Origin of the sequence: Shimia sp. FJ5 (assembly GCF_032918335.1) — a bacterium.
Taxonomy (GTDB): Bacteria; Pseudomonadota; Alphaproteobacteria; order Rhodobacterales; family Rhodobacteraceae; genus Shimia; species Shimia aestuarii_A.
Genome location: NZ_JAWJUV010000001.1, coordinates 164,997 through 220,123, shown reverse-complemented (window position 1 = coordinate 220,123; position 55,127 = coordinate 164,997). Strand labels below are relative to the sequence as shown.

The following is a 55,127-nucleotide window of genomic DNA, read 5'->3' as shown; positions in this document are numbered from 1 at the left end:
AACTCGCTGCGCTCTGATGTGATCCCGGTGATCGAGGCTGGCGGCTGGGGTGTGCATGTCCCGCATGATCTCACATGGAGTCTCGAACACGCCGAACCACCCCGCACCGCGCCGCGGTTTGCCGAAATTTCGAGCTTGGAAGATCTTCACGATTTCGTGCTTAGCGTGCGCTGACGGAACGTCACCTTCCTAAAAAGTCGCCTCTCTTGGGGGGATGATTTCGCGACCCCCAACATCTAGGTGACCCACACCCCACACCTACCTTTGGATAGTAAACCAATACTTTATCAGGGTGCGGAGCTGTGTTAGCGTCATGTTAACAAAAAGCCGAACCGGAAAACCGGCGGCACGAGGCAGTAAGGGCAGTTAAGGTGAAGGTTCGGCAGATTCCGCCGGCTCGATTCGGGCTATTGGCATTCGCATCATGTCTCTGGATGTTGACTCTGACTCTCGCAGTCAGCGCAGCCCCTTATGCTGCGATGGTGATGGATGCCCGCAGTGGCGAAGTCCTGCATTCTCGCAACGCAGACACCCGCCTGCACCCGGCTTCCCTGACCAAGATGATGACGCTCTATATCGTCTTTGAGGCGGTCAAGAACGGCGAGATCACCCTTGATACCCAAGTGCGTATTTCCCGCAATGCCGCCAGCGAGCCGCCGTCCAAGCTCGGCCTGCGCTCGGGTCAGAAGATCAAGCTACGCTATCTGATTCGCGCTGCGGCGGTGAAATCCGCCAACGACGCTGCGACCGCGCTTGGTGAGGCCATTGAAGGCTCCGAAGCCAAGTTCGCCCGCCGCATGAACCGCACTGCCCGCGCCCTTGGCATGACCAACACGACATTCAAGAACGCGCACGGCCTGACCGAGAACGGACACATGTCCACGGCGCGGGATATGACAATCCTCGGGCGGCACCTGCTCTACGACTACCCTCAGTATTACAACCTGTTCTCGCGCCGCTCGACCCATGCCGGGATCAAGACCGTGTCCAACACCAACCGCCGCCTTCTTGCCGCCTATCGCGGCGCCGACGGGATCAAGACGGGCTATACCCGCGCTGCCGGGTTCAACCTCGTGGCGTCTGCCGAGCGCGGCAACGAACGCGTGATCGCAACAGTCTTTGGCGGCCGCTCCTCAACCTCGCGCAATGCCAAGGTCGCGGAACTGCTTGACCTCGGCTTCCGCCGCGCCCCGAGCCGTGTCGCCCTGCGCAAGCCAAGCCCGCCGCAATACAACGGCCTGCGCAAAGCCGGCAAGACGATCCGCGTCACCACAGCCGTCAAGCGCAGCTTGCGCCCGGTCCTGCGCCCTGTGCGCAGCGAACAAGAGACCGCCCCTGTCCTTGTGGCAGAGGCCGCGACACCAGAGGCAACCACGCCCGCCGCCACAGAGGCCACAGTCGTCGCCACCGCACGCACTATAGAATATGACATCCAATCCGCCTTGATCGAAGCGCGCGGCGCGGCCCCCGTGCCCGAAACCGTCGCGACAGAAGCGCTCGACACGCCACAGGTCGTTACGCGCCTTTCAACCTCTGGCGGGCGGCATTGGGGTATCAACGTGGGCCGCTACCCATCCCGCTACGCTGCCGAAAAAGTGCTGTTGAAAACCGCCCTGACCGAGATGAGCACATTGGACGGCACCCTACGCAAGGTCGTGCAGGGCAATCGGGGCTACGAGGCAAACTTCGTCGGCATGACCCGCGAAACCGCCGACCTCGCCTGCCGCCGCCTGCAAGCGCGCCAGATCGCCTGCTTCACCATCGGCCCATCCTGAACGCAAAGAAGGCCCTCGCAAGGGCCTTCGGCATTCTGCAATTCCGCGAGAGTATCAAGGCTTGGGATGATCGTCCCATTCGCCGCTCAGGATGCGGCGTGCATCGCCTTCGGGGTCGTCATACTGGTTCGACTTGACCGTGTAGACAAAGGCCAGAAGCCCCACGCCGCCAAGCAGGATCGAGATCGGGATCAGATAGGACAGGACTTGCATTCGCGGATTACCTCAGGCGCAGCGCATTGAGCGAAACTGTAATCGAAGACGACGACATGGCCAAGGCCGCGATCAATGGCGTCGCCAGCCCCGCCACCGCAAGCGGCACGGCAATGATATTGTAGACCGTCGCGATGCGGAAATTCTCGCGGATACGTTTCGTCGCCGACCGCGCCGTCGCGACCGCATCGGCAATCGGGCTCAGGTCGCCGCCAAGCAGCACGATATCCGACGCCACCCGCGCCGCATCAAGCGCCGAAGCCGGAGAGATCGACACATGCGCCGCGGCAAGCGCCGCCGTATCGTTGAGCCCGTCGCCCACCATCAATACGCGCTTGCCTTCGTCGGTCATGGCCTGCACGCGTGCCGCCTTGTCCTCGGGAAGCGCCTCAGCGATCCATTTCGTGATGCCAAGACGCACGGCAAGTGCCTCGACCGCGCCGGTGCTGTCGCCCGAGACAAGAAGCACATCCTTGCCCGAGTCCAACAATCCGCGCACCGCCTCTTCCGCACCATCGCGCAGACTATCGCTAAAGGTAAACGCACGCGCCGCGCCGTCCCCGACCGAGAGAAACGCCGATGTCTGCGCCAAGGGCTGCGTCCCGATCCAGGCCGCCCGGCCAAGCCGCACGCGCGTATCGCCAACCTTGCCTTGGGTGCCATAGCCCGGCACTTCCTCAATCTCGCTGACCTTGGCCGGTTTGATCCCCGCCTCACGCGCTGCATCGGCAAGCGCCATACTCAACGGATGCGACGATCCCATCGCCAACGCCAGCGCGATCTCGAGGTCTCGGCGCGGGAAATCGCCAAGGTTTTCAACCTGCGGCGTCCCCGCTGTGAGCGTCCCGGTCTTGTCAAAAACAACCGTGTCCACCTCGGCCAGCCGTTCAAGTGCGGTCGAATGTTTGATGAGCATCCCCTTGCGGAAAAGCCGCCCCGAGGCTGCCGTCGTCACCGCCGGCACGGCAAGGCCGAGCGCACAGGGGCAGGTGATGATAAGCACCGCCGCCGCGATATTGAGCGCCGTGCGCATATCAAACGTGTAGAGATACCAACCCACAAAGGCGAGCGCAGACAGGATATGCACCCCCGGCGCGTAGAGTTTCGCCGCCTTGTCCGCAAGCGAGGTATAACGACTACGTCCGCTCTCCGCGATGGCCACAAGGTCCGCCATCCGGTGCAGGCTCGTCTCCTCACCCACCGCCGTGGCGCGCACGACGAGCGGCCCGGTGAGGTTGACCTCGCCCGCGCTGACGCCAAAGCCCGGCTCGGCAAAGACCGGCACGGTCTCGCCGGTAAGAAGCGACCGGTCAAGCTCAGATTGCCCCTCGACGATCTCGCCATCGACGGGCATCCGCCCGCCGGGACGCACGAGGATCATATCCCCGACCGCCAGTTCGCTGACCTGAACGGTTTCTTCCTCCCCATCGCGCACCCGGATCGCCCGTGGCACCTCGAGCGCGGCAAGCTCCTCCGCCGCCGACCGCGCCACGGCGCGGGTTCGATGGTCAAGGTAGCGCCCCGCCAAAAGGAAAAACGTCAGGGTCAGGGCCGCATCGAAATAGGCATGTTCCCCCGAAAGGGTCGTCTCCCAAAGAGATGTCGCCACCGCGAGCACGATGGCAAGCACGATCGGCACATCCATGTTGAGCCGCTTATGCTTGAGCGCCGACCAAGCGTTGACGTAAAACGGCTTGCCCGAGAACACGATGGTCGGCAGGGCAATCGCCGCCGAAATCCAATGGAACATGTCCCGCGTCGCCGCTTCCGCCCCAGACCAGACCGACACCGACAAAAGCATCACGTTCATCGACGCAAACCCCGCCACGGCAAGCCGCATCAGGAGGTCGCGCCCCGCCTTGTCCGATGCCGTCGACGACAGCGTGCCGACATCAAGCTCATGCGCCTCATACCCGATCCGCTCGAGCACCCCGATCAGGTCTGCCGCGCTGACCTCCGCATCGGCTTCGACCGAGGCCCGCTTAAGCGTCAGGTTGACCCGCGCGGAATGCACGCCCGGCGTCTTGTTGAGTTCCCGCTCGACCGCGGAAATACAGGCCGCGCAATGCACCGTCGGCAGCGAAAGCGCGAGACGCGCCTCCTTGTCCTCTGCCATCTCGGCCAGCGCCTCTGCCGCCGGGGCGGCGGAACAGGCGGGACAGGCCGAAGCCTGGGGGCGCATTGCGGCGGTCATGCTTAGCTTTCCTTCTTCACGCGAAAGACGACGCGCTGGATGAACTCAGTGCCATCCGCCGACGTGGCCTTCATGCGAATGTTCCAGTTGCCCCGCCCAAGCGGCACCGCCGCGACATAGGCCGCGCCGTCAAACTGGAAATCGGGGGTCACATCGTCTTTGACATGGGTCGGACGGCCCACAACAGCCTCAAGGGTGTTCGGCTTGATCGCCCCGCCTTCCTCGTCCGTGATCGCAAGGATCAGGCGCCCGTCCACATAGTCGGCATTGACCTGCCAGCCAAGCTCGAGCTGGTCATGCAGGCGGGTGTTGAACTCCTGACTTGCGACATAGGAGTTCTTGACCTCAAGCCCGGGGAATGTCCGCACCGCCGAAACGGCAAGCGCGACATTCACCGCGATGATGATCCCGAAAGCACCGACGAAGATCATCGCCACGTGCTTTCCGGTAAGTTTCTTCTCTGCCATCAGTTGGCCTTTCCGTTGAACACGGTGTCTTTATACACGCGATCGGCGTTGGTTGTATCCTCGACCCACATGCGGAAATCCGTGCGTTCAGAATGTGCCGCGTCCGACTCTGGCGGCGCGAGGACATAGACCCGCTGAAGTTTCATCTCATCCGCTGGCACATCCACGACCGAACCTTCGACGCCTTCAAGACGCACCACGAGCGTATCATCGCCTGTCACGCTGATCTTGAAGGGACGTTCCTCGCCATGCTTGTTGCGCAGGCGCACCTCATAGGTGTTGCGGATCGTGCCATCGGATAGGGTCACGAAAGTCGGGTTGCGCACCGGCGCGACTGTCAGGTCGATATCCGAGCGCATGAAGAGCGCCACAACAAGCCCCACCCCGACAAGCGACCACAGGGTCGTGTAGAGGATCGTGCGCGGCCGGAAGATATGCTTCCAGATGTTCTTGGGCGCGCCACCGGCCCGCTCGGATGCCTCATCCGAGAGCGCCATATAGTCGATGAGACCACGCGGCTTACCAACCTTTTCCATCATCTCGTCACAGGCATCGATGCAGAGCGCGCAGGTAATGCATTCGAGCTGTTGCCCGTCGCGAATGTCGATCCCCACCGGGCAGACGTTGACGCAGGCCATGCAATCGATGCAATCGCCAAGCGCGCTATCTTCCGTGCGTTTGCCTTTCCCGCGCGGCTCCCCGCGCCATTCGCGATAGGCGACGGTGATGGTGTCCTCGTCCATCATCGCGGCCTGAATACGCGGCCAGGGGCAGGCATAGATACAGATTTGTTCGCGCGCGATGGCGCCAAAAAAGATCGTGGTGCCGGTCATCACGGCGATGGTCGTATAGGCAATCGGGTGCGCCGTGCCCATCACAAGATCAACAAGAAGTGTCGGCGCATCGGTGAAATAGAATACCCACGCCCCGCCGGTCGCGGCACCGATCAACACCCACGAGAGGTATTTCGTAATCCGAAGCCGGACCTTGCGCAGATCCCATTTCTTCTGACGATGCAGGCGCAGCCGCGCGTTGCGGTCGCCTTCGATCCATCGTTCCACAAGGATGAACAGGTCGGTCCAGACGGTCTGCGGGCAGGCATAGCCGCACCAGACCCGCCCAAAGGCCGACGTAAAGAGGAAAAGACCGAGGCCGGCCATGATCAATAGGCCCGCGACAAAGTAGAATTCGTGCGGCCAGATCTCGATCATGAAGAAAAAGAAGCGACGATTCGCAAGGTCGATCAGGACCGCCTGATCCGGCAGGCTCGGCCCGCGATCCCAACGGATCCACGGGGTCAGGTAGTAAATGCCAAGGGTAATAGCCATCAGGTACCATTTCAGGTTCCGGAATTTACCACTGACTCGCTTGGGAAAAACTGGCTCCCGGGCGGCATAAAGGCCCGGTTCTTGGTCGGTCGTGCTCACAGGACTCACTCGCGCTTTGGAATTGGCTACCTGCCGTTCTGAACCCTAAGCCGCCCACTGGCTTTGATATGGGTCAAACATTTCCGCGAATCTGATATTTCAAATGCAGGTTTGCTAGGCTATCCTGAGCGCAGCAACCGTGTTGCCTGCGTCTCTCCACGTCATTGCAGTTCTGCGAGTGGGTGGTAGCATGGTTCGGTAGGTGTCGGCTTTCCAGGAAACGCGCGAACAGGACGGAAAGCCGACACTCCTTGCCTCTCCGAAAAATCGGCGGCAACCCGAAAGGCCCTTCGTCTCGCAAGCGATGATTCCGAACCCGGTATGGCCTGACATTCACAGATACGCCGCCGCGCTCCCTTGACCCAGATCAAACGGCGCGACATTTCTGTCTTTTGCCGGCGCATTTCCGTCAGAAAGGCAGACACCCCCCGAAACTTTAGAAAGGCCCCGGCAAGAGCCAGCGCCAAAGCCTCTTTCGCAGAGGTGGCTCTCAAAATGTGGGGGGAAAGAAAAAAGCGCCGGTTTTCCAGGAAACGCGCGAACAGAACGGAAAACCGGCGCTGAACCGAGGGCGTTGCCGCCCCCGGAATTCTTCAAGCTGCGATCACTCGCCGCCACCAAGCTGATGGACATAGACCGCAACGGCACGGATCTGTGCCTCGGTCAGACGGCCCGCTTCGGACGCTTCTTCCGACCAGGGCGGCATCACGCCGTAACGGCTGTAGGTGACGGTCTCCTTGATGGTGTCGTAGTCGCCACCATAGAGCCAGATCGCGTCGGTCAGGTTCGGAGCACCCTGTGCCCGGTCGCCGGTGCCGTCTTCTGCGTGGCAGGCGGTGCACTCATTGAGGAACACTTCCTGCCCTGCATCGACGAGCGAGGCGTCCATCGGAGCCTGCCCCGACAGGGTCATCACGTAGTTGACAACCGCGTCGATCTCTTCGGCCTCGAGGTAATCATCACCAAATGCCGGCATCTCCGAATAACGGGCGTCGCCGTCATCCTCGTTGCGGATACCATGCGAAATGGTGGTGTGGATCGCCTCGATGTCACCACCCCAGAGCCAGTCGTTGTCGAGCAGGTTCGGGTAGCCCACGGCACCTGCCGCACCAGACCCGTGGCACTGTGCGCACCAGGTCTTGAAAACGGCGGCCCCTGCCGACACCGCATAGCCCTGAAGTTCCGGGTCCGACGTGATTTCCGTCAGTTCCGCAGCTTCGAGCTTGGCGTTGATCGGGCCGAGCTTTTCTTGTTGCTCGGCGATATCGGCCGCGACATTGCCGCGAGTCGAGAAGCCGATCAGACCGGCAGTCGAGTCTTTCAGGCCGGGCCACGCAGGGTATGCGATCGAATAACCGATGCCCCACACGATACAGGCGTAGAAGATATAGACCCACCACTTGGGAAGCGGATTGTTATATTCTTCAATGCCGTCCCAGGAATGGCCGGTCGTCTCGACCTGGTTTCCTTTTTGAACAGGTTTCTTACTCATGTCCTCGCCTCCTTATCCGTGGCGGGTTTGTCGTCGTGCCGGAACGGGATGCTTGCCGTGTCCTTGTATTCCTTCGACGCACCCGGGCGGAAAACCCAGACGATGACGCCAATGAAGAAAGCAAACAGGAACAGAAGCATCCAGCTGTCGGCAAATTCACGCAGAAGGGAATATGTTTCCATGACCCTTCCCCTTAACGGTGCGCGTCTGGCGTGAAGGTCGAGAAGTCAACCAGAGTGCCCAGCATTTGCAGGTAGGCAATCAGGGCATCTGCTTCCGAAACACCATCTTGGCCGTCGAAGTTGCGCACGATGACGCTCTCTTCGCCATACCGCTCCAGCAGACCGTCATAGTCGCTGTCGGGGTCGGCCTGTGCCGCAAAGTCAGCCTGAGCGTTCTCGAGCATCTCGTCGGTGTAAGGCACACCAACCAGACGGTTCGTCGCGAGAACATCCTGGATGTACTTACCGTCGATCATGCGGTTCTCGAGGAAGCCGTATTTCGGCATCACCGATTCAGGCACAACCGACTGCGGGTCACGCAGGTGGTCCACATGCCACTCATCCGAGTAACGGCCACCAACCCGCGCGAGGTCAGGCCCCGTGCGCTTGGAGCCCCACTGGAAGGGGTGGTCATACATGGACTCTGCAGCCAGCGAGTAGTGACCATAGCGCTCCACCTCATCGCGCATCGGGCGGATCATCTGCGAGTGGCAGACGTAGCACCCTTCACGGATGTAGATGTTGCGGCCAGCCATTTCGAGGGGCGTGTAGGGACGCATGCCCTCCACTTCCTCGATGGTGTTTTCGAGCCAGAACAGCGGTGCGATTTGCACGATGCCGCCCACGGTCACGACCAGGAAGCTGAAGATCAGCAGGAGGGTCGCGTTGGTCTCGAGGATTTTATGTTTATCGAGAATAGCCATGCTCCGGCCCTCCTTATTCAGCCGGGACTGCAGTAGCGAGCGACTCTTTGGCCGGCGCTTTACGTACAGTCATCCAGAGGTTGTAAGCCATGATGATGGCGCCGAGCAGGAACAGGCCACCGCCAGTTGCACGCACGACATACATCGGGAATTTGGCTGCCACAGTGTCGGCGAATGCGTTCACGAGGAAACCATTGGCATCGACTTCGCGCCACATCAGGCCTTCCATGATACCCGTCACCCACATCGACGCTGCGTAGAGCACGATGCCGATCGTGGCGAGCCAGAAGTGCCAGGACACGAGGCTGAGCGAGTAGAGACGCTCACGCTTCCACAGCACCGGAACCAGATAGTAGAGAGCACCGAAGGTGATCATACCGTTCCAGCCAAGAGCACCAGAGTGCACGTGACCAATGGTCCAGTCAGTGTAGTGCGACAGCGAGTTCACCGCGCGGATCGACATCATCGGACCTTCGAAGGTCGACATGCCGTAGAAACCGACCGAGATGACCATCATGCGGATGATCGGGTCGGTGCGCAGCTTGTCCCATGCGCCCGAGAGCGTCATCAGGCCGTTGATCATACCGCCCCAGGACGGCATCCAGAGCACGACCGAGAACACCATGCCGAGGGTCGACGCCCAGTCCGGCAGCGCGGTGTAGTGCAGGTGGTGCGGACCGGCCCAGATATAGATGAAGATCAGCGCCCAGAAGTGGATGATCGACAGCTTATAGGAGAAGACCGGACGTTCAGCCTGTTTCGGGATGAAGTAGTACATCATGCCGAGGAAGCCTGCGGTGAGGAAGAAGCCCACGGCGTTGTGGCCGTACCACCACTGCGTCATGGCGTCCTGAACACCAGAGAACACCTGCACCGACTTGGAGCCGAAGATCGACACCGGGATGGCGAGGTTGTTCACAACGTGCAGCATCGCCACGGTGACGATGAAGGACAGGTAGAACCAGTTGGCCACGTAGATGTGCGGCTCTTTGCGCTTCATGATCGTGCCGAGGAAGACCGCCAGATAGGCCACCCAGACGATGGTGAGCCACCAGTCAACGTACCATTCCGGCTCTGCGTATTCCTTGCCGTGCGTCGCGCCGAGCACATAGCCGGTCGCAGCAAGCAGGATCACGATCTGGTAGCCCCAGAACACAAAGCTCGGAAGACCGCCGCCCCAAAGACGCGCGGCGCTGGTGCGCTGAACGACATAGAAGGAGGTGGTGATGAGGGCCGTGCCGCCAAAGGCGAAAATCACCGCGCTGGTGTGCAGCGGGCGAAGACGACCGAAGTTCAGGTAGCCCTGCGCCCACTCGAAGTTGAGCGCCGGAAAGGCCAGCTGCGAGGCGATGACAACACCGACCAGGAAGCCGACAACACCCCAGAAAGCCGTGAGGGCAACACCGATCCGGATTAGCCCGTCATTATACTCATTCTGAGGTGCGACAGTTTTGTCACCTACCTTGCGCAGGTGATAAATAAAGAGGCCACCTGCGATCACAGCCACCAAGATGGCGTGAACGAGATAGGCCAGATCGCGCGCATAGTTTGCTGCGACCAACGCCAGAAGCGTGACCAGAGCAAGCGCGATCAGCTTGATATAATTCAACATTTTGCGTCCCTTCGTCTTGCCGCGCGCGATTCGAAAGCGTTACGGCGGATTTAGACTAGGTTCCTTTTCGGTCGCCCCCCCTTTCAATGCCTTGATCTGTGTCAAAGCAGAATGGTTCCAAGTTGGACCAATCATGGAGACAGGACACGGCAGACACCTGCCCACCCCGGAAACGCCATCCCACGGAGATCGAAATGGCCTTCAAATCAATGCTGTCGGTGCTGACCAATCTAGAGCTCGCGGACACCGTCCTTGCTCAGGGCGTTGCGCTCGCCCGTGGCGCCGATGCTCACTATGACGCCTTCTGCCTTGGCGTCGATCGTAGCCAGACCGGGTACTACTATGCCGGGGCCAACGCGATGATCCTTCAGGAGACCCTCAACCGCGCCAAGACGGAAAGCGAAGAACTCGAGGAAAAGGCCATCGAAGTCCTGCGCGCCTCTGGCGTGCGCTGGGGGGCCGAAACCGGCGTCGCCCAGATTGCCGACCTTGGCCGCCATGTCGCCGCCCATGCCCGGTTCGCGGATCTGGTGATCCTGCCGAAACCCTATGGCAAAGACATCGGTGCCGAGGTTGAGCCGACCATCGAGGCCGCTCTCTTCGAGGGCCAGGCACCGGTGCTTGTCGTGCCGGAAAACACCACACCGATCACCGCGCCCAAGCGGATCACCATCGGTTGGAACGAAAGCAGCGAGGCCTTGGTCGCCGTGCGCGCCGCGATGCCATTCCTGCAAGCCGCAGACTCGGTGCGCGTTGTGGTCATCGACCCGCCGACACACGGGCCGCACCGTTCGGATCCGGGCGGTCTCCTGTCGCAGTTCCTGTCGCGTCATGGCGTGCGTGTCGAGATTGATGTGCTCTCCAAGACCCTGCCACGCGTGTCCGACGTTCTTATGCGCCACGCCAAGGATACCGAGGCCGACATGGTCGTGATGGGCGCCTATGGGCATTCCCGCTTCCGCGAAGCGATCCTCGGCGGCGCCACACGCAACATGCTCGAGCAGGCGGATATCCCTGTCTTCATGGCGCATTAACCCGTTTCAGCGGGCACGCCCCGCAGGAGGCTTCCCATGGGACTGCATGTCCTTGTTCAACTTGGTCTTTTCTTTCTCCTGACATTCGCAGGGATCGGCGTCTTGCTGGTCGGTCTCGGCGTCATGAAATGGGGCAATGGGCAAGAGCTGCGCCATTCCGGTGGCGCGGCGAAAGACGGCAAACCCGCCGACAAGACCTGAGACAGCTCCCCAAGAACACGAAAGCCGCCCCTCGGGCGGCTTTTCCTCTTGCGCAGCACGCAGGCGACTAGACCATCATGCCGCCATCGGTGTCGTCTCCGGCCTCTTCAAGAAGGCGGCCGAGATCGGGAATGGTCACGTGGCGTTTGCCTTCGAGGTGGATCACCCCATCGCGCTTGAGCGCCGACATCTGCCGACTCACCGTCTCAAGCGTCAGGCCAAGATAGTCCGCCATCGCCTCGCGCGTCAGCGGCAGATCAAAGACCAACGGCCCTTTGCCCCCGGCAAGCTTCAGCGACGCATCGCGCCGCGCAATGATCGAAAGAAGCGACGCAATCTTCTCGCGCGCCGTCTTGCGGCCAAGGACGAGCATCCATTCGCGCGCCGCATCCAACTCGTCGAGCGTCATCTCAAGCAGGCGCTGCGCAATATGCGGCGTTTCCACCATCATCCGCTCGAACGGTTTCTTACGGAAACAGCACATGACGAGTTCCGTCGTCGCCACCACGTCATAGGCCGCGGAATCCCGTCCCGGACGGCCGACGAAATCGCTCGGCAGCAGAAGGCCGACCATCTGCGTGCGCCCGTCTTCCATGGTTTGCGTCAACGAGGCGATTCCCGACACCACGGAGCCGACGAAATCCATCTGGTCTCCCGACCAGACAACCGTCTGACCCGCCTCAAAGGTGCGGTAATACTTCACCTCTTCGAGCGCCTCGAGCTCGGCACTGTCACAGCGCGCGCAAACCGCGCGATGGCGGATTGGGCAATCCTCGCAGTGCTGCGTATGGTGGCTTAACTGATCGTTTGGCATTTTCATGTTCGCGCTTGATCTGGGTCAAGGCTTTCCCTGACCCGATGCACATAAGCGTAATCTTATGGAAACGAAAACTCAATTGGCAAAGCTGGGCCTTTTTGACGCGAAAGTACCGCGTTACACAAGTTACCCCACGGCACCGCACTTCAAGAACAACGTGACGCCGGATCTTTTCGGCGATTGGATCTCTGCGATCAAAGATGATTCGCAGATATCGCTTTACGTGCACGTGCCCTTCTGCCGACGCCTCTGCTGGTTCTGCGCTTGCCGAACCCAAGGCACCGCGAGCGCCTCGCCCGTTGCGGCCTATGTCGAGACGCTGAAACAGGAACTCGAGATTCTCAAGGCAAGCCTGCCCTCCGGCGTGACGCTTTCGCGCCTGCATTGGGGCGGTGGTACGCCAACGCTCCTTGAGCCGGGCATGATGGAAGACCTCGCCGGGGCGATCTTCGATGTCGCGCCAATGGCGCCGGATGGCGAATTCTCGGTCGAAATCGACCCGAACGAGATCGACGACGCGCGCCTCTCCGTCCTGTCCAAATCCGGCATGAACCGCGCCTCCATCGGGGTGCAGGATTTCGACGACGAGATTCAAAAGGTTATCGGCCGCATCCAAGGCTATGACGTGACCCGCGACGCGGTCGAGATGATCCGCGCCCACGGCGTTCATAGCCTCAACGCCGATATCCTCTACGGCCTCCCCCACCAGAGTCAGGCCCGCATCACAGAAAGCGTGCAGAAACTCCTCTCGCTCTCGCCTGATCGCGTCGCGCTCTATGGCTATGCCCATGTGCCGTGGATGGCCAAGCGCCAACAGCTCATCCCCTCGGATGCCCTGCCAACGCCCGAAGAACGGCTCGACCTGTTCGAGACCGCGCGCAAGCTCTTCATGTGGGACAATTACAACGAGATCGGCATCGACCATTTCGCCACCAAGGAAGACGGCCTCTCGGTTGCCCTCGAAAACGGCACCCTGCGCCGAAATTTCCAAGGCTACACCGACGACACATCTGAAGTTCTGATCGGCGTCGGCGCCTCCTCGATCTCGCGCTTCCCGCAAGGCTACGCCCAAAACGCCCCCGCAACCTCGGCCCATACCGCCGCGATCCGCGAGGGCCGCTTCTCAACAGCCCGCGGCCACGCCTTCATGGGGGAAGACAAACTGCGCAGTCGGATGATCGAGATGCTCATGTGCGACTTCCGCACCCAGAACGACGAGCTGATCGAGACCTTCGGCCTGACCCCGGGGAAGCTGCAAAAGCTCTACCAGCCGCTGATTCAGGGCTTCCCGGACATGCTCAAGGTTACGCCGAACGGTGTCGAGATCCCCGAACATGCCCGCCCGCTGACGCGGATGATGGCGCGCGCGCTCGACGCCTACGACATGGATCAGGCAGGGCATAGCTCGGCGATCTAAAAGCCGCTACCCTGCTACGGCTATGCGACTGGTCTCTTTCAACGTGCAGAACATGCGACTGCGCGGGTCCCGCCTCGACGGGGCCCGCGATCGCGACCTGCCCGAAGATCTCGGCCCCGCAGCCCCGCTTCTCGACGACTACGACCGCCGCCTGACCGCACAGGTCCTCGCCGAGGCGAATGCCGATATCATCGCGCTTCAGGAAGTGTTCGACCAAAAAACCCTCGACCATTTCCACGACGCCTTCCTCCTGCCGACCGGCAGCGCTGCCTACCCGTTTCGCACCTGCCTGCCCGGCAATGACGGGCGCGGGCTGGATGTGGCGCTCCTGTCTCGCATCGCGGCGCGCTCGGTCACGAGCCACGCCGCCCTGACGCCCGCCGATCTCGCCCTGCGCACCCCCACCGGGGTCAATCCCCGCGCAACGCTGTTTCGCCGTGACTGCCTCGAGATCGCCCTCGACGGGCTCACGCTCTTTATCTGCCATTTCAAGGCACCCTACCCCGATGTCGCCGCGACATGGCCCATTCGCAACCTCGAAGCCCGCGCCGTGCGCTGCCTGATTGAGGCTCGCTTTGAAACGCCCGCATCCGCAAACTGGCTCGTCCTGGGCGATCTGAACCGCCCCCGCGCCGAAGACCCAGACGCGCTCCAGCCTCTGACCGAAGGCTTTGGCATCGACCTCCTCAATCGCCTGCCGCGCGGCAGCCGCTGGAGCTATCACAATGCCCATGAAGGCTATACCGCGCGCCCTGACGCGCTCATCGCCTCGCCAGCATTGGCCGCGTCCAATCCCGATACCGTGCCGCGCCTGATCCGTTCCGGCCTCGGGCACGAGGCGACGGCCTACAAAGGCGACCGCCTGCCCACCGTGGGCACCCACCGTCCCCACGCCTCGGACCATGCGGCCCTCGTCCTCGATCTCGACATATCCTGACGCGCAAGGGTTCTCGAAATCGCTTCGCCGCCCTACAAATCCGGTGCCGCCGCCAGCAATTTTCGCGTGTAGTCGGTCTTTGGCGCGGCAAACACCTCCTGCGCCTCGCCAGCCTCGACCACATCACCCGCCTTCATCACGATGATCTTGTGGCTCATCGCCCGCACCACGTGCAAATCATGGCTGATGAAAAGGTACGCCAGCCCGTATTTGCGCTGCAAATCCCGTAGCAGGTCCACGATCTGAACCTGCACCGTCATATCGAGCGCCGAAGTCGGCTCGTCCAAGACCACGAGCTTCGGGCGCAGGATCATCGCCCGCGCAATCGCGATCCGTTGCCGCTGACCGCCGGAAAACTCGTGCGGATAGCGGTCCATCGCCGCCGGGTCGAGCCCGACCTCCTCCATCACCTCGGCCACAAGCTCCCGCTCGCTGCGCCCCGCATCATGGCCATGCACGCCCAATCCCTCGGCGATGATCTGTTCGCAGGTCATCCGCGGGCTCAGGCTCCCGAACGGGTCTTGAAACACAATCTGCATATCCTTGCGCAGATTGCGCAGTTCCTTGGTGTTCCACTGGCGGATATCCTGCCCGTCGAACCGCATGCCCCCTTCCGACCCGATAAGCCGCATGAGCGCGAGCGCGAGCGTCGTCTTGCCCGACCCGGATTCCCCCACGATGCCAAGCGTCTCGCCCGCCCGCACGGAAATCGTCGCATCGTTGACGGCCTTCACATGGCCTACCGTGCGCCGGAAGAACCCCTTTAGGATCGGGAACCAGACCCGCAGGTTCTCCGTCTCCGCCATCATCGGGGCCTCTTCGGCGACAGGGTCCGGCGCGCCCACGGCCCGCGCCGAAAGAAGCTTTTTCGTATAGGCATGCTGCGGGTTGGCGAAGATCTCTTTCACCGGCCCCGCCTCGACGATCTCACCGTCCTTCATCACGCAAACCTTGTCGGCGATCCGCTGCACAATCCCAAGGTCATGGGTGATGAACAAAAGCCCCATTTCCTCGGTCTCTTTCAACTCCGCCAGAAGTTCGAGAATCTGCGCCTGAATGGTCACGTCGAGCGCGGTTGTCGGCTCGTCCGCGATGAGGATGTCGGGCTTGTTGGCAAGCGCCATCGCGATCATGACCCGCTGCCGCTGTCCGCCCGAGAGCTGGTGCGGATAAGCCCCAAGGCGGCTTTCGGCATCGCGAATCCCGACCCGCTCGAGCAACTCAAGGATACGTCCCCGCGCCTTGTCGCCCGATAGCCCCTGATGCAATGCAAGGCTCTCGGCGAGCTGCTTTTCCAACGTGTGCAACGGGTTGAGAGAGGTCATCGGCTCCTGAAAAATGAACGAGATATCATTCCCGCGCACCTTGCGCAGCCGTCTCTCCGGCGCGCCGATCATTTCCTGACCGTCATATGTGATGGAGCCCTGCACCTCCGCACTCGGCCCGAGGAGTGACACGGTCGACAGCGCCGTGACCGACTTGCCCGACCCGCTCTCGCCCACAAGCGCCACCGTCTCGCCGCGATCGACGCTGAAGGACACGCCCTTGACCGCCTCAACGCTTTGCCCGTCCTGTCGGAACGCCACGCGCAGGTTCTTGACCTCAAGGATACTCATAGACCGATGACTCCGTTTAGCACGAAGATGCCCCAAACCGTGCCCCCCGCAACGATCGCCAGACCGAGCCAGCCAAACACCTGCCGCCGCATCCGCGCGGCGACCGCATAAACCGCCGAAACCAGCGTCGGCGCAAGAAGCGCCGCCTCCGACCCCGTCATCCCAGACCGCACCGCCTCAATCCCGGCCCACGCAAGGATCATCAGCGACATCACCATCGCCGTCCCCGCAAGGCCATTGATCTGGCACTGGGCTTTGCTCTCACAGACAGGCGCGCTCATGAAAAGGTCTTCCTCGGATCGAACGCATCCCGCACGCCTTCAAAGATAAAGACCAGAAGCGAGAGCATGATGGCAAAGGTGAAAAACGCAGTGAAGGCAAGCCACGGCGCCTGAAGGTTCTGCTTCGCCTGAAGCGTCAATTCCCCAAGGCTCGGCGCTGTCGACGGCAGGCCAAAGCCAAGGAAATCCAAGCCCGCCAAAGTCGAAATCGTCCCCGTGACGATAAACGGCAACATCGTCACCGTCGCCACCATCGCATTGGGGAGCATATGGCGGAACATGATGACCCGGTTGGAAACACCCAACGCCTTCGCCGCGCGCACATACTCAAGGTTCCTTGCCCGCAGGAACTCGGCCCGGACAACCCCGACAAGCGCGGTCCATCCGAACAACACCGTGAGCAAGACAAGGAGCCAGAAACTCCGCCCCAGAATGGCGAACAGGATGATGATGACATAAAGGCTCGGCGTCGAAGACCATATCTCGATCACGCGCTGGAAAATAAGGTCGATCCAGCCGCCGAAATAGCCCTGTATCGCGCCTGCAATAATCCCAATCACGCTCGCCAGCGTGGTCACAACAAGCGTGAACAGGATCGAAAGACGGAAGCCATAAATCACCCGCGCCACCACGTCGCGCTTGCGGTCATCCGTCCCAAGCCAGTTATGGCTGCTCGGCGGCAAGGGTGCCGCGCCGGGCTGATTGACGGGCGTATCATAGGAATAGGGGATCGGCGGCCAGAGCGCCCAGCCCTTCTCGAACCCGTCTTCGGCATAGGTGCCCGCCGCGACCTCTTCGACAATCGCCTCCGGCTCGTCGAAACAGAATTCGACACCCCCCGTCGCGATCAGACACTGCACAACCGGGTCTTTGTAATCCGCTTCCGTTTTGAAATCGCCGCCAAACGCCGTCTCCGGATAGAACTTTGCCACCGGCGCATAAATCTCGCCCCGGTAGGAGACGAGGATCGGTTTGTCATTGGCCAGAAGCTCGGCAAAAAGCGAGACGAAAAACGCGATTGAGAAAATGATAAGCGACCAATACGCTCGCCGGTTGCGCTTGAAATTCCGCCAGCGCCGCTGGTTCAGAGGAGACAATGCCATCAGCCTTCTCTCTTCTCGAAATCAATCCGCGGATCGACAAGCACATACATCATGTCCGACAGAATCCCGACCACGAGGCCGATCAGGCCAAAGATGAACAATGTGCCGAAAATGACCGGGTAATCCCGCGCCACCGCCGCCTCAAAGCCAAGCCGCCCCAACCCATCGAGCGAAAAGATCGTCTCGATGATGAGCGAGCCGCCAAAGAACACCCCGATGAACACCGCCGGAAACCCCGCGATCACGATGAGCATCGCATTGCGGAACACGTGCCCATATAGGACACGCCCCTCGCTCAACCCCTTGGCCCGCGCGGTCATCACGTAATGCTTCTTGATCTCGTCGAGGAACGAATTCTTGGTCAAAAGCGTCAGCGTCGCAAAGGCCGAGATCGTCGAGGCCGCCACCGGAAGCGCGATATGCCAGGCATAGTCCGCGATCTTGCCAAAGAAACTGAGCGTCTCGAAATCGTCCGAGGTCAGCCCCCGCAGCGGGAATATCTTCCAGTATGACCCGCCCGCGAACAGCACCAACAACAGGATCGCGAACAGGAATCCCGGGATCGCATAGGCCACGATGATCGCCCCCGAGGTCCATGTATCAAAGGGCGACCCATCCTTGACCGCCTTGCGAATACCGAGCGGGATCGACACCAGATAGGCAATGAGCGTCGACCAGAGGCCAAGGGTGATCGACACCGGCATCTTCTCGAGAACAAGGTCAATCACGCTGATCTTGCGGAAATAGCTCTCCCCGAAATCAAGCCGCATGTAATTGCCAAGCATGGTGAAAAACCGCTCAAGCGGTGGCTTGTCGAACCCAAACTCCTTCTCCAGCTCGGCGATGAATTCCGGCGGCAAGCCCTGCGCACCCGCATATTTGCTGCCGCCTCCGCCGCCGCCGGTAAATTCTTCGGTCTCAAGGGTAGTCGCATCCTGCCCGCCGCCCGCAAAGCCTTCGAACACGTCGCCCTGCCCTTGGATTTGGGCGATGACCTGTTCGACCGGCCCGCCCGGAACGAATTGCACAAGGGTGAAGTTGATGATCATGATCCCAAGAAGCGTCGGGATGATGAGCAGCAACCGTCGGAGAATATAGGCGCCCATGCGGCCGTTACCTCAATGCGCCGGCGGCTTTGAGCTCTGCCGCCTTATCCGCGTTGAACCACCAGAAATCCAGAACCCCAAGCGCATAGCGCGGCAGCGGTTCGGGATACTCATACTGATCGAAATACGCGACCCAACTGCTGTCATTATACCAGACCGGGATCATGAACCGCTCCCAGCGCAGCACCCGGTCCAGTGCCATAAGCGCCACATCGCGGTCCTCGCTGGTTTCCGTCTCGAGCGAGATATTGATGATCTTGTCGACAAGCGGGCTGGCAAGCCCCGCCGGGTTGAAAAGGCTGAACGCCGCCTCGTCCGATCCATAGCGCTGCATGAGGCCCGTGCCGGTATCAAGGAACGCCACATAGCTATCGTAGATGAGGTCATAATCCCGGTCCCGCTCGCGTAGCGTATATTGCGCCGGATCGACCTTCTCCATCTCCGCCGCGATCCCCATCTTTTGCAGGTTCGAGACAAAAACCTCCACAAACGCGCCAAGCGTCGCCGAGGACGAAGACGGGATCGGGAAGTTGATCGTCAGCAAATCGCCCTCCGCATTGCGCCGCATCCCGTCATCGCCGACGGCCCAACCCGCCCCATCCAAGAGCTTCATCGCGGTGCGCAGGTTGCGCCGGTCAATCTCGCGCGCGGGGCTCGAGCTATGCGCCATCACCGCCGGTTCGTTGAGGATTTCCTCCGGAACAAGGTCGCCAAGGCTCTCGAGCAACGCCCGCTCCTTGCCTTCCGGCACGCCCTTGGCCTCGGTCGGCGCGCCCTGCACGAAGGAATGGCGCTGTTTGAAAAGGCCATATTGCAGCGATTCATTGGTCCATTCGAAATTATAGGCAAGCGAGATCGCCTCGCGCACGTCCCGATCCTGAAGCGTCTCGCGCCCGAGGTTGAAGATGATGCCGGTCGGGGTCGGCGGGGTGCCATCCGGCAACTCCTCCTTCACGACCCAGCCCTTCGCGATCCCCGGAAATTCGTACCCGGTCGCCCATTGCTTGGAATTGCCTTCGCTGCGGAACGTGTATTCGCCTGCCTTGAACGCCTCGAACGCCGCCGAGTCATCGGCGAAATACTCGATGCGGATACGGTCGAAATTGTGCCGCCCCTGATTGATCGGCAGGTCCGCGCCCCAATAGTCCGGGTTGCGCTTATAGACGATGCGGCGATTGATGTCGTAGCTCTCGATCATATAGGGGCCGGAGCCGGGCGAGACTTCCATCCGCGGCTCGTCCAGCCGCGCGCCGCTCTCCTCGTACCACGCCTTGGACCAGACCGGCACACCGCCCACTTGATCGATAAGGCTGCGCCGCGAAATCCCCTCCGCAAAGGTGAACTTCACCGTGTGATCGTCCAAGGCCTCGGCGCTCAACACCCGCTTCTTCACCGCCTGCGCATAGGACGGCAAGCCCTGTTCCAAAAGAAGATTATGGCTAAACACCACATCATGCGCCGTCACCGGCGTGCCGTCCGCAAACCGCGCCTCGGGGCGCATATGGAAAATGACCCAGGTCTTGCCCTCGTCATACTCAAGGCTTTCGGCCAATAGCCCGTAGGATTCGCCATAAGCATCCGCCGGCGCGCCGCCACCCGAGGCCGGCATCTCTCCCAGAAGGCTTTCATACATCATCCAGCTATAACGCCCCGCGCGGCCCTTGCGGCTATAGGGGTTGAGCGAATCAAACGTCCCCGGCGCCCAGAGCGAAATTTCTCCGCCCTTGGGCGCGTCCGGATTCACATAGTCGAAATGCGGGTAGTCCGCCGGATAGGTCAGGTCGCCGAAATAGGAATAGCCATGGCTGCGGATGATCCCATCCTCCTCCTGGCTTCTGACCTGCCCCGCCGCGATCATCACGCCAAGTGCCGCCGCCCCGGCAACAAGCCATCGCCCAAGAAGGGCGGGCATCGGTCTCTGGGCTACTGCGGCACGCGATCGGGACATGGCTCTTCCTCTGACTGTCGGATGATCTGGATCATTCTCGTTGCCGGTCAAGCTAATGGTCAGGCGCCCCCCTGTTCAAGGCAGGAATGGCTCAACACCCCGTGAAATAGCGCGAAACGCTGTCCCGTCTTCCTCTTGCCCGAAAAATCCCGGGGTGAATTGGGCCAAAGGCCCAAGAGGGGCTGGCCCCTCCCTCCGACCGCCACAAAGAAAAAGGGCCGCTGCATCGCTGCAACGGCCCCCAAATTCTGGCTCTCGCGCCCGATCAGTCGTCGAGGCTGTCGAGATAGGCGATGAGGTTCGCGCGATCCTTGGCTTTGCCAAGACCGTTGAAGGACATCGCAGTGCCCGGCGCAAAGGATTTCGGCTTCTCGAGGAAGTGGTCGAGGTTCTCCGGCGTCCACACATCGGCCACGGCCACGAGGCTGCCCGAATAGCCAAAGCCATCAACCGACCCCACGGCGCGATTCACAACACCAAAGAGGTGCGGACCAGTGCCGTTTTCGCCGTCTTCAACCTTGTGGCAGGCGCGGCATTTGCCGAACACCTTGGCGCCCTTGCCCACATCAGCAGAGGCCAGCAGTTCTTCGAGCGTCGGCTCGGCTTCTGCCGCTTCGTTGCCGCCTTCATCTGCGCCTTCGACCTCGATCACATAGGCTTGCTCGGCGTGATCGCCGTGGCCACCGGCACCTGTGTGATACAGAACCTCTGCACCCCATTTGCCGAGAAGGAAGATAAGCAGAGCGCCGCAAAATGCGCCCAGCGTCTTGGTCATTGTCATCGTGTCAAACATGCTACGGTTCCGTTTCGTGGCGTTTGCCGGGTATCTATCCGCTTCCCTGCCTCGAACGCAAGGTGTAGTTAGCGCGACCAATGGGTCAAATTGCCCAAGAAGCAGGAAAATTTACCAATGACGAACCGCATCGCTTTCCAGGGGGAACCCGGCGCCTATTCGCATCAGGCCTGTCACGAGGCCCGCCCCGACATGGAGGCCCTGCCCTGCGACACCTTCGAAGAAGTGATCGACGCGGTGCGCTCGGGCGCAGCCGATCTTGCCATGCTGCCCATTGAAAACACGACCTATGGCCGTGTCGCCGACATCCATCGCCTGCTCCCCGAAAGCGGGCTGCATATCGTGGACGAGGCCTTTGTACGCGTGCGCATCGCGCTGATGGGCCTGCCCGGCGTGCCGCTTGACGAGATCGAAACCGTGCGCGCCCACCTTGTCCTCCTGCCGCAATCCGCAGGCTTCCTGCAACGCCACGCCATCAAGGGCACCGCCGCCGCCGATAGCGCGGGCGCGGCGCGTGAGCTCGTCGCCTCAGGCATCCGCTCGCAAGGCGTGCTTGCCTCAGAACTCGCCGCCGACATCTACGGTCTCGACGTGCTCGCCTCCGATATCGAGGACCACGGCCACAACACGACCCGCTTTGTCATCATGTCGCGCGAACCCGACCATAGCCGCCGCGGCGAAATCGCGATGATGACCACCTTCGTCTTCGAGGTCCGCAACATCCCCGCCGCCCTCTACAAGGCGATGGGCGGTTTCGCGACCAACGGTGTCAACATGACCAAGCTCGAAAGCTATATGGTCGACGGCAACTTTACCGCGACCCGCTTCTATGCCGATATCGAGGGCCATCCCGACGATCCGCCCGTGCGCCGCGCGCTCGAGGAGTTGGACTATTTCACCAACTCCCTCAACATCCTCGGCGTCTACCCGGCGGCCGCGCCCCGGCACCTCGACTAGGCGCGCAACGCGCCCTGCGCGCACTCTGTGAAATAGGTCTCGCCGTGACGTTGCACGGCGAGCGCCGTCGCCGCCAAGGCGCCAACGCCAAAGAACTCTCCCGCCTCTTCGAGAATCATGATGACGCCCCGAAGAAACTCGGCCTCTTCGGGCAAGGCGATACAGAGCATATCAAGCCCGATCCCACCCCCGACCAAGAGAGCAAAGGCCCAGAACACCGCAAGGAGAATCCCGCCATCCCCTGCCCGTCTGCGCCCAAGGCTCCAGACCAGAAGCAGCACGAAAATGGCCCCGGCAAGCGCCCAGGCTAGGATTTCTCCACTGTCCTGCGCCCGCACGAACGGCAAGGCTCCAAGGTCGAAGGACCGCACGAGAAACGCGCCAAACCTCTCATGATATTGCAGGGAATCATCGGCAAGAATGAAGACCATCACCACGCCAAGCACGAAGAGAAGCCGCCCGCGATGCCGCGCATAGGCCGCGAGAAACATCGCCGCACCAAAGAACTCCACCGTGAAGCAGACCGTTTCCCCGAAACTGCCGTCCCGGTCCAATCCGATGACATCGCGAAACCCGCGCACAGCAACAAGATCGTCAGGCGTCTGCGAGAATAGAAAGACCACAAGGTCCGCCCCGGCAAACGCGAGGATCACAAACCCAAGAGCCGCAAAAATGGCCCCTGCAAGGCCCCGCGTGACCGGATCGCCCGCCGCAAGAGCAACGAGCCGCGCCATATCGGCCCGCATCCTCAAATGGCGTTGCCATTGAATTGGCAAAGGCGTCGCAGCACCCCGCTACGCCATCTTCGCGGCGCGATCTTCCATGTCGCGTGCCACGGTCGCGAGGCGCTGCTCGAACCGTTTCATAATGCTGCCCCGAGCAAGCTTGAAAGACTGCAACAAGAGCCGCGCCGAAAGCGTCTGTGGCTTGAGATCCGCCATCAGGCTAAGCCGGGTACGGGTCTTGGAGAGCGCCACAAGCATGAACTCGACCTGAGCATCCATGCCCTGCATCTTGACCGCGAGGGTGATCTGGTTGGGGCGCTCAAACTCGGTGATCTCAATACGCGCCTTGCGCGGTTTGCCACGATACTTGAACGATGCCGTCCAGGTCGCGCCAACGCCCTGCTTTTTGCTGGCATCATCGCGTGAAATTTCGATTCCACGGCGCAAGGCCGACCGTTCATGGCGCTCGAAATCGACAAGCATGTCGAAGACTTTTTCGATCGGTGCCTCGAGATCTTCCTTGGCTTTGAACTTCATCACTCGCCCCTCATGGTCTTCTCAACAGCGCGCGTTTCTTTTCCATGTCCAATAGTCGCTAACCAAGCCTGTCCGCAAGCCAGTTGCGCAGGATAAAATGGGCAATTGCGCCCTTTCGCGCGGGTTTAAGCACCGGATGCTGCCCGGCAAAGGCGGCCATCATCTCTTCGCGACTGACCCAGATCGCGTCCTCGATCTCCGCCGGGTCAATGGTGATCTCCCGGCCCAGCGCCTCACCGCGACATCCAAACATAAGCGACGCCGGAAAGGCCCAAGGCTGGCTCGCAAGGTAGTCGACCGCCCCGACCCGCACGCCCGCTTCTTCAAAGACCTCGCGCCGCACCGCCGCCTCGAGCGTCTCGCCAGGCTCCACGAACCCCGCGAGAAGCGAATACATCCCCTCCGGCCAGCCGGGACTGCGCCCCATCAGAACGCTGTTGCCATGGGTGATGAGCATGATGACAACCGGGTCCGTGCGCGGGAAATGCGAGGCGCTGCAAGACGGGCAATCCCGCTGCCAGCCCGCCATCGACATCGCGCTCTCGGCGCCGCAACGGGCACAGAACCGATGCGAGCGATGCCAGAGGAACAAGGCCCGCGCCGTCGCCGCAAGCTCCGCATCCCGCGCGTCGAGCCGTGTCATCACGCCCCGCAATTCGGCAAAGACCTGCCCCGCCTGCAAATCGGGATGCTGCTGCTCGCTCGGATCGAAGAACCCTTCAAGCGCCGCCTTGTCAAACGCCTCCGGCTCCCAAGCCGAAATATCCGTCGCGAAACAGCCGCCCGTATCCTCGAGGCCAAGGAAAATCGGCTCCGCCCGCGCCGAGCCCAATGCCGGATGATCAAGCGGCAGACGCACGAGCCTGTCGCGTCCCTCCCCCTCGACAAGCGGTTTGCCACGCCAAAGCACGATGGTCCGGCTTGCCTTGTCCTGCCGAAGCGGCCCCAGATCGCCGCGCAAATGCGCCGCCCGGTCAAGCCCCGATCCCCCGAATGTCACCGTTTCGGCATGTCTCATGCGCGTGCTCCCTGCCTGCTGCCAAAGACATGACATGCCTGCCCGCTTTCCTCAACAACCCCCTGAATCTGAACTTCTTTGCAATTGCCCCCTTTCCGCGTCGCAAGTTTCTGCTAGATACAGTGATAGAGTGTTTACGCGCCCCAATTCACACGTATAAGGCGATTTCGTGAGACCGACTTCCCCGCCCGCGCCCGACGCGCCGCACATCCCTCTGACGCTCTTCGCGACGAGCGATGTGCATGGTCATCTCCTGTCCTACGATTACGCGGCCGATCAACCCGCCGAAGCCCCCTCGCTCGCCCGGATTGCCACGCTTCTGACCCTCGAACGCGCGACGACACGCAATTCGCTTTTGTTCGACAATGGCGATTTCCTGCAAGGCACGGCACTTGCCGATCTCTTCGCCGACCACCCCGTCTCCGACGAGCGCCGACACCCCGCCATCGACGCCATGAACGCGCTTGGGGTGGATGCTGCCGCGCTTGGCAACCACGAGTTCAACCTCGATCTCGAAACGCTCGCCTCGGTGCTAGCCACCGCGCAGTTTCCCCTGCTCTCTGCCAATCTGCACCCAACCGAAAGCGCCCCCGACACGCTGCGCGGCCTGTGGCAGCCAAGCATCCTCCTCCCCCGCGACCTGACCGATACGGATGGCGTGACACACCGCCTGACCATCGGTGTTTTCGGCGTCCTGCCGCCGCAGGTCGTGCTCTGGGATCATTCGCGGATTGGCGACGCCCTGACCTCCGAGGACATTATCGACGCCGCCACCCGCGCCATCGCCGACCTGCGCGCCCAAGGTGCAGACCTCGTGATCGGCCTTTGCCATACCGGCATCGACACTGCGCCCGCCCGCCCCGGCATGGAAAACGCAGGCCTTCATATCGCCGCCCTGCCCGGCCTCGACGCGATGATCCTTGGCCATACCCACCTGCGCTTTCCCGCGCCCGACGCGCCGAACCACCCGGCCATCGACGCCACACGCGGCACCCTGCACGGGGTGCCCGCCGTCCTGCCTAACGCCGCAGGCGGCGCGCTTGGTCGTATCGACCTGCGCCTCGCCCAAAGCGACACCGGCTGGCAGGTGGTGGACGCCCAGTCGCGCGCACTCCCAACGCGTGACACGCCCGAAGACCCCGCCCTCCTTGCGCGCCTCGCGCCCGCCCACGAAGACACCCTGACCGCGATCCGTCGCCCCATCGGCACACTCGCGCAGCCGCTGCATAGCTTTTTCGCCCCCCTGCCCGGCTGCGACGCACTGCGCCTCGTGGCCGAGGCTCAGGCCGCCTACCTCGCAACGGTCTTCCAAGACAGCCCCCTCGCCGACCTCCCTCTGATCTCCGCCGTCGCGCCGCAAAAGGCCGGAGGGCGTGGCGGGCCAGGGCATTTCACCAATGTCGCCGCCGGTCCCGTCGCCATGAGCCACGTGACCGACCTACAGTATTTCCCCAACGATCTCGCCGTCCTGCGCCTGACCGGCGCCGAGATCGCGGACTGGCTCGAGATGGCCGCAGGGTTCTTCCACCAGATCACCCCCGGCGATGGCGACCAGCCGCTGACCGACCCGGCTATCCCGGCCTACAACTTCGATACGCTCTACGGCCTCACCTACGAGATCGACCTGACCGCCCCGGCGCGCTTTGCCGCCGATGGATCGCTCGCCGCGCCCGAAAGCCGCCGCATCCGCGCGCTCTGCCTGAATGAGGCGCCGCTCGCGCCCGACGCCGACCTCCTTCTCGCGGTCAACACCTACCGCGCGGGCGGTGGCGGCTATTTTCCCAACGCCACCCCGGCCAAAACGGTCTACGAAGACACCACCAAAATCCGTGATATCGTCGCCCGCCACATTTCCGAAACCGGCGGCGCGCCCGGTCTGTGGCCCGACCCGTGGCGCTTTACCCCGATTTCCGGCGCGGCAGGCGTGCTTGACACCGCGCCCACGGCAGCGACCTATTTCGACGCGATCCCCGGCCTGACCGCCCTCGGCCCGACCGAGACAGGTTTCCTGCGCCTGCGCTATGATTTTCCCGCCTGACGCCCGTCTTGCACTCGCCGCCGACTCCCCCTATATCGGCGCTTGAGGGGTTGGCGCGGGCAAGCGCCTCGCCAACCTGGTCAGGACCGGAAGGTAGCAGCCACAACGAGCCCCGCTTGGGTCGATGTCCAACCTCTCACCTAAGCGTAGTCCCGAAGGGAATGCGCGAAAGCCGATAGGCGGGTTTGCCCCGCAAACCCTGCCGAAAGGCCACGTCGGGTTCTGGCGCAGGCAGGTTCCGACGGCCCGATAGGCGGGTTTGCTTGCAAACCCTGCCGAAAGGGCGCCCATCTAAACACCCGGAGGATACATGACGATTGTAGCACCCTTCCGGGCCGTCGCTGTCTAAGTAGGATAGCCACCGCCCGACCGTTTTGAACCGCATTGCCGCGCCCCGCGCCGCCATGCCGTGACTCATTTCGTATCGGGACCAATCCATTGACTGAATATTCCCTGACCGACCTCGGATGGTCGGCCCCCTTCCGCGCGCAAACCACCGCCGAAGACCTCTCCAACGTGGCCCGGATCACCTCCGTCGCCCGCGACCGCCTCTTTGCCCTCTCGCAAACCGGCCCCCAGACCCTCCTGCCCGCCCCGGACAGGACCACCGCCGCCTATGCGGTGGGCGACTGGGTCGTGACAACACCGGACGGCACGCGCATTGCGCGGACGCTCTCCCGGCAAACCGCGCTCACCCGCCGCGCCGCCGGCACCGGTGCCGAAGCACAGCTCATCGCCGCCAATGTCGATACGCTCGGCATCGTCACCTCCTGCAATGCCGATTTCAACGAGGCGCGTCTCGAACGCTTTCTTGCATTGGCGGCAAGCGCCGGAAGTCTGCCGCTGGTCATCCTGACCAAGGCCGATCTCTGCGACGATCCCCGCGCGTTTGCGCGCCGGGCCGAACGCCTTTCGCCGCTGGTCACGGCCCTCGCCCTCAACGCCACCGATCCGCTCGAGACCGAGATGCTTGCGCCGTGGTGCCGCACCGGGCAAACCCTCGCGCTTGTCGGCTCGTCGGGCGTCGGCAAGTCGACCCTGACCAACGCCCTGACGACCGAGGCCCTTGCCACCCAAGGCATTCGCGAAGACGACGCCAAAGGCCGCCACACGACAACATCGCGCGGCCTCTACCAAACCCGTTTTGGTGGTTGGCTCATCGACACGCCCGGCATGCGCGCCCTGCGCCTGACGGACGCCGCCGAAGGGATCGACGCCGTGTTCGACGATATCGACACGCTGGCCCGATCCTGTCGTTTCTCCGATTGTCGCCACGAGACCGAACCGGGCTGCGCCGTGCAGGACGCCATCGCCTCGGGCGCGCTCTCGGCGGATCGCCTGCACCGCTGGCGGAAACTGCGCCGCGAGGACGCCCACAATAGTGCGACCCTCCACGAGGCCCGCGCCCGCGACAAGGCGTTCGGCAAGATGGTCCGCCGGGTCATGGCCGAGAAACACAATCGCAAAGGCTGAGGCACCCACGTCTCAGCCCGCGCCAAGGGTTTTCCAGAACCCTTGGCCAAGCGATTTCCAAATCATTTCCCCCGCAAGAACACGCTGGGCAACTGCCTTGGCCTGAACTACCCTCTGCGCTGCGCCGCATATCGTGGCGCACGCAAGCCCTCTATGTCCCCGACCGGCGATGACATGACACCGTTCAAAGCCTATGCCCGCCGCCTCTTTCCTACCGCGCTCCAGACCGCCGCTTGCGCCGCAGTCCTGCATACGGCCCTCGTCGCCATCTTCGCCCGCCACATCGGCCTCGAATCCCTCCATATCGCGGCCATAAGTTTCCTGTTCGTGCTGGCCCTCGCCCTGCCCGGCGGCGCTGTTTTGCTTCTGACGGTCTGGGCGCTTCGGCTCGGCCGCACCGCCGCCTTGATCCTCTTCCTGGTGACGATTGAGTCTCTTGCCATCGCGCTCGAGATGTATGGCTTTGACATCGGCCTCGAGGATGTGTCGTGGCAATATGGCTTGATCACCCTGCCCTCTGCTGTCGTCGCATGGCATGGCTCGGTCTATCAGGTCGCGAAACACTCTGGCGCGAAAGGTTAACGAAAACCGCGCTGCCTCATTTCACACGGACGCAATACCGACGTAATACCGACGCGATACAGATACGAATTTTTCACGTTAACCCAATGTGTTAGAGGACCAATCCGCCTGCGCCTCCGTCTCCACCGCGCAAGGCCGCACGGCCCGTAAACGCGCCAGCGCCGCCTCCGGCTCCTCTCCCATCTCAACGAGGAGCCGCATCACCGCCATCCCCGACCGCCCGCACCCGCCAAAGCAATGCACAAGGACGCCGCCGCCCTGCGCCAGAACCGCCCTCGCGCGGCCTGCACTCTCCGGCCAAAGACAGGCCGTCTGCCCCATTGGCGCACCAAAGTCTCGGATCGGCAGGTGAATGCGCCCGATCCCTGCCATGGCAAGGTCATCTGCGAACCCCGCCGCGCCGACACGGCCAAGTTCCGGCGTCTCGGTCATACTCAGGACAAGGCGCGGCCCCCACGCAAGGATCTCTTTGAAATCACTTGCATAATCTCCGAACCGCCCCGGCGCGGGACAGATGCCGATCCGCCCCGATCCGGCCTCTAGCGCCGCGATCGCAAAGCTCATCGCTGCGCCCGCGTGGCGCGTCGCGCTTGGCTGACCCGCATGATCTGTCTCCTCGTTCTAGCCCTATGTTCATAGCGCGAATGCCGCCGTCACACCAAGACCCATGCGGCGTTTCATCCCGTGACAGGCCCGGGCCTGCCCGATACGGTCGCGCGATCATCCGGAGGAGACCCCATGACCCGCATTCTGACCGCGCTCGCCGCCCTTCTGGCTCTCGCGCTGCCCGCCACTGCCGACCCGTTGCAAGTCACCGAGGTCGCGCCCGACACCTACGCCATCGTCGGCCCAAAGGAGCAACGCAACCCGGAAAACCTTGGAAACAATGCCACTTTCGGCCTCGTCGTCACCTCCGAAGGCGCCATCCTCATCGACGCAGGCGGCAGCTACAAAGGCGCCGAGGCCCTGCATGCCGCCATCAAATCCGTCACCGACAAAGAGGTGGTCCACGTTATCAACACCGGGGGTCAGGACCACCGCTGGATCGGCAACAGCTATTGGCAAGATCAAGGCGCCACGATCATCGCTTCCGAGGATGCCATCGCCGATCAGAAGGCCCGCGCCTCGATGCAGCAAACCATGCTCTCGGCGCTCCTGAAGGATGCGTTGGCGGGCACCAAACCCGCCCATGCCAATGTGACGTTTGAGACGGAATACGACCTGACCCTCGGCGGGCGCAGCCTCGAAATCCGCCACCCCGGCGCCGCTCATACCCCCGGCGAAAGCTATGTCTGGCTGCCCGAAAGCGGCGTCATGTTTACCGGCGACCTCGTCTATGTCGAGCGCATCCTCGGCGTGATGGACTTCTCTTCCTCCCGCGAATGGATCGAGAGCTTCGAGGCCATGGCAGACCATGATCCCGAGGTGATCGTCCCCGGCCACGGCCCGGCCACCGATCTTGCCACGGCGACGCGCGATACCTATGACTATCTCGTCAACCTGCGCACCCAGATGGCCGAGCATATCGACAACGGCGGCGACATCCTTGGCGCTGTCGAAGTGGACCAATCCGCCTTCGCATATCTCGAGCAATTCGACCAACTCGCCCGCCGCAATGCCCAGGAAGTGTTTTCTCAGATGGAATGGGAGTGATTTCCCGCTAGGATGACCCCATGAGCGACAAAACCGAAGACGCCGCCGAAACCCGGACCCGCTGGGCCGAAGACCGCACCATCATGGCCAATGAACGCACCTTCTCAGCTTGGATGGGCACTGGGCTCGGCGCGGTAGGTGTCGCCGTTGGTCTCAAGGCGGTGTTCGGCGAGTTTGATCCCACCTGGGCGGCCAAGGCGGTGGCCTCGCTTTTCCTATTGGTGGCTCTTGTGATCTTCTGGTCGGCCCGCCGGCAGGCCTGCCGCACCCTGCGACGCTTACAGGACGAGGACTCCGAACCCATGCCCACCCGCGGCTTTACCCGCCTCGCCACTCTTATGAACCTCGCCACCCTCGGAACAGGTGCCATATTATGGGCGCTCTGAGGTGGACCTTGGCCTCTCCTGACCGTAACCTCTGACTGTTCTGCCGATTCCTGTGCAAAGGCTCTCCATGACCGACACCCCCGAGAAAGGCTATCAGGTTCTCGCCCGCAAATACCGCCCCGAGACCTTCGCCGATCTCGTCGGGCAGGACGCCATGGTGCGCACACTGAAAAACGCCTTCGAGGCCGACCGCATCGCGCAGGCCTTCATCATGACGGGCATCCGCGGCACCGGCAAAACCACGACCGCGCGCATCATCGCCAAGGGGATGAACTGTATCGGCCCCGATGGTGAGGGCGGCCCCACAACCGAGCCTTGCGGGCAATGCGAACACTGCACTGCCATCATGGAAGGCCGCCATGTCGACGTGATGGAGATGGACGCCGCCTCGCGCACGGGTGTTGGTGATATCCGCGAGATCATCGACTCGGTCCACTACCGCGCCGCGTCTGCGCGCTACAAGATTTACATCATCGACGAGGTGCACATGCTCTCGACCTCGGCCTTCAACGCTCTGTTGAAGACGCTCGAGGAACCGCCCGCGCATGTGAAGTTCATCTTCGCCACAACCGAGATTCGCAAGGTGCCAGTGACGGTCCTGTCGCGCTGTCAGCGGTTCGACCTGCGCCGCATCGAGCCCGAGGATCAGATCGCCCTCCTGCGCAAGATCGCGACCGCCGAAAGCGCCGAAATCACGGACGACGCCCTCGCCCTCATCACCCGCGCCGCCGAAGGCTCGGCCCGCGATGCGACCTCGCTTCTCGATCAGGCGATTTCCCACGGCGCGGGCGAGACGACCGCCGATCAGGTGCGCGCCATGCTGGGCCTCGCCGACCGAGGGCGCGTGCTTGATCTCTTCGACATGATCCTGCGCGGCGACACCGCTGCCGCCCTTGGCGAGCTCTCCGGGCAATATGCAGACGGGGCCGATCCCATGGCCGTGCTGCGCGACCTCGCCGAGATCACCCATTGGATCAGCGTTGTGAAGGTGACGCCCGACGCCGCCGACGATCCCACGATAAGCCCCTATGAGCGCACCCGCGGCGCCGAGATGGCCGAGAAACTGCCGATGCGCGTCCTGACCCGCATGTGGCAGATGCTCCTCAAGGCGCTCGAAGAGGTCGCCGCCGCGCCCAACGCCATGATGGCCGCAGAGATGGCCGTGATCCGTCTGACCCACGTCGCTGACCTACCGAGCCCCGAAGACCTCGTGCGCAAGCTTCAGGACATGCCCGTTCCGCCCCCCATGCCGCCGTCCGGTGGCCCGGGCGGTGGTGGCGCCGCGCCCTCCGGCGGCGGCGGTGGCGCGACGGCCTATGGCACGTCGCGGACCTCTGGCGCCTCAGGTGGCCCGGTCACAGCACTGGCACAGGACGCCGAACATGCGCTCGCCCGCTACGCGACCTTCGACCACGTGCTCGAACTGATCCGCGACAACCGCGACGCCAAGCTCCTGATGGATGTCGAAGCCGACCTGCGCCTCGTTTCCTACCGTCCCGGCCGGATCGAGTTTCAACCGACCGACAACGCCCCTTCCGACCTCGCCCAACGTCTCGGCGCGCGGCTGCAGCACTGGACCGGCAACCGCTGGGCCGTCAGCATCGCCAATGCGGGCGGCGGCGAGACCATCGTCGAAAAGCGCAACGCCGCCCAGAACGCCCTAGAACAAGAAGCCCGCGCCCATCCGATGGTGCAGGCCGTCCTGAGCGCCTTTCCAAAGGCCAAGATCACCGACATCAAGACCCGCAAGGAGATCACCGCCCAGGCCGAGGCCGAGGCGCTTCCCGAAGTCGAGGATGAATGGGATCCGTTCGAGGAGGAGTGAGCCCAAAGACTCTGCCCCTAGTCCGCTAGGATATCCTGCGTGCCAAGCACCCTGCCATAGCTCATACCCAGCGATGCCATATAGGCCGCGTGGACCTGATCTGCAGCCACACTGACCTCGCCAAATTGCGTCTCCTTTGCACCGCAAGCATCCGCTGCAACCGTCACAGCATAGCCAAAATCTGCCGCCGCCCGAGCCGTAGCGTCAATGCACATCTGGCTCATCGCCCCACAGATCACCACCTCTTCGATCCCCGCCGCAGACAAACGCGCCTGTAAATCCGTTGCGTGAAAGCTGTTCGGCCGGGCCTTGGTGACCACCGCCTCCCCCGCCTGCGGTGCGACGCTGGGATGAATCTCCGCGCCTACTGTGCCGGGCCGAAAAAACGGCGCCTGCGGGCTGGCTTCATGGCGGATATGCACCACCAAATCGCCTACCTGCCGTGCCCGCGCCAACAACTGTGCGGCATTCTGGGCCACAGTATCCATCTGCGAAACGGGCCACAGACCACCGTCAAAGTAATCGTTCTGAATATCCACAAGGATAAGCGCTGTCTTGGTCATCATTTTGTCCTCTGCATTGTTGCGACTCCCAAACTACCTGCCCTTGCCACGCCGCCCCATTGGCACGTATGACAAAGATCATGCAGAAAATGCCATATATCCGCCTTGCCATTGTCGACTTCCCCGGTGCCCAACAATCTGCCCTCCTTGGGCTGGCCGATCTCTTCGCCCTGCTGCCGCGCCTTGCCGATGGCCCGGTCCCAACGCTGAGCGCGACAATCGTCTCTCCCGATGCCCTGCCCGCAAGGGTGTTCGATGCCATCCTGCTACCGCCCTCGATCCAAGGCACCTTCCCTGCGCCGGACGACCCGCTGCTTGCGTGGATTCGCGGCCAACACGACCGCGGCGCGATGGCCTGTTCGGTCTGCGCCGGGGCGTTCTGGTTGGCCGAGGCGGGGCTGCTCTCAGGGCGCCCGGCCACAACCCACTGGGCGCTTGAGGATCGGTTTCGCGCGACCTATCCGGATGTAGACCTGCGACCGGACCACATCCTGATCAACGATCTCGACGTGGTGACCGCCGGCGGACTGATGGCGTGGCTGGATCTTGGACTGTTCCTCACTGGCCATTGGTGCGGCCCCGATATGGTGTCACGTCTGGCGCGCCATTTGCTGATTGATCCTGCGGGACGCGAACAACGCCACTACGCCACGTTTCGCCCCAACCGAACCCACGGCGACGCCGCCGTCCTGCGCAGCCAACGGCGCATGGACAGGGATCATGCCGCCGCCCTGCCCCTGCGCGACCTTGCCGAGACCTCAGGCCTCAGCCTACGCACCTTTCAACGTCGCTTCCACACCGCCACCGGCCTCGCCCCGGCCTCCTACCTAAAGGCCCTGCGCATCGAAAAAGCCCGCGGCAGGCTGGAACGCAGCAGTGAAAACATCGCCACAGTCGCCTGGTCCGTCGGCTATCACGATAGCGCCGCCTTTGCTCGCGCCTTCCGCGAAATCACCGGCCTGACCCCCGGCGCCTATCGCAAGCGTTTTCGCATGTCGGCGCCTGCATCCTTGCCGGGATCCCAGCCGCCCTCCCCCTTGCCTGAAAGGCCTGCGCCCCGTATCTAGACCAGAACGCAATCCGCTGTCAGGAGACAACACATGCTCAAAGGACTGGGCCAGCTTGGCGATATGGCCAAGATGATGAAACAAGCGCAGGAGATGCAGGCCAAGGTGACCTCGCTTCAGGAAGAGCTTGAAACCATGACCGTGACCGGCGAATCCGGCGCCGGCCTCGTCAAGGCCACTGCGACCGCCAAGGGCGAACTCAAAGGCCTCGACATCGACCCGTCGATCTTCAACGGCGACGACAAGGAAGTGGTCGAAGACCTGATCCTCGCCGCGATCAAGGACGCTCAGGCCAAGGCCTCCGAGAAGTCCCAATCCGAGATGAAGGCGTTGACCGATAGCTTTGGCCTGCCTTCCGATTTCAAGATGCCCTTCTAAGGCTTCTTCTCTGTAAAAATACTCAAAGAACCGGCGGTGCCGCCCCGGCGCCGCCCCCCACCAAGGGCAGCACATGAGCGGCAACGAGATCGATACCCTGATCGACCTAATGGCGAAATTGCCGGGCCTTGGCCCGCGCTCTGCCCGCCGCGCCGTGCTACACCTGATCCGCAAACGCGCCCTTCTGCTGACCCCCTTGGCCGATGCCATGCAACAGGTCGCCGTGACTGCGCGTGAATGCCTCAATTGCGGCAATGTCGGCACCTCTGACATCTGCGACATCTGCGCCTCCGAGAAACGTGCCACGGGCGAGATCTGCGTGGTCGAGGATGTGGCCGATCTCTGGGCGATGGAACGCGCGGGCGTGTTCAAGGGACGCTACCATGTTCTTGGCGGCACGCTCTCGGCGCTGGACGGCATCGGCCCCGAGGACCTCGCCATTCCCCGCCTGATCGACCGGATCGAGGCTGAGGGTGTCACCGAGGTGATCCTCGCGCTCAACGCGACGGTCGATGGCCAGACCACCGCGCATTATATCGCCGACCAACTCGAGGATCGGGTCCGCCTGACCTCGCTGGCCCAGGGTGTGCCCATCGGTGGCGAGTTGGACTACCTCGACGAAGGGACGATTTCCGCGGCCCTCTCGGCCCGCAAATCCCTCTGATCTCACTCGACCAGTTGCGACACATTCCCGCACTGGAGGGTCACTTGATCTAGTCGCTGTTTCCGGCGCATTTCATTCCTTACCATATCCCTCGGACGCGCTGAAATCGGAGGGATGAAATGACGACATATGTTTTCGATAGTATGCTCATTCACGAACGTTACGACATCGTGGACGATGGCGGGGAACAAACTTGGGAGGTCAGTTTTGGCGAAATCTACCAAGGCGATCTCGCTCTGGTGGCAAGCGAAAACTCTGACTCTTTCAGCTACACGAGCCTCGGCGTTACCGAAGAAAACGAAATGGAGGCGCTCCTGACGGGCTTTGGCATGCCCTATGCGATCGCGCTTCCCGGCGGCGAGGACTACATCAAGCTGCTCGATTCAGACTTTAGCGATGCCACTGTCTCAAGCCTCTACTGGACCAATGAAGGCTCCAAGTCTGCGGCCATTCTGGCGATCACATGGGAATGGGAAGATCTCGAGGAGATGACCGCCGATAGCGCGACGCTGGTCATCCAATTGGCTGGCGACAATATCCCGCCATTCGAGAACTATGCTGACCTCGGCAGCTTCCTCGATGGTCTAGACACCGTCTTGCCCTATGCACCTCCAGGCTACCAACCCGGCGACGTCATTGAGCTGCATAGCGTGCTCGACCATGAAGACATCATTCAAGAAGACCTGATCAAAGGCACTGCAGGCAATGATACGTTGATCGGCGGCCTCGGCAACGACACGATCTCCGGCAATCAGGGGGGGGACTATATCACTGGTGGCATCGGCCATGACGTTCTGCGCGGTGGCGAAGGAAGAGACGACATCTCGGGCGGCAAACATGGCGATCTGATCTATGGTGGTGACGGCGATGACCTGATCCGCGGTCAGAAAGGCAATGACACGGTCTATGGCGGCGACGGTGCCGACCTCGTCAACCTCGGAGGGGGCGCGCGCGACGTCTTCTACGACAGTCCCGAAACCGGGCCTGCGGGCAATGACACGGTCTTTGGTGGCGATGGTCGCGACATCATCAACGGTCGTGGGGGCGACGACTCCTTCTACGGCGAAGATGGCAACGACAAGCTGCGGGGCGGCGTTGGCGACGACGAGCTCTATGGCGGCGCGGGCGACGATACGCTCAGCGGCGGCAGCGGCAGCGATACTCTGGCTGGTGGTGAAGGGGCGGACGTCTTCAGGTTCCGCAATGACCTGTCCAGCGATGACAACGTCATCACCGATTACGAACTCGGGGTCGATATTATCGAGATGTATGACGGCTATGACGCCGAGGACACGACCTATACGCTCGCCAATGGCACCGACACGTTGATCACCCTTGTCTCTGGCGCGACGATCCTCGTCGAAGGCGTGACCGACACGCTCGCATTACGTGCCGAGATCGAAGCACAGCTCTGAACGCCGCACAGACAGGTGAAACCAAAAAGGCCCGCCAAGCGGCGGGCCTTTCTTATGTCTCCGAAGCACCTTGCGCGATCAGGGCTGTTCGTCCTCATCGTCGTCGTCGCTGTCCGGCAGGTTAAAGAAGCTGTCGGCATCGGCGTAGGCGCCATCGTCTTTCTCGTCTTCTTCCGAGTCATCATTGCCAAGAGTGAAGGTCTCAAGACCCTCGATCGCCGTCGGCATCTTCGGCTCGGCATCCATTTCCAGAGACTGCTCGGTCGACACCAGCTTGCGGCGCTCGTCATCGCTCATCACTTCGCCCTCAGCGGCGCGCTTCTCCGCGGCCTTCTGTACAGCGGCGTCAAGCTCGCTCTGCTTACACAGGCCAAGCGCAACCGGGTCGATCGGCTGCATGTTGGCAATGTTCCAATGCTCGCGGTTGCGGATCGACTGGATCGTCGGCTTGGTGGTGCCGACGAGCTTGGAAATCTGACCGTCCGAAAGCTCGGGGTGGAACTTCACCAGCCACAGGATCGAATTCGGGCGGTCCTGACGTTTCGAGAGCGGCGTATAGCGCGGGCCACGGCGCTTCTCTTCGCCGCTCGCGGCGGCGTTGAACTTGACCTTGAGCTTGAACAGCGGGTCACCCTGCGCCTTGTCGATGTCGTCCTGCGTCAGCTGGTTGTTGGCGATCGGGTCAAACCCCTTTACGCCGCCAGCCACGTCGCCATCGGCGATGCCCTGAATCTCAAGCTCATGCATACCAACGAAATCCGCGATCTGCTTAAAGCTGATCGTCGTGTTGTCCACGAGCCAGACAGCGGTCGCCTTCGGGTGCAGCAGTTTGCTCATATCGTGTCTCCTTAACGCATATCTTCCCCGATGCCTGACTTTGCAGGCGGCACCGATTTGCGCGGTGCGGGTTTCCGTTGTCGGGGAACTTGCGGCCTATATAGTGACATCGGATCAATAAGGAAAGAGTTGAATGCGACTTGTGAAATCCCTCGCCTTGGCCTGCCTAAGCGCCGCTCCGCTCATGGCAGAGGGCGAACGCGCGGGTGCGTTTGACTACTATGTCCTGTCGCTCAGCTGGTCGCCCTCATGGTGCGCCCTTGAGGGCGATGCGCGCAACTCACCCCAATGCCACGAGCGCGAGGACTTCGGCTGGGTGCTGCACGGGCTCTGGCCCCAGTTCCATCGCGGTTGGCCCTCCTACTGCAACACCATCGAACGCAATCCGCCCCGTGGCCTGACCGAGGACATGGCCGACATCATGGGGACCTCCGGCCTCGCATGGTATCAATGGAAGAAACATGGCCGCTGCTCGGGCCTCTCTGCCGAGGACTACTACGCCCTAGCCCGCCGCGCCTACGAAGGCGTCAACCGGCCCGAGGTGTTCCGCAAACTGACCAAGCCCGTGACCCTCCCCGCCACAGTGGTGGAACAGGCCTTCCTCAAGGCAAACCCCGCGCTTGAACCGGACATGATCACCATCACCTGCCGCGATGGCCACATCCAAGAGGCGCGCATCTGCCTCTCCAAGTCGCTCGATCCCGTCCCCTGCGGCCAGGACACGGTGCGCGATTGCTCCCTCAAAGACGCCCGCCTCGACCCGGTGCGCTGACCTCCCAAAACGAAAAACCCGGCCGCATGGGCCGGGTTTCTCAATTCGTCCGTGCGGACAAGCTTAGTGTAGCTTCGCGTCCACTTCGGCAATCGCGTCTTCGATGAGCTTGTTGCCCTGGGCAGCAGTCATCTGTGCCGCGATCACGTCCTTCGCCGCGCCAACGGCCACGGTCACGGCCTGGTCGCGCACTTCCTTGACAGCAGAGGCCTGAGCCGATGCGATCTGGTCTTCCGCAGCCGCCATCCGGCGGGCGATCGACGCCTTCAGCTCTTCCTTGGCGAGTTCCGCCGCGGTGGTCGCTTCGGCTTTCGCGTGTTCGACGATGCGGTCAGCCTGTTCCTGAACCTCTTTCTGCTTGCGCTCATAAGAGGCGAGCAGGGTCTGAGCTTCTTCGCGCAGGGCGCGGGCTTCGTCGAGCTCCGATTGGATGCCTTCCGCGCGCTTGTCGAGCATCCCGCCAAGCATCGAGGGCACCTTGAAATAGAACAGGACCGCGATGAACAGGATGAAGGCCAGCAGCACGATGAAGTTCGTGTTGTGCAGCGAGAAGAACGGGCCGCTCGCGGCGAATGCCGGGCTCGCGGCACCGAGGGCGAGGAGAGTAGCAAGTTTGCGCATGGTCCTTACCCCTTCACACGTGTGCCGATCGCGTCGGCGATCGCTTTGTCATCCGCGCTACCACCAAGGGCAGCAACGATTTCTGCCGCGGTCTCGGTCGCAACGACCTTCACGCTTTCAAGGGCACCGGCGCGGATCTCGGCAATCGCCTTCTCCGACTCGGCAGCCTTTGCGGCAATCTCGGCATCCGCCTTGGCGGTGGCTGCATCGAGATCGACCTGAATCTCGGCCTTTGCCTCTGCGACGATGCGCTGTGCTTCTGCACGGGCATCTGCGAGTGCCTTGTTATAGGCCTCTTCCGCTTCGACGGCTTTCGCCTTCAGCTCTTCAGCTGCGGCGATATCATTCGTGATGGTCCCCTGGCGCTCGGCCAGCACGTTCGCGATGCGCGGAAGCGCGATGCGCGACAGGACGAAGTAGATCACGACGAGCGTGACCAAAAGCCAGAAAATCTGGTTGCCCCAGTTCGAGAAATCGAGCTGCGGCATGCCCGGCGCGGATGCGGCGGCATCTGCGGCGTGGCCTGCGGCTTCGTGGGTTTCAGTCGCCATGTCGTCCTCCTGGGAACTTCCGTTAGATTACGGGCGGGGCGCTTGCCTTAGGGCGCGCCCGCGCCCGCACGTAAGGATGGTTCCGTTCGGATTAGACGGCGAACATCAGCAGCAGAGCAACGAGGAACGAGAAGATGCCCAGTGCTTCTGCGAATGCGATACCGATGAAGAGGGTGGCGGTCTGCGAAGCAGCTGCCGACGGGTTACGCAGAGCGCCTGCGAGGTAGTTGCCTGCAACGTTACCAACACCGATAGCGGCTGCGCCGGAACCGATTGCTGCGAGACCTGCGCCGATGTGTGCGAGTTGACCTTCCATGGGTGTATCTCCTTACGATTGGAAGTTGGAATGAGAAGTGTTCGGATCGAACCTGTGTCGGGAGGATGGGCTATGCGCCCACCGCCCTTAGTGCGACGGATGCAGTGCGTCCTTCAGATAAACACAGGTCAGAATGGTAAAGACGTAGGCCTGAATGAAGGCCACGAGAACTTCGAGACCGTACATCGCGGTGATCGCGACGACAGACACCGGCGACACGACGGCAATCGCGGCGAAGCCTGCGAAAACCTTGATCACCGCGTGGCCCGCCATGACGTTGCCAGCAAGACGAATGCTGTGGCTCACGGGGCGCACGAAGTAAGAAATCAGCTCGATGATCGCGAGGATCGGACGCAGCGCAAGCGGCGCGCTCGAGACCCAGAACAGGCCGAGGAAGCCCGCGCCGTTCTTCACGAACCCGACGATGGTCACGGTGAGGAATACCAGAAGCGCAAGCACCACGGTGACCGCGAAATGCGAGGTGGTGGTGAAGGACATCGGGATCAGGCCAAGGAAGTTGGCGAACACGATGAACATGAAGAGGGTCATGATGTAGGGGAAGAACTTGACCGCGTCCTTACCGGCGACATCCTCGACCATCTTGTAGACAAAGCCGTAGGCAAGCTCACCGATCGACTGGGTGCGGTTCGGAACCATCGCGCGGCGACGCGTGCCGAGCACCATCATGGCGATAATGCCGACCACGGCGAGCGCCATCCACAGGGTGACGTTGGTCACGGTGTACCACTCAATCGTGTCTCCGCCGAAAAGCGGCTTCACGATGAACTGATCCATCGGGTGGAAAACCAGACCGCCCTCTTCGGCGCCGTGTGCTTCGCTTGCCACGTTTAGTCCCTCTCGTCTCTCTCCGCCGCCTCGGCGGCTTCTGTGTCCTCTTGGATCTCCTTGGCGCTGCGCAGCATCGTCTTGATACCGGCCGCGAGACCCAACATTGTAAACAGCACCAGGAATATCGGGATGGTTCCCAACAACAGGTCAAGCCCGTATCCGATGCCAAAGCCGATCCCGAGACCGGCGACCAATTCAATCACCATGCGCCAGGCCAGGTTGGCCGCCGAATAGTGCTCGTCCGCGCGAGGCTTGGGGTCTTGGGCCCGTTTGGCCGCCTCGATCCGCTTTTCCAGGTGCGTCATACGCTCTTGGGTTTCGGGATCGGTCACACGCAAATTCCCCGTTTGGACGTTGCGGCATAGCTACGGCGCAGCGCCCCCCGAGTCAATGCCGTTAGCGGCAACGGAGAAACACCCCTAAACCATTGTTATATTGAGTATTTTCACAGAGAAGAAGAGCAAGGCAGAGTCTGCCGCACCCCGCCATCCCCCGGATTCCGCCAAAACACCATATTCAACCAAATGGTTGACGATAATCGGGGGGCCGGGTTTATGGGGGCATGACCGATACGCTCGACACCGTCTTTGCCGCCCTTGCCGATCCGACACGGCGCGCGATCCTGTCGATGCTGCTCGAGGACGATATGGCCGTGACCGACGTGGCCGAGCCGTTCGACATCTCCCTTGCCGCGATCTCCAAGCACCTGACGATCCTGACCCGCGCCGGCCTCATCTCGCAGGACAAACGCGGCCGCGTCAAATGGTGCAAGCTGGAACCGGACGCCCTGCGCGCCGCCAGCGTGTGGATGCAGAGTTTCGGTCAGTTCGACCCTGTCGACCTCGACGATTTCGAAAAGTTCCTGAAGGTCGAACTCGGCGACTGACTAATGCTCGTTCCTGAGCAGAAGCAACAGCGACACCACCGTGAGCGCCACACCGACAAGGATCATACCGCCCGGCGCCCCGTGGCCCAAGATGATCTCCCAGCCAATGACCCAGCTTGGCACCAGATAGGTATAGGCCATGACCTTGGCACTCGGCAGGTGCAGCACCGAGAACTGCAACAACACGAAGGTCGCCGCGCTGGCAAAGATGGCGAGATAGACCACCGTGATCCACACGATCCCCGGCAATCCTGCCCAGTCCGTCGCACGGATATCGGACCAGCCATAGATCGTCAGGATCACGAATCCCGCGATCAGCATCCCGAAGGTGAACACCACGGGCCGCTCCCCTCGGTTCAGCTTGCGCACCATCGGCGTATAGATCGCATGCGCGACGCAGCCCCAGAAGTAATAGATCTCTCCCTGCCCGACCCGGAACCGCAGAAACGCCGCCCAATCGGCCTTGAAGATGACCCAAAGCGCACCAAGCGCCCCGATCGCGAGGGCGATCCCCATGCGTTTCGTCGTGATCTGGCCAAGAAGCGCATACCCGAACCCCGCTGACATGATCGGCGTCAGGGTAAAGACCGCCGCTGTGCTGACTGGCGCCGCGGTCTTGAGCCCCTCGAACATCAGCACGAAATAGGCCGCAAAAAGCCCCCCAAGCACGAGATACCGCCATGGCGCATGGAACGCCCCGCGCCCGATCCCACCCGTCGCAAGCGCCGCCGCCCCGATCACGCAGCCCGCAATCAGGAACCGCACCGCGTTGAGCGCGGCAGGGGCAATCTCATTTGCCGCCAAAGAGCCGAGCGAGAACGACCCAGCGACCAGCGCCGAGAACAAAAGCATCGCCAGATGGCCGCGGCCTTGCCAACTCATGCCATGGACCAATCCGGGGCACGATCCTTAAGGAAGCTGAGGAAGGTCTGAACCTTATGTGTGCGGTGCAGGTCCACATGGGTGACGAGCCAGAGCGGCCCGCTCCAATCCTCATCGCGCGGGATCACCTCGACAAGCTCAGGATGCGCGCGCTGCGCCCAGACCGGCAAGAAACCGATCCCCGCCCCGGCCACGACCGCCACCTCGGTCGCGTACCAATCCATGGTGCGGAACATCACCTGCGACCGCGCGACATGCGCGGTCATCCACTTGCTGTAGGGCACCCGCGACCGTTCTTCGTCCGGCCCGACGAAACGATGCTGCGCGAGGTCTTCGATGCTTTCGGGCCTTCCGTGGCGCGCGATATAGTCCGGGCTGGCAAAAAGCCCCACCGGCAGGCGCCCAAGCGCCTGCACCACGTTGTCGAGCTCTTCCGGCGCAGGCCCCGCCCGCAGCGCCACATGCGCCTCGCCATATTCAAGCCGGAAAAGCCGCGTGCCGGTGAGGTAACGCACAATGATATCCGGGTGCGCCTGCTGGAACTCGGACAAGAGCGGCACCATGACTGGCGCCATGGTCTCGAGCGAGGTCACGACCAACTCGCCCTCCATGCTGCGCCCCTGCCCCTTGATACGCCCTTCAAGCTGGCCGAACTGATCGTCTGTCGCCTTGGCCACCCGCATCAGGTCTTCGCCCGCTTCTGTCGGCGTGTACCCCCGCGCATGACGCTGGAAAAGCTTGACGCCAAGCCGTCCCTCAAGCGCATCGATATGGCGAATGACCGTCGCGTGATGCACGCCAAGCACATCGGCCGCTCCGCTGACCGTCCCCATGCGCGCCACTTGGAAAGCGGTGCGGATTTCATCCCAATTGTCCATGTGGCCGTCCTGTGCGCAATCCAACAAACCTGCGCCAACTATGCCGACACTGTTCGCAAATGCAAAGACCAGCTCTTCATCTTGGCAGAAATACTCTGAAGACGACCGCAAGGCCGGGGCCAAAGCCCTTAAAGGTCGAGCCAGTGCACCTCGGCACCAAGGTGTTGGAGAACCCGCTCGAAATCCTCAGGGGTGACTCCGATGGTCCGATCATTGACCAACGGGTGCATGTAAATCCGATCCGCGTTGCGCGCCGCCGCATCCATGTAAAAGATGACACCGGTCTCCACGCCCGTCGCCATGGCCAGCGGGCTGACCGCGCCGGGCCGGATGCCGAGGAATTCCATCAACCGATCCGCCGAGCCAAAGGACAACCCGCCAATCCCCAACTCCGCGCCAAGCGCCTTGAGGTCGATCTCGCGATCCTGTTCGAGCGTGACGAGGTAATTGCGCTTCTTGCGATCGCGCAGGTAAAGATTCTTGAGCCGAAACGGCACCTCGCCCGGCTCCACCAGCGCCGCCTCAACGCTCTTGGCCTCTTCGACGGTCCGAAGCGGCACATGCTCATGATAGGTAAACCCAATCCCCCAGCTCCGCAGACGCTCCAAAAGCGCATCTGACGAGAGCGGCAGGCTGTCTTGATGAGCGGATGAGGCGTCCATTTGATGTCCTTTCGACCGAAACCGGCGCGAGACTTAGGCGTTTTGCGCCTCTACGGCAAGACACGGCGCACCCGGTCGAAGATCGGATCGAACAGCCCATCGAGCCGGATCATCATCCGCGCCCGCCAGAGCGCCCGCGCATAGCCGCGATCTTGCGGATATCCGTTGTCCGCCACCACATGCGCCGCCCGCAACACCCGCGCCCGCCGCCGCGCCTCTTTCCCACCGCGGACGCGAAACCGCGTCTCCTGTTCAAGGCTGGCGAAAAGGCTCGCGCCCGTATCCTCAAAAATCGACGCGACCGGCGCGCCTTGGCGAAGCGCAAGATACCCTGCCGGCACGTCCCTGCCACAGGCCAGCGCGAAATTGACCGTGCCCGAGATCCGCGGGTTGATCTCAAGAACGACAAGCGTGCCATCGGGCCGCGCGAGGCAATCAAGGTCGATCCCGCCCGTCCAGTGAAGCGCCCCCGCGATCCGCGCGAGGTAGTCATCGATGACCGCGTTCTCATCGCGCAGGGCATAGGGCGGTGTGCCAGCAAAGGAGAACTCATAGTCCGTGCAGAACCCAAACCGCGAGAGCACCTCTCCGTTCCGGCAAACCCCGGTCACACCCACGAAATCGCCGTCGACCGCCTCCTGTATCTGCACTGTGCCGGTCGGCCCCGAGGCAAGGAAGCGCTCGAAATCGGCCTCGTTGCGAAGCGCACTGACGCCAAGCCCCGCGACGCCATCCACCTTGAGGAAAAGCGGAAAGCCCCAGCCCGGCACCACATCACGCAACGCCTCGGCCTCAACCGTTTGTGACCGTGGTGTTGCAATCCCGAGCCTTTCGCAAAGCGCAACCGTCGCCGTCCTGTCCCGAGCCAATGCGAGGCTCTCTGGCGACGGCGCGAAGAGCGCGGTTGCCTGTGGCGATCCCGGCTCTGCCGCCTTTGCTGCAAGGGCGACGACGCTCGCGTCATGGTCACTGATCGGCACGACAAGGTCGATCCCCCGCGCCGCGATCAACTCAAGAAGCCACGGCACATCCTCCTCTGGCGTGGCTGCAGGCGCATGATAAACAATGTCGGACACGTAATCGGATTGCCCGTGCAGCTTTGTGCCGCTCTTGTCCCACGCGACAAGAGTGATCTCGTGACCGCGCTGCCCGAAGGACTGAAGACAGGCCAAGGCCCCCTGCCAATGGCAGGACATGATCAATATGGAAAACCGCGCACTCAAACCCTTACCCTCGGTTTCGCCTCCACTTGGCCCTCTCGCCACGTCACGCTCTCTCGCCACATGGAAACCATGCTACACAAGCACAAGAACGCGGATGAGATCAGCCCTAGAGACAGCCTAATTTTATCACGGAGACGGGAATGCTTGCCACCCCCCTGACGCTGCCCTGCGGCGTAACGCTTCACAATCGCATTGCCAAGAGCGCCATGACCGAAGCCATGGCAGACCGTGCCGACCACCCCACCAACGCGCACGCGACGCTCTATAAACGCTGGGGCGATGGGGGCTTTAGCCTTTTGATGACCGGCAATGTGATGATCGACAGCCGCTATCTCGAACGCCCCGGCAACGTGGTGGCCGAGGATGAAACCGTCCTGCCTTCCCTGACCGCGTGGGCCAACGCCGTCAAACCGACCAACGCCGCGCTCTTCATGCAGATAAGCCACCCGGGCCGCCAATGCCCCGCCATCGTCAACCGACGCCCGCTCGCGCCCTCCGCCGAAAAGCTCCGCATTCTCGGCGTCTTCGGCACGCCCCGCGCCATGAGCGAGGCCGACATCGCCGACACCATCGCCCGCTACGCCGCAACAGCGCGCCTTGCCAAGCGCGCAGGATTCGACGGGGTGCAACTTCATGCCGCCCACGGCTATCTTCTGAGCCAGTTCCTGTCGCCCAACACCAACCGGCGCAGCGACCAATGGGGCGGGTCGCTCGAAGACCGCGCCCGTTTCCTGCGCGCAACCCTCGCCGCGACCCGCGCCGCCGTCGGCCCCGCCTTCCCCATCGCCGTCAAACTCAACTCCGCCGATTTCCAAAAAGGCGGCTTCACGCTCGAGGACTCCATGCAAGTCGCACGCTGGCTCGAAGAAGACGGCATCGACCTGATCGAGATTTCCGGCGGCACCTATGAACAAATGTCCTTTCTCGAGGCCGACACCCAGGGCCAGCGCGCCAGCACCAAGCGTCGCGAGGCGTTCTTTCTCGACTACGCCCGCGAGATTCGCGCCGCCGTCTCCGTGCCGCTCATGGTCACTGGCGGCTTTCGACACCGCGCCGCCATGCAAGAGGCGCTTGCCACGCATGGCATTGATCTCATTGGCCTCGCCCGCCCCGCCTGCACCGATCCCGACTGTGCCGCGCGGCTCCTTTCCGGCGAGGTGGACCAGATCGGCATCGACGAATCCGGCCTCATGCTCGGACGCGGCCCGCTCGGGGCCAACGCCAAGGGCGCACTGGCCGGGTTGGTCAATGCCGTGGCGCGGGTTGAATACTATGTCTGGCAAATGATGCGCATGGGCCGGGGCGAAGCCCCCGACGCCTCGGGCCGCGCCAACGCACTCGGCTATCTCATGTGGTATCTGACCCGCTCCGCCCGCGTCGCACTCGCCCGCAAGCTCCCCGGCGCTTGACTCCTCACGCCCACGCGCGTAAACGCCCCTCAATTCCGGGAGTCCGTCATAGCTCTCGGTCCCTTTGCCTTTGCGCAGGGATCGCCCCCCGTCAGCGAGTTTCGCCCACGGGGGACATTGGCGTTTGAGCGGTTCGTTCCTATGTTCGGGCCATGTTGGAAACGGTGCAAAGGAGCCGGAAGATAGATGTTTGAGAATCTGAGCGATCGCCTATCCGGTGTCTTCGACCGCCTGACGAAACAGGGCGCGCTGTCCGAAGAAGACGTCAAAACTGCCCTGCGCGAGGTGCGTGTCGCCCTGCTCGAGGCCGACGTCTCCCTCCCCGTCGCCCGCGATTTTGTCAAAGCTGTTCAGAAGAAAGCCACCGGCCAAGCCGTCACCAAGTCGATCACCCCCGGCCAGCAGGTCGTGAAGATTGTCCATGACGAGCTGAAAAACGTGCTCTCGGGCGACACCGAAGACCCCGGTGCGCTCAAGATCGACAGCCCGCCGGCCCCGATCCTCATGGTCGGCCTGCAAGGCTCCGGTAAGACGACGACCACCGGTAAACTCGCCAAGCGCCTTTCGGAAAAGAACGGCAAGCGCGTGCTGATGGCCTCGCTCGACATCTACCGCCCCGCCGCTCAGGAACAACTCAAGGTTCTTGGCCAACAGATCGGCGTTGACACCCTGCCGATCGTGCCCGGCGAAACCGCCGTGCAGATCGCCAAGCGCGCCAAGCAACAGGCGACGCTCGGCGGCTACGACGTCTACATGCTCGACACCGCCGGTCGCCTTCAGATCGACGAGACTCTGATGAAAGAGGTCGAGGACGTGCGCGACGCGGTGAACCCGCGCGAAACGCTGCTCGTCGTCGATGGTCTCACGGGTCAGGTCGCGGTCGAGGTCGCCGAGGAATTCGACGGCAAGATCGGCATCTCCGGCGTCGTCCTGACCCGGATGGATGGCGACGGGCGCGGCGGTGCCGCGCTTTCCATGCGCGCCGTGACCGGCAAGCCGATCAAATTCGTCGGCCTTGGCGAAAAGATGGACGCGCTCGAAACGTTTGAGCCGGACCGCATCGCGGGCCGCATCCTTGGTATGGGCGATATCGTTGCCCTCGTCGAGAAAGCGCAGGAAACGCTTGAGGCGGAACAGGCCGAGCGCATGATGAAACGGTTCCAGAAGGGCCGCTTCAACATGAACGACCTCAAGATGCAGCTTGAGCAGATGGAGAAAATGGGCGGCATGGAAGGCGTCATGGGCATGATGCCGGGCATGGGCAAGATGGCCAAGCAGATGGAAGGCGCGGGCATCGACGACAAGATGATCAAGCGCCAGATCGCGCTGGTGAACTCCATGACCAAGATGGAACGCGCCAACCCGCAAATCCTTCAGGCCAGCCGCAAGAAACGTATCGCCGCCGGTGCCGGGCTTGAGGTCGCGGAACTCAACAAACTTCTCAAGATGCAGCGCCAGATGGGCGACATGATGAAGAAGATGGGCAAGATGGGCAAAGGCGGCATGCTGAAACAGGCCATGAAAGGCATGTTCGGCAAGGGCGGCCCGAGCCCCGAGGAAATGGCCGCAGGCATGGACCCGAAACAGCTCGAGGCCGCGGCCAAGGCGATGGGCGGCAAAGGCGGCCTCCCCGGCGGCATGCCCGGTTTGGGCGGCGGTGCGGGCCTACCCCCCGGCCTCTCCGGCTTTGGCAAGAAGAAGTAAGACCGGTGCAGGCTCCCACGATCCATACCCCGCGCCTGACTCTGCGCCCGCTCACTGCCGAGGACTTCCCGGCAGTGCGCGATTTCTATGCGTCCGAGCGGTCCCATTTCGTGGGCGGCCCCAAGGACGCCGTGCAGGCTTGGCGCCATTTCGCGATGGAAATCGGCCACTGGGCGCTCAAGGGCTTTGGTCGCTGGGGCGTCGAAGTGACGGAAACCGGCGAGTTTGCCGGGATCATCGGCCTCTTTGCCCCCGAGGGCTATCCCGAGCCGGAACTCGGCTGGGACCTGATGGAAGGCTTTGACGGCAAGGGCTACGCGACCGAAGCGGCCGAGGCGGCACGCCACTGGGCCTATACCGTGGGCGGCTTCACCACGATCATGAGCCTCATTGACCCCGAGAACACCGCCTCGCGCAAACTCGCCGAACGTCTCGGCGCGGTGAAGGATGGCGAGTTCGAGCATAGCATCGTCGGCCATACCGAAATCTGGCGTCACCCCTCCCCCGAAGCCCTCAAGGCGGAGGGCGCGGCATGACCTCGACCACCTTCACCATCCCCACGCTCGAGACCGAACGCCTGATCCTGCGCGCCCATCGCGAAGAGGACATCGCAGCGGAAAAAGCCTTTATGGCAAGCGACGAGTCGCGTTTTGTCGGCGGCCCCGTGCCGCCGCACCGCGCGTGGCGTACCATCGCCGCGATCATCGGCCATTGGGCGTTGCGCGGCTATGGGCTCTGGGCGCTCGAACATAAGGCGAGCGGCACCTATGTCGGCCGCGTCGGCCTTTGGTTCCCCGACGGCTGGGACGAACGCGAAGTCGGCTGGACCCTGATGCCCGCCGCATGGGGCAAGGGCCTTGCCACCGAGGCCGCGCTCGCCTCGCGCGCCTATGCCTATGACATTCTCGGCTGGGACACGGCGATTTCGCAGATCGACCCGGCGAATGACGCCTCCAAGGCCGTCGCCCGCCGCCTCGGCGCGACATACGAGAAAACCTATGACGATCCCGAATATGGCGCGGTCGAAGTCTGGCGCCATCCGGCCCCGGAAACCCTCGTCAATGGCGGCATGGAGGCCTACGCGTAATGGCTACCCGCAACATCCCCGTCATCGAAACCAAACGCCTTGTCCTGCGTGGCCCCGAGCCCGAGGACTACCCGAACTTCAAGGCGACCTTCGCCTCCTATCGGTCGCGTTTCATGGGCGGTCCGCTCAATCCTTATGAGACATGGATGCTCTACGCCGCCGAGATCGGCCACTGGAACATTCGCGGCTACGGCATGTGGATGATCCACGACAAGGACACAGACGAGACCCTCGGCATGGCCGGTGGCTGGATGCCCGCCCAATGGCCCGAACGCGAGATCGCCTGGATCATCTGGCCCGAGAAGGCCGGCAAGGGCTACGCGCTCGAGGCGACAAATGCCGCGCGCCGCTATTTCTACAAGGAACTGGGCTGGGATGGGGCGGTCTCCTATCTCGACCCCAAGAACCTCGATTCCATCCGCCTCGCCGAACGCCTCGGTGCTGTGAAAGACAAAGAGGCCGCCTCGGTCGATGGCCACGACGTCGTCTATCGCCACCCGAGCGCCGACCAGCTTGCCCATAGCCAGATCGGCCATGCCATTGAGATGGAAATCAACCACTACGCCGCCGACCCCAAATATCAGCCGAAAGGATACGCCCTTGACTGATCCCGTGACCGATGACGTGATCCGCGCCGCGCAAGTGCTGGCCGACCACCGCGAGAGCATCGACCGGCTCGACGCGATCCTCGTCTATACGCTGGGCGAGCGGTTCAAGCACACGCAGGCCGTGGGCCGCCTCAAGGCCGAACATGCCCTGCCCCCCTCCGATCCCGATCGCGAGGCCAAGCAAATCGCCCGTCTCGAGGATCTCGCCAAACGCGCCGACCTCGACCCGGAATTCGCCAAGAAATTCCTGAACTTCATCATCGATGAGGTCATCAGGCACCACAAGAAGCACCAAGAATAAACTGAAATGTCAGGTGGTTAGAACCACCGCACAAAGCCAATCTTAAGGAGAAACACCATGGCTATGAAAATTCGTCTCGCCCGCGGCGGCTCGAAAAAACGTCCCTTCTACCGCATCGTCGCAGCCGACTCGCGCATGCCGCGCGATGGCCGCTTCATCGAGAAGCTCGGCACCTACAACCCGCTCCTGCCGAAAGACTCGGAAGAGCGCGTGAAAATGGACCTCGAGCGCGTTCAGTACTGGATGGACCAAGGCGCCCAGCCCTCCGACCGCGTGTCGCGCTTCCTCGAAGCCGCCGGCGTTGTCGCCAAGAAAGAGCGCAACAACCCCGAGAAAGCCAAGCCCGGCAAGAAAGCTCAGGACCGCGCGGAAGAAAAAGCTGCCAAGGCCGCTGAAGCTGCCGAAGCTGCGGAAGCACCGGCAGAAGAAGCCGCTGCAGAAGAATAAGACCTCCGCTCCCATCGGAGCATCGGTTGATGGGGCGTGCCTTTGGCGCGCCCCTTTTTCTTGCGGGGCATGGTCTGCGTCGCGACGTTTCTTGGCGAACGCGGCGAAAGAGGTTTAGACCGCGCCCGAAACATGCTCCTCTGCCCGCGCAAAGGAACAGGACACCCTCTTGGAACGCAAGCCGGACAACGCCCCCCTCGCCATCGCGATCAGCGTCGCGGCGATTGTCCTGTTCGATCTGATGGGCCTCATCATCAAACACCTCTCTCCACGCTACGGCGCCGCAGAGCTTTCCGCCTACCGCAACCTCTTTGGCATCCTGCCAAGCCTCATCGCGCTTTGGATCAGCGCCTCATGGCATAGGGCGGGGCGTCGGCTGCGCATTCGGCAATGGCGCCTTGCACTCCTGCGCGGGGCTGCCGTGACTTTTGCACAGTTCATGTTCTACCTCTCGCTTGGCATCATGGCCTTCGCCACCGCGACGACGATCTCCTATTCCACAGCGCTTTTCACCACTGCGCTGGCCGTGCCGTTGCTTGGCGAACGGGTCGGCATGATCCGCTGGGGCGCGGTGGCCATCGGCTTTGTCGGCGTGGTGATGATCATCCAACCCGGCACCGAGGGTTTCTCTTGGCAGATGCTCCTGCCCTTCGGCGCCGCCGCGCTCTACGCCTTCAATAGCGTGACCGCCCGCCGCATCGACGCAGACGTGCCCACCCCTCTCTTCAACCTCTATTCGGCCGCGATCGCCGCGGTCGGTTCGCTTTGCCTTGCCCTCGCGCTTGGCGGTTTCACCTCGATTGCCTCCTTGCAAGACCTCGGCTGGATCATCCTCATGGGCTTATTCGGCGGCTCTGCCGTGCTTTGCCTCGTGATCGCCTTCCGCCTCACCGAACCAAGCAACCTCGCCCCGTTTAGCTATTTCGGCATTCCCATCGCCTTTAGCCTCGGATGGTTGTTCTTCGACGAGGCTCCGATTGACGATCTCTTGCCCGGTGCCGTGTTGATCGTGGCGGGGGGCTTGATGATCGTCTACCGCGAACGCCGCCTCGGACGGCGATAACCTCGCACTGAAACGAGTGCTTTTTCCGGCTCCCGCCTTGCCTCTCGTCTCCGGATGGAGGACAAGAGAGAAAGGAATTCAACCCACGGGATGACGGATGACGGAATTGGTCTGTGTCGGAGCCATTGCGGGCGCCTATGGCGTGCGCGGCGAAGTGCGTCTCAAGAGCTTTACGGCCGACGCAGAGGCCATTGCCGACTATGCCCCCCTCCTGACAGAGGACGGCAGCGAGAGCTTTACGGTGACCATCACCCGCGCGATTAAGAACGGCCTCGCCGCACGCCTTTCCGGTGTCACCACCAAGGAAGCCGCCGATGCCCTGCGCGGAACGCAGCTTTTCGTGCCTCGCGATCGCTTTCCCGAACCCGAAGACGACGAATATTACCACGCCGATCTCGTTGGGCTCGAGGTGCGCGATACCGGTGGAACAGTGCTTGGCCGGATCAAATCCGTTCAGAACCACGGCGCGACAGACCTGCTCGAGGTGGCTGGCCCCGATCTCAAGGCATCGGTGCTGCTGCCCTTTACCCTCGAGGCGGTGCCAACGGTCGATCTCGCCGGGGGGCGCGTGATCGTCGACCCGCCCGAAGGTCTTTTCTAACATGGGCCGGCTCCTCATACATGCCGGCTTTCACAAGACCGGCACGACAAGCGTCCAGCGCCTCTTGGCCAAGAACAAACGCGTTCTCGCCCCCCTGACGCATGTCTTTCTGCGCAAGCATCTGGATGCCGCCTGCGACGCCGCCCGCGCCTATTCCGCAAGCCGCAAAGCCTCTGACCTCCTCGCCTTCAGCGCCGCCATCGCAGAGTTTCTCGAACAGCGGAACCTCGAGGATTCCCGCGACATCATCATCAGCACCGAAGATCTCAGCGGCCTGATGCCCGGTCGCCGCGACCTTCGGAGCTATGACGCGGCGCCAATCCTGATGAAGGCCCTGACCATGATGATCGACCGCACCGTGGGCGATCACTTTGACGAGGTGATCTTCTACTTCTCCCTACGCAAACCCGCGCCGTGGCTGCGCTCCTGCCATACACAACACCTGCGCGCGATCCGCATGACGCTCGACGAGGCGGACTATGCCCGCGAATACGCCGACTCCGCCAACCTGCCCCGCATTGTCGACAAGGTCCGCATCGCCGCCGCGCCTCATCGCGTCGAAAGCGCCTGGCTCGAGGACTGCGCCGACGCGCCCCTCGGCCCGCTGACCCCCATTGCCGATCTCCTAGGCTGGCCCGAGGCCACGCGCGACGCCCTCAGCATGCTGCCCCCCGCCAATGTCTCGCTCCCGCCAGAGCTGCGCGCGGAATTCCTCGAGATCAACCGCGCGACCGAGGATCACGACGAAATGCGCAAGGCAAAAGAAGCCGCGCGCCGCCGCCATGGCAAGGCCCGCCCAGAGACAGCCAAACGCTGAACCGGTCTGGACGGCAGCGCCCAGATAGGCGAAACAGTTTCGCCAAACCCCGATCCGACACAGGTTTCCCCATGTCCGACAAACCCCGCTCTCATGGCCGAAAGTCCATTTCCGTCTCGCTCAAGCCGCGCGAGCTGGTGACTCATAACCCCCGCCTCGCCGGGGTCTGGACCGCCCGCATCATCACGCTCTTCCCCGACGCCTTTCCCGGTGTCCTCGGCGAGAGCCTGACCGGCAAGGCGCTCAAGGACGGCAAATGGCAGATCGAGACCACCGACCTGCGCCAGTTCGGCGAGGGCAAGCACCGCAACGTGGATGACACCCCCGCGGGCGGCGGTGCGGGCATGGTCCTGCGCCCCGATGTCCTTGGCAACGCCATAGAGCACACGCTGCGCGGCACGCGTGGGAACCTGCCCCTCGTCTATCTCTCCCCGCGTGGCCGCCGCTTCGATCAGAAGATGGCCCGCGCGTGGTCTGAATGCGATGGCGTGACGATGCTCTGTGGCCGTTTCGAAGGCGTCGATCAACGCGTCCTCGATCACTACAACATTCAGGAAGTCAGCCTCGGCGACTTCGTCCTCACCGGCGGCGAAATCGCCGCGCAGGCCATGATCGACGCCACCGTGCGCCTCCTGCCGTCGGTCCTCGGCAACGCCGACAGCATCGAAGACGAAAGCCACTCCAACGGCCTCCTCGAACACCCGCAATACACCCGCCCCGCCGACTGGATGGGCCGCCCCATCCCCGAGGTACTGATGTCCGGCCATCACGGCAAAATCGCGGAATGGCGCCAAGCGATGAGCGAAGAACTGACAAAACAACGCCGCCCCGACATGTGGGAAGCGTATCAAGCGCGCAAAGCCAAGACCGACTGACAAGACTTGGCAATAGGCTGTCGCGCCCTTACCCTCGCCCCTTTGCAAGCCACCGCGAGCAATCATGTCCCCGCACAATGAGAGTTCCATGCGCCTTTTTGCCTTCATCCTGTCCGCCCTTGCCCTCTCTCTGACCTCAGCGGCCCATGCCGACCCGATCGAAATCCCCGGCCCCGCTGGCCCTCTCGGCGGCGAATACCTCGCCGTGGACGGCGCCCGCCACCTCGTCATCACCATCCCCGGCTCCGGCCCGATTGACCGCGACGGAAATGGCCCTGCCATCATGCTGCACTCCGACAGCTACCGCCTCATCGCCGAAGGTCTCGCAGAGCACGGCATCGCCTCGATCCGCATCGACAAGCGCGGCTTCTTCCGCAGCGAGGCCGCCGTCGCAGACCCCAATGACGTCACCATCGCAGGCTATGGCACGGATATGCGCGGCTGGATCGCCCGTGCCCATGAAGAGGCTGACTGCGTCTGGCTCGCGGGGCATTCCGAAGGTGGCCTCGTTGCCCTCGAAGCCGCGAGCCATCACCCGGACGGCCTCTGTGGCCTCATCCTCATGGCCGCGCCCGGTCGTCCCATCGGCGGCCTCCTCATCGAACAGCTCGCCGCCAACCCGATGAATGCGCCCCTCATGGCGGACCTGCGCGCCATCGTGGCCGACCTCGAAGCGGGCAAGACCCGCCCACTGGAAGACATTCCCCCCGCCCTGCACATGATGTTCCAGCCGGGGGTGCAACGTTTCATGATCGACCTGTTCTCCTACGCCCCCGCCGAACTGGCCCGCGCCTGGCCCGGTCCGGCGCTGATCCTTCAGGGGGATCGCGACCTTCAGGTCAAACCCCTCGACGCCGCCCTCCTTGCCGAAGCCCTGCCAAACGCCACGCGCCACGATCTGGCCGGGGCAACGCATATGCTCAAATCCGACAAGCCCGGCGCGCCTTTCGCGACCTATTCCGATCCGACCCTGCCGCTGCATCCCGATCTGATCCCGACACTTGCCGAATTCCTGTCGGCCCACGCCCCCTGACCCCTTGCCACGCGCGCGCCTTTCCCTTAAAAGCCGCCCATTCCCGACCGGCAAATGCCGACTCGG

61 protein-coding genes and 1 other RNA gene (1 of these 62 only partly in view) are annotated in these 55,127 nt (G+C 62.5%); 32 read left to right on the top strand and 30 right to left on the bottom strand.

The features are described from left to right. On the top strand, positions 1-174 hold the 3' end of the coding sequence (locus R1W01_RS01210) for an HAD family hydrolase (protein ID WP_297756449.1). Its footprint begins 528 nt before the window's first position; the window shows 174 of its 702 coding nt (coding positions 529-702); its start codon lies off the left edge, out of view; its stop codon occupies positions 172-174. Positions 175-434: 260 nt separating this feature from the next. Next, positions 435-1,775, top strand: a complete 1,341-nt coding sequence (locus R1W01_RS01205; protein ID WP_243611327.1) for a D-alanyl-D-alanine carboxypeptidase family protein — start codon at positions 435-437, stop codon at positions 1,773-1,775. A 54-nt stretch (positions 1,776-1,829) separates the two neighbouring features. Here the strand turns inward: R1W01_RS01205 and ccoS are convergent, their stop codons facing one another. From ccoS to ccoN, 8 genes are all read right to left on the bottom strand, one after another. Further along, complete coding sequence (gene ccoS, locus R1W01_RS01200) at positions 1,830-1,988, bottom strand: cbb3-type cytochrome oxidase assembly protein CcoS (protein WP_243611328.1); 159 nt, start codon at positions 1,986-1,988, stop codon at positions 1,830-1,832. Between the two features lie 7 nt (positions 1,989-1,995). Next, positions 1,996-4,182 (bottom strand): heavy metal translocating P-type ATPase, encoded by a 2,187-nt coding sequence (locus R1W01_RS01195; RefSeq protein ID WP_297756450.1) that lies wholly within the window; start codon positions 4,180-4,182, stop codon positions 1,996-1,998. Positions 4,183-4,184: 2 nt separating this feature from the next. Continuing rightward, a complete protein-coding gene (locus tag R1W01_RS01190) occupies positions 4,185-4,649 on the bottom strand; it encodes a FixH family protein (RefSeq protein ID WP_297756451.1) in 465 nt (154 codons plus the stop codon). Beyond that, on the bottom strand, positions 4,649-6,076 hold the full coding sequence (ccoG, locus tag R1W01_RS01185) for a cytochrome c oxidase accessory protein CcoG (RefSeq protein ID WP_297756452.1): 1,428 nt from the start codon (positions 6,074-6,076) through the stop codon (positions 4,649-4,651). The genes R1W01_RS01190 and ccoG overlap by 1 nt, the downstream gene beginning before the upstream one ends. A 604-nt stretch (positions 6,077-6,680) precedes the next feature. Continuing rightward, complete coding sequence (ccoP, locus tag R1W01_RS01180; RefSeq protein ID WP_243611332.1) at positions 6,681-7,568, bottom strand: cytochrome-c oxidase, cbb3-type subunit III; 888 nt, start codon at positions 7,566-7,568, stop codon at positions 6,681-6,683. After that, positions 7,565-7,750 (bottom strand): cbb3-type cytochrome c oxidase subunit 3, encoded by a 186-nt coding sequence (locus tag R1W01_RS01175; RefSeq protein WP_243611333.1) that lies wholly within the window; start codon positions 7,748-7,750, stop codon positions 7,565-7,567. Before R1W01_RS01175 ends, ccoP begins: the two co-directional genes overlap by 4 nt. A gap of 11 nt (positions 7,751-7,761) precedes the next feature. Continuing rightward, positions 7,762-8,493: a cytochrome-c oxidase, cbb3-type subunit II gene (gene ccoO / locus R1W01_RS01170; protein ID WP_297756453.1), complete on the bottom strand. Its 732-nt coding sequence runs from the start codon at positions 8,491-8,493 to the stop codon at positions 7,762-7,764. A 13-nt stretch (positions 8,494-8,506) separates the two neighbouring features. Next, positions 8,507-10,105 carry a cytochrome-c oxidase, cbb3-type subunit I gene (gene ccoN, locus R1W01_RS01165; RefSeq protein WP_243611335.1) on the bottom strand — a complete coding sequence of 533 codons (1,599 nt, stop codon included), beginning with the start codon at positions 10,103-10,105 and terminating at the stop codon, positions 8,507-8,509. A gap of 194 nt (positions 10,106-10,299) precedes the next feature. Here ccoN and R1W01_RS01160 point away from each other — a divergent pair, with 194 nt between their 5' ends. Next, positions 10,300-11,139: a universal stress protein gene (locus R1W01_RS01160; protein WP_297756454.1), complete on the top strand. Its 840-nt coding sequence runs from the start codon at positions 10,300-10,302 to the stop codon at positions 11,137-11,139. A gap of 36 nt (positions 11,140-11,175) precedes the next feature. Further along, positions 11,176-11,340 (top strand): hypothetical protein, encoded by a 165-nt coding sequence (locus R1W01_RS01155; protein WP_243611337.1) that lies wholly within the window; start codon positions 11,176-11,178, stop codon positions 11,338-11,340. 67 nt (positions 11,341-11,407) lie between these two features. Here R1W01_RS01155 and fnrL read toward each other — a convergent pair whose 3' ends face one another. Beyond that, the gene (gene fnrL, locus R1W01_RS01150; RefSeq protein WP_243611627.1) at positions 11,408-12,154 is read right to left on the bottom strand and encodes a transcriptional regulator FnrL; all 747 of its coding nucleotides are present in this window, start codon (positions 12,152-12,154) and stop codon (positions 11,408-11,410) included. A gap of 64 nt (positions 12,155-12,218) precedes the next feature. Between fnrL and hemN the strand changes: the two genes are divergently transcribed. Together hemN and R1W01_RS01140 are read left to right on the top strand one after the other, a co-directional pair. Continuing rightward, on the top strand, positions 12,219-13,574 hold the full coding sequence (gene hemN, locus R1W01_RS01145) for an oxygen-independent coproporphyrinogen III oxidase (protein ID WP_317275014.1): 1,356 nt from the start codon (positions 12,219-12,221) through the stop codon (positions 13,572-13,574). Positions 13,575-13,596: 22 nt separating this feature from the next. Then, entirely contained in the window at positions 13,597-14,511 is a 915-nt protein-coding gene (locus R1W01_RS01140) for an endonuclease/exonuclease/phosphatase family protein (RefSeq protein ID WP_297756455.1), read from the top strand. Positions 14,512-14,543: 32 nt separating this feature from the next. Here R1W01_RS01140 and R1W01_RS01135 read toward each other — a convergent pair whose 3' ends face one another. The 6 genes from R1W01_RS01135 to R1W01_RS01110 all read right to left on the bottom strand — a co-directional run bounded on the left by R1W01_RS01135 (position 14,544) and on the right by R1W01_RS01110 (position 21,358). Further along, on the bottom strand, positions 14,544-16,127 hold the full coding sequence (locus R1W01_RS01135) for an ABC transporter ATP-binding protein (protein WP_297756456.1): 1,584 nt from the start codon (positions 16,125-16,127) through the stop codon (positions 14,544-14,546). Then, entirely contained in the window at positions 16,124-16,408 is a 285-nt protein-coding gene (locus tag R1W01_RS01130) for a hypothetical protein (RefSeq protein WP_317275013.1), read from the bottom strand. The genes R1W01_RS01135 and R1W01_RS01130 overlap by 4 nt, the downstream gene beginning before the upstream one ends. Further along, a complete protein-coding gene (locus tag R1W01_RS01125; protein WP_297756458.1) occupies positions 16,405-17,511 on the bottom strand; it encodes an ABC transporter permease in 1,107 nt (368 codons plus the stop codon). Before R1W01_RS01125 ends, R1W01_RS01130 begins: the two co-directional genes overlap by 4 nt. After that, a complete protein-coding gene (locus R1W01_RS01120; RefSeq protein WP_243611343.1) occupies positions 17,511-18,617 on the bottom strand; it encodes a microcin C ABC transporter permease YejB in 1,107 nt (368 codons plus the stop codon). The genes R1W01_RS01125 and R1W01_RS01120 overlap by 1 nt, the downstream gene beginning before the upstream one ends. Before the next feature lie 7 nt (positions 18,618-18,624). After that, positions 18,625-20,565 carry an extracellular solute-binding protein gene (locus R1W01_RS01115; protein ID WP_411028130.1) on the bottom strand — a complete coding sequence of 647 codons (1,941 nt, stop codon included), beginning with the start codon at positions 20,563-20,565 and terminating at the stop codon, positions 18,625-18,627. A gap of 265 nt (positions 20,566-20,830) precedes the next feature. Beyond that, positions 20,831-21,358, bottom strand: a complete 528-nt coding sequence (locus R1W01_RS01110; RefSeq protein ID WP_297756459.1) for a c-type cytochrome — start codon at positions 21,356-21,358, stop codon at positions 20,831-20,833. Between the two features lie 117 nt (positions 21,359-21,475). On the opposite strand from R1W01_RS01110, the gene R1W01_RS01105 reads away from it, so the two are divergent. Further along, positions 21,476-22,315: a prephenate dehydratase gene (locus tag R1W01_RS01105; protein WP_243611345.1), complete on the top strand. Its 840-nt coding sequence runs from the start codon at positions 21,476-21,478 to the stop codon at positions 22,313-22,315. Here R1W01_RS01105 and R1W01_RS01100 read toward each other — a convergent pair. Genes R1W01_RS01100 through nudC form a run of 3 tightly spaced genes read right to left on the bottom strand, consistent with a single transcriptional unit; the run spans position 22,312 to position 24,595 of the window. Continuing rightward, on the bottom strand, positions 22,312-23,049 hold the full coding sequence (locus R1W01_RS01100; RefSeq protein WP_297756460.1) for a hypothetical protein: 738 nt from the start codon (positions 23,047-23,049) through the stop codon (positions 22,312-22,314). The two genes, R1W01_RS01105 and R1W01_RS01100, sit on opposite strands and share 4 nt — an antisense overlap. Before the next feature lie 60 nt (positions 23,050-23,109). Continuing rightward, complete coding sequence (locus R1W01_RS01095) at positions 23,110-23,577, bottom strand: SRPBCC family protein (RefSeq protein ID WP_297756461.1); 468 nt, start codon at positions 23,575-23,577, stop codon at positions 23,110-23,112. A gap of 58 nt (positions 23,578-23,635) precedes the next feature. Then, positions 23,636-24,595, bottom strand: a complete 960-nt coding sequence (gene nudC / locus R1W01_RS01090; protein WP_297756462.1) for an NAD(+) diphosphatase — start codon at positions 24,593-24,595, stop codon at positions 23,636-23,638. 169 nt (positions 24,596-24,764) lie between these two features. Here nudC and R1W01_RS01085 point away from each other — a divergent pair, with 169 nt between their 5' ends. From R1W01_RS01085 to R1W01_RS01070, 4 genes are all read left to right on the top strand, one after another. Next, complete coding sequence (locus tag R1W01_RS01085; RefSeq protein ID WP_297756463.1) at positions 24,765-26,633, top strand: bifunctional 2',3'-cyclic-nucleotide 2'-phosphodiesterase/3'-nucleotidase; 1,869 nt, start codon at positions 24,765-24,767, stop codon at positions 26,631-26,633. A gap of 43 nt (positions 26,634-26,676) precedes the next feature. After that, positions 26,677-26,775, top strand: an RNA gene (gene ffs / locus R1W01_RS01080) — signal recognition particle sRNA small type. Positions 26,776-27,071: 296 nt separating this feature from the next. Further along, entirely contained in the window at positions 27,072-28,106 is a 1,035-nt protein-coding gene (gene rsgA, locus R1W01_RS01075; RefSeq protein WP_297756464.1) for a ribosome small subunit-dependent GTPase A, read from the top strand. 42 nt (positions 28,107-28,148) lie between these two features. Next, complete coding sequence (locus tag R1W01_RS01070; RefSeq protein ID WP_297756465.1) at positions 28,149-28,688, top strand: hypothetical protein; 540 nt, start codon at positions 28,149-28,151, stop codon at positions 28,686-28,688. 78 nt (positions 28,689-28,766) lie between these two features. Here the strand turns inward: R1W01_RS01070 and R1W01_RS01065 are convergent, their stop codons facing one another. Continuing rightward, a complete protein-coding gene (locus tag R1W01_RS01065; protein ID WP_297756466.1) occupies positions 28,767-29,252 on the bottom strand; it encodes a protein phosphatase in 486 nt (161 codons plus the stop codon). Between the two features lie 174 nt (positions 29,253-29,426). On the opposite strand from R1W01_RS01065, the gene R1W01_RS01060 reads away from it, so the two are divergent. From R1W01_RS01060 to R1W01_RS01050, 3 genes are all read left to right on the top strand, one after another. Further along, positions 29,427-30,341, top strand: a complete 915-nt coding sequence (locus tag R1W01_RS01060; protein ID WP_297756467.1) for an MBL fold metallo-hydrolase — start codon at positions 29,427-29,429, stop codon at positions 30,339-30,341. Between the two features lie 20 nt (positions 30,342-30,361). Further along, positions 30,362-30,727, top strand: a complete 366-nt coding sequence (locus R1W01_RS01055; RefSeq protein WP_297756468.1) for a YidH family protein — start codon at positions 30,362-30,364, stop codon at positions 30,725-30,727. Positions 30,728-30,794: 67 nt separating this feature from the next. Continuing rightward, positions 30,795-32,552: a DNA polymerase III subunit gamma/tau gene (locus tag R1W01_RS01050; RefSeq protein WP_243611355.1), complete on the top strand. Its 1,758-nt coding sequence runs from the start codon at positions 30,795-30,797 to the stop codon at positions 32,550-32,552. Between the two features lie 17 nt (positions 32,553-32,569). On the opposite strand, the gene R1W01_RS01045 is transcribed toward R1W01_RS01050, so the two are convergent. Then, the gene (locus tag R1W01_RS01045) at positions 32,570-33,115 is read right to left on the bottom strand and encodes a cysteine hydrolase family protein (protein WP_243611356.1); all 546 of its coding nucleotides are present in this window, start codon (positions 33,113-33,115) and stop codon (positions 32,570-32,572) included. An 80-nt stretch (positions 33,116-33,195) separates the two neighbouring features. Here R1W01_RS01045 and R1W01_RS01040 point away from each other — a divergent pair, with 80 nt between their 5' ends. The 4 genes from R1W01_RS01040 to R1W01_RS01025 all read left to right on the top strand — a co-directional run bounded on the left by R1W01_RS01040 (position 33,196) and on the right by R1W01_RS01025 (position 36,639). Beyond that, complete coding sequence (locus R1W01_RS01040) at positions 33,196-34,182, top strand: GlxA family transcriptional regulator (protein ID WP_297756469.1); 987 nt, start codon at positions 33,196-33,198, stop codon at positions 34,180-34,182. Positions 34,183-34,215: 33 nt separating this feature from the next. Next, positions 34,216-34,560, top strand: coding sequence for a YbaB/EbfC family nucleoid-associated protein (locus tag R1W01_RS01035; protein WP_317275012.1), 345 nt, complete (start codon positions 34,216-34,218; stop codon positions 34,558-34,560). Between the two features lie 73 nt (positions 34,561-34,633). After that, the gene (gene recR, locus R1W01_RS01030; protein ID WP_297756471.1) at positions 34,634-35,224 is read left to right on the top strand and encodes a recombination mediator RecR; all 591 of its coding nucleotides are present in this window, start codon (positions 34,634-34,636) and stop codon (positions 35,222-35,224) included. 119 nt (positions 35,225-35,343) lie between these two features. After that, positions 35,344-36,639: a calcium-binding protein gene (locus R1W01_RS01025; RefSeq protein ID WP_243611360.1), complete on the top strand. Its 1,296-nt coding sequence runs from the start codon at positions 35,344-35,346 to the stop codon at positions 36,637-36,639. A 78-nt stretch (positions 36,640-36,717) separates the two neighbouring features. On the opposite strand, the gene R1W01_RS01020 is transcribed toward R1W01_RS01025, so the two are convergent. Continuing rightward, positions 36,718-37,476: a DUF1013 domain-containing protein gene (locus R1W01_RS01020; protein WP_243611361.1), complete on the bottom strand. Its 759-nt coding sequence runs from the start codon at positions 37,474-37,476 to the stop codon at positions 36,718-36,720. Positions 37,477-37,609: 133 nt separating this feature from the next. Here R1W01_RS01020 and R1W01_RS01015 point away from each other — a divergent pair, with 133 nt between their 5' ends. Further along, the gene (locus tag R1W01_RS01015; protein WP_297756472.1) at positions 37,610-38,248 is read left to right on the top strand and encodes a ribonuclease T2; all 639 of its coding nucleotides are present in this window, start codon (positions 37,610-37,612) and stop codon (positions 38,246-38,248) included. A 63-nt stretch (positions 38,249-38,311) separates the two neighbouring features. Here R1W01_RS01015 and R1W01_RS01010 read toward each other — a convergent pair whose 3' ends face one another. From R1W01_RS01010 to R1W01_RS00990, 5 genes are all read right to left on the bottom strand, one after another. Then, positions 38,312-38,869 (bottom strand): F0F1 ATP synthase subunit B, encoded by a 558-nt coding sequence (locus tag R1W01_RS01010; RefSeq protein ID WP_243611363.1) that lies wholly within the window; start codon positions 38,867-38,869, stop codon positions 38,312-38,314. Between the two features lie 5 nt (positions 38,870-38,874). Then, positions 38,875-39,420: a F0F1 ATP synthase subunit B' gene (locus tag R1W01_RS01005; RefSeq protein WP_243611364.1), complete on the bottom strand. Its 546-nt coding sequence runs from the start codon at positions 39,418-39,420 to the stop codon at positions 38,875-38,877. Between the two features lie 91 nt (positions 39,421-39,511). Beyond that, positions 39,512-39,736, bottom strand: coding sequence for a F0F1 ATP synthase subunit C (locus R1W01_RS01000; protein ID WP_022572950.1), 225 nt, complete (start codon positions 39,734-39,736; stop codon positions 39,512-39,514). 87 nt (positions 39,737-39,823) lie between these two features. Further along, positions 39,824-40,582 carry a F0F1 ATP synthase subunit A gene (locus tag R1W01_RS00995; protein WP_243611365.1) on the bottom strand — a complete coding sequence of 253 codons (759 nt, stop codon included), beginning with the start codon at positions 40,580-40,582 and terminating at the stop codon, positions 39,824-39,826. Between the two features lie 2 nt (positions 40,583-40,584). Beyond that, the gene (locus R1W01_RS00990; protein WP_279391704.1) at positions 40,585-40,890 is read right to left on the bottom strand and encodes an AtpZ/AtpI family protein; all 306 of its coding nucleotides are present in this window, start codon (positions 40,888-40,890) and stop codon (positions 40,585-40,587) included. Between the two features lie 257 nt (positions 40,891-41,147). Between R1W01_RS00990 and R1W01_RS00985 the strand changes: the two genes are divergently transcribed. Next, the gene (locus tag R1W01_RS00985; RefSeq protein ID WP_297756473.1) at positions 41,148-41,471 is read left to right on the top strand and encodes an ArsR/SmtB family transcription factor; all 324 of its coding nucleotides are present in this window, start codon (positions 41,148-41,150) and stop codon (positions 41,469-41,471) included. Here R1W01_RS00985 and R1W01_RS00980 read toward each other — a convergent pair whose 3' ends face one another. The 4 genes from R1W01_RS00980 to R1W01_RS00965 form a co-directional block, all read right to left on the bottom strand. Further along, positions 41,472-42,353, bottom strand: a complete 882-nt coding sequence (locus tag R1W01_RS00980; RefSeq protein WP_297756474.1) for a DMT family transporter — start codon at positions 42,351-42,353, stop codon at positions 41,472-41,474. It abuts the gene before it with no gap. Beyond that, complete coding sequence (locus R1W01_RS00975) at positions 42,350-43,231, bottom strand: LysR family transcriptional regulator (protein WP_243611369.1); 882 nt, start codon at positions 43,229-43,231, stop codon at positions 42,350-42,352. The genes R1W01_RS00980 and R1W01_RS00975 overlap by 4 nt, the downstream gene beginning before the upstream one ends. 128 nt (positions 43,232-43,359) lie before the next feature. Continuing rightward, entirely contained in the window at positions 43,360-43,893 is a 534-nt protein-coding gene (locus R1W01_RS00970) for a prolyl-tRNA synthetase associated domain-containing protein (protein WP_297756475.1), read from the bottom strand. A 50-nt stretch (positions 43,894-43,943) separates the two neighbouring features. Further along, a complete protein-coding gene (locus tag R1W01_RS00965; protein ID WP_297756476.1) occupies positions 43,944-45,116 on the bottom strand; it encodes a hypothetical protein in 1,173 nt (390 codons plus the stop codon). 140 nt (positions 45,117-45,256) lie between these two features. On the opposite strand from R1W01_RS00965, the gene R1W01_RS00960 reads away from it, so the two are divergent. From R1W01_RS00960 to R1W01_RS00905, 12 genes are all read left to right on the top strand, one after another. Further along, on the top strand, positions 45,257-46,525 hold the full coding sequence (locus R1W01_RS00960; RefSeq protein WP_297756477.1) for an NADH:flavin oxidoreductase/NADH oxidase family protein: 1,269 nt from the start codon (positions 45,257-45,259) through the stop codon (positions 46,523-46,525). A 186-nt stretch (positions 46,526-46,711) separates the two neighbouring features. Then, entirely contained in the window at positions 46,712-48,229 is a 1,518-nt protein-coding gene (ffh, locus tag R1W01_RS00955; protein WP_243611373.1) for a signal recognition particle protein, read from the top strand. Between the two features lie 5 nt (positions 48,230-48,234). Next, a complete protein-coding gene (locus tag R1W01_RS00950) occupies positions 48,235-48,765 on the top strand; it encodes a GNAT family N-acetyltransferase (RefSeq protein ID WP_297756478.1) in 531 nt (176 codons plus the stop codon). After that, positions 48,762-49,316, top strand: coding sequence for a GNAT family N-acetyltransferase (locus R1W01_RS00945; protein ID WP_243611375.1), 555 nt, complete (start codon positions 48,762-48,764; stop codon positions 49,314-49,316). The genes R1W01_RS00950 and R1W01_RS00945 overlap by 4 nt, the downstream gene beginning before the upstream one ends. Beyond that, positions 49,316-49,924 (top strand): GNAT family N-acetyltransferase, encoded by a 609-nt coding sequence (locus tag R1W01_RS00940; RefSeq protein WP_243611376.1) that lies wholly within the window; start codon positions 49,316-49,318, stop codon positions 49,922-49,924. The genes R1W01_RS00945 and R1W01_RS00940 overlap by 1 nt, the downstream gene beginning before the upstream one ends. A gap of 4 nt (positions 49,925-49,928) precedes the next feature. Next, complete coding sequence (locus R1W01_RS00935) at positions 49,929-50,225, top strand: chorismate mutase (protein ID WP_411028147.1); 297 nt, start codon at positions 49,929-49,931, stop codon at positions 50,223-50,225. A 57-nt stretch (positions 50,226-50,282) separates the two neighbouring features. Continuing rightward, on the top strand, positions 50,283-50,672 hold the full coding sequence (gene rpsP, locus R1W01_RS00930) for a 30S ribosomal protein S16 (RefSeq protein WP_243611378.1): 390 nt from the start codon (positions 50,283-50,285) through the stop codon (positions 50,670-50,672). A 169-nt stretch (positions 50,673-50,841) separates the two neighbouring features. Then, entirely contained in the window at positions 50,842-51,735 is an 894-nt protein-coding gene (locus tag R1W01_RS00925; protein WP_243611379.1) for a DMT family transporter, read from the top strand. 97 nt (positions 51,736-51,832) lie between these two features. After that, positions 51,833-52,336 carry a ribosome maturation factor RimM gene (gene rimM, locus R1W01_RS00920; RefSeq protein ID WP_243611380.1) on the top strand — a complete coding sequence of 168 codons (504 nt, stop codon included), beginning with the start codon at positions 51,833-51,835 and terminating at the stop codon, positions 52,334-52,336. A gap of 1 nt (position 52,337) precedes the next feature. Next, positions 52,338-53,153 (top strand): hypothetical protein, encoded by an 816-nt coding sequence (locus tag R1W01_RS00915; protein WP_297756479.1) that lies wholly within the window; start codon positions 52,338-52,340, stop codon positions 53,151-53,153. 71 nt (positions 53,154-53,224) lie between these two features. Then, positions 53,225-54,028, top strand: a complete 804-nt coding sequence (gene trmD, locus R1W01_RS00910) for a tRNA (guanosine(37)-N1)-methyltransferase TrmD (protein ID WP_297756480.1) — start codon at positions 53,225-53,227, stop codon at positions 54,026-54,028. 88 nt (positions 54,029-54,116) lie between these two features. Next, positions 54,117-55,061: an alpha/beta hydrolase gene (locus R1W01_RS00905; protein ID WP_317275011.1), complete on the top strand. Its 945-nt coding sequence runs from the start codon at positions 54,117-54,119 to the stop codon at positions 55,059-55,061. Positions 55,062-55,127: the final 66 nt, after the last annotated feature.

Coding starts and splice junctions, on each gene's coding strand:
- ccoP (WP_243611332.1), bottom strand. CDS start 7,568: ATGAGTAAGAAACCTGTTCAAAAAGGAAACCAGGTCGAGACGACCGGC.
- R1W01_RS01055 (WP_297756468.1), top strand. CDS start 30,362: ATGAGCGACAAAACCGAAGACGCCGCCGAAACCCGGACCCGCTGGGCC.
- R1W01_RS01135 (WP_297756456.1), bottom strand. CDS start 16,127: ATGAGTATCCTTGAGGTCAAGAACCTGCGCGTGGCGTTCCGACAGGAC.
- R1W01_RS01105 (WP_243611345.1), top strand. CDS start 21,476: ATGACGAACCGCATCGCTTTCCAGGGGGAACCCGGCGCCTATTCGCAT.
- R1W01_RS01205 (WP_243611327.1), top strand. CDS start 435: ATGTTGACTCTGACTCTCGCAGTCAGCGCAGCCCCTTATGCTGCGATG.
- R1W01_RS01155 (WP_243611337.1), top strand. CDS start 11,176: ATGGGACTGCATGTCCTTGTTCAACTTGGTCTTTTCTTTCTCCTGACA.
- R1W01_RS01120 (WP_243611343.1), bottom strand. CDS start 18,617: ATGGGCGCCTATATTCTCCGACGGTTGCTGCTCATCATCCCGACGCTT.
- R1W01_RS01130 (WP_317275013.1), bottom strand. CDS start 16,408: ATGAGCGCGCCTGTCTGTGAGAGCAAAGCCCAGTGCCAGATCAATGGC.
- R1W01_RS01010 (WP_243611363.1), bottom strand. CDS start 38,869: ATGCGCAAACTTGCTACTCTCCTCGCCCTCGGTGCCGCGAGCCCGGCA.
- R1W01_RS00970 (WP_297756475.1), bottom strand. CDS start 43,893: ATGGACGCCTCATCCGCTCATCAAGACAGCCTGCCGCTCTCGTCAGAT.
- R1W01_RS01035 (WP_317275012.1), top strand. CDS start 34,216: ATGCTCAAAGGACTGGGCCAGCTTGGCGATATGGCCAAGATGATGAAA.
- R1W01_RS00975 (WP_243611369.1), bottom strand. CDS start 43,231: ATGGACAATTGGGATGAAATCCGCACCGCTTTCCAAGTGGCGCGCATG.
- R1W01_RS00905 (WP_317275011.1), top strand. CDS start 54,117: ATGCGCCTTTTTGCCTTCATCCTGTCCGCCCTTGCCCTCTCTCTGACC.
- R1W01_RS00980 (WP_297756474.1), bottom strand. CDS start 42,353: ATGAGTTGGCAAGGCCGCGGCCATCTGGCGATGCTTTTGTTCTCGGCG.
- recR (WP_297756471.1), top strand. CDS start 34,634: ATGAGCGGCAACGAGATCGATACCCTGATCGACCTAATGGCGAAATTG.
- hemN (WP_317275014.1), top strand. CDS start 12,219: ATGGAAACGAAAACTCAATTGGCAAAGCTGGGCCTTTTTGACGCGAAA.
- R1W01_RS00990 (WP_279391704.1), bottom strand. CDS start 40,890: ATGACGCACCTGGAAAAGCGGATCGAGGCGGCCAAACGGGCCCAAGAC.
- R1W01_RS01050 (WP_243611355.1), top strand. CDS start 30,795: ATGACCGACACCCCCGAGAAAGGCTATCAGGTTCTCGCCCGCAAATAC.
- rimM (WP_243611380.1), top strand. CDS start 51,833: ATGACGGAATTGGTCTGTGTCGGAGCCATTGCGGGCGCCTATGGCGTG.
- R1W01_RS01160 (WP_297756454.1), top strand. CDS start 10,300: ATGGCCTTCAAATCAATGCTGTCGGTGCTGACCAATCTAGAGCTCGCG.
- R1W01_RS01040 (WP_297756469.1), top strand. CDS start 33,196: ATGCAGAAAATGCCATATATCCGCCTTGCCATTGTCGACTTCCCCGGT.
- ffh (WP_243611373.1), top strand. CDS start 46,712: ATGTTTGAGAATCTGAGCGATCGCCTATCCGGTGTCTTCGACCGCCTG.
- R1W01_RS01125 (WP_297756458.1), bottom strand. CDS start 17,511: ATGGCATTGTCTCCTCTGAACCAGCGGCGCTGGCGGAATTTCAAGCGC.
- R1W01_RS00985 (WP_297756473.1), top strand. CDS start 41,148: ATGACCGATACGCTCGACACCGTCTTTGCCGCCCTTGCCGATCCGACA.
- R1W01_RS01060 (WP_297756467.1), top strand. CDS start 29,427: ATGACCCGCATTCTGACCGCGCTCGCCGCCCTTCTGGCTCTCGCGCTG.
- R1W01_RS01045 (WP_243611356.1), bottom strand. CDS start 33,115: ATGACCAAGACAGCGCTTATCCTTGTGGATATTCAGAACGATTACTTT.
- R1W01_RS01025 (WP_243611360.1), top strand. CDS start 35,344: ATGACGACATATGTTTTCGATAGTATGCTCATTCACGAACGTTACGAC.
- R1W01_RS01005 (WP_243611364.1), bottom strand. CDS start 39,420: ATGGCGACTGAAACCCACGAAGCCGCAGGCCACGCCGCAGATGCCGCC.
- R1W01_RS01065 (WP_297756466.1), bottom strand. CDS start 29,252: ATGAGCTTTGCGATCGCGGCGCTAGAGGCCGGATCGGGGCGGATCGGC.
- nudC (WP_297756462.1), bottom strand. CDS start 24,595: ATGAGACATGCCGAAACGGTGACATTCGGGGGATCGGGGCTTGACCGG.
- R1W01_RS00940 (WP_243611376.1), top strand. CDS start 49,316: ATGGCTACCCGCAACATCCCCGTCATCGAAACCAAACGCCTTGTCCTG.
- R1W01_RS00945 (WP_243611375.1), top strand. CDS start 48,762: ATGACCTCGACCACCTTCACCATCCCCACGCTCGAGACCGAACGCCTG.
- R1W01_RS01140 (WP_297756455.1), top strand. CDS start 13,597: ATGCGACTGGTCTCTTTCAACGTGCAGAACATGCGACTGCGCGGGTCC.
- R1W01_RS01000 (WP_022572950.1), bottom strand. CDS start 39,736: ATGGAAGGTCAACTCGCACACATCGGCGCAGGTCTCGCAGCAATCGGT.
- R1W01_RS01195 (WP_297756450.1), bottom strand. CDS start 4,182: ATGACCGCCGCAATGCGCCCCCAGGCTTCGGCCTGTCCCGCCTGTTCC.
- R1W01_RS01020 (WP_243611361.1), bottom strand. CDS start 37,476: ATGAGCAAACTGCTGCACCCGAAGGCGACCGCTGTCTGGCTCGTGGAC.
- R1W01_RS01015 (WP_297756472.1), top strand. CDS start 37,610: ATGCGACTTGTGAAATCCCTCGCCTTGGCCTGCCTAAGCGCCGCTCCG.
- R1W01_RS01100 (WP_297756460.1), bottom strand. CDS start 23,049: ATGGCGCGGCTCGTTGCTCTTGCGGCGGGCGATCCGGTCACGCGGGGC.
- ccoO (WP_297756453.1), bottom strand. CDS start 8,493: ATGGCTATTCTCGATAAACATAAAATCCTCGAGACCAACGCGACCCTC.
- R1W01_RS01115 (WP_411028130.1), bottom strand. CDS start 20,565: ATGTCCCGATCGCGTGCCGCAGTAGCCCAGAGACCGATGCCCGCCCTT.
- trmD (WP_297756480.1), top strand. CDS start 53,225: ATGTCCGACAAACCCCGCTCTCATGGCCGAAAGTCCATTTCCGTCTCG.
- R1W01_RS01095 (WP_297756461.1), bottom strand. CDS start 23,577: ATGAAGTTCAAAGCCAAGGAAGATCTCGAGGCACCGATCGAAAAAGTC.
- rpsP (WP_243611378.1), top strand. CDS start 50,283: ATGGCTATGAAAATTCGTCTCGCCCGCGGCGGCTCGAAAAAACGTCCC.
- R1W01_RS01110 (WP_297756459.1), bottom strand. CDS start 21,358: ATGTTTGACACGATGACAATGACCAAGACGCTGGGCGCATTTTGCGGC.
- ccoS (WP_243611328.1), bottom strand. CDS start 1,988: ATGCAAGTCCTGTCCTATCTGATCCCGATCTCGATCCTGCTTGGCGGC.
- R1W01_RS00915 (WP_297756479.1), top strand. CDS start 52,338: ATGGGCCGGCTCCTCATACATGCCGGCTTTCACAAGACCGGCACGACA.
- R1W01_RS01190 (WP_297756451.1), bottom strand. CDS start 4,649: ATGGCAGAGAAGAAACTTACCGGAAAGCACGTGGCGATGATCTTCGTC.
- R1W01_RS00960 (WP_297756477.1), top strand. CDS start 45,257: ATGCTTGCCACCCCCCTGACGCTGCCCTGCGGCGTAACGCTTCACAAT.
- R1W01_RS01175 (WP_243611333.1), bottom strand. CDS start 7,750: ATGGAAACATATTCCCTTCTGCGTGAATTTGCCGACAGCTGGATGCTT.
- ccoN (WP_243611335.1), bottom strand. CDS start 10,105: ATGTTGAATTATATCAAGCTGATCGCGCTTGCTCTGGTCACGCTTCTG.
- fnrL (WP_243611627.1), bottom strand. CDS start 12,154: ATGCCAAACGATCAGTTAAGCCACCATACGCAGCACTGCGAGGATTGC.